A 41,324-nucleotide genomic window follows, 5' to 3' on the forward strand; every position below is an offset into this window, starting at 1 on the left:
CCGGGGTGCTCGGAAGCGCGGGCCAGGCCAACTACGCCGCCGCCAACACCTACCTCGACGCCCTCGCCCACCACCGGGCCGCGCTCGGGCTGCCCGCGACGTCGCTCGCGTGGGGGCTGTGGGAGGCGGCGAGCGGGATGACCGGCGCGATGTCCGGCGCGGACGTCGCCCGCATCGGCCGCCTCGGGCTCACCCCGCTCGGCACCGACGACGCGCTCGACCTCTTCGACCAGGCCCTCGCCGCCGACCGCCCGCTGCTGGTGCCCGCGCGGCTCGACGTCGCGGCGGTCCGGAGCCGGGCCCGGCACGGCGCGCCGCCGCCGATGCTGCGCGGCCTCGTCCGGGCCCCGCGCCCCACCGGGCGGACGGGCGGCGGCGCGGGCGGCGCGGCGTGGCGGCGGCGCCTCGCCGGGATGTCCGAGGAGGACCGGGAGGCAGCGCTCCTCGACCTCGTCCGGACGCAGGTGTCCGTCGTCCTCGGGCACGCGACGGCCGGGACCGTCGACGCCGACCGCACGTTCAAGGAGCTGGGCTTCGACTCCCTGACGGCCGTGGACCTGCGGAACCGGCTGAACTCGGCGACCGGGCTGCGGCTGCCCGCGACGCTCGTCTTCGACCACCCGACCGCGACCGGCCTCGCCCGCCACCTCGCCGACGAACTGCTCGACCGCGCCGCCGCCACCGCAGCCCCGGTCGCGGTCACGGCGGTGGACGACGACGAGCCCATCGCGATCGTCGGAATGGCGTGCCGCTATCCGGGCGGCGTCCAGACGCCGGAGGACCTGTGGCGCCTGGTCGACACGGAGACCGACGCCATCTCCGGCTTCCCGACCGACCGCGGCTGGAACCTCGAACAGCTCTACGACCCCGACCCCGAGCACGCAGGGACGACCTACACCCGGCACGGCGGATTCCTCACGAACGCCGCCGAGTTCGACGCCGCGTTCTTCGGCATCAGCCCGCGCGAGGCCCTGGCCATCGACCCGCAGCAGCGGCTCCTCCTCGAAACGGCCTGGGAGGCGCTCGAACGCGCCGGGATCAGCGAGCCGTCCGTGCGCGGCAGCGCCACCGGCGTGTTCACCGGAGTGATGTACGGGGACTACCGGACGCGTTTCCTGAAGGCCCCGGACGGTTTCGAGGGATACCTCGGCACCGGCAGCTACGGCAGCGTGGCGTCCGGGCGCATCGCCTACACGTTCGGGCTGGAGGGCCCGGCCGTGACCGTGGACACCGCGTGCTCGTCGTCCCTGGTCGCCCTGCACCTGGCCGCGCAGGCGCTGCGGCAGAGCGAATGCGACCTGGCGCTGGCGGGCGGCGTGGCGGTGATGGCCACGCCCGACACCTTCATCGAGTTCAGCCGCCAGCGCGGGCTGTCGGCGGACGGGCGCTGCAAGTCGTTCGCCGCGGCGGCGGACGGGACGGGCTGGAGCGAAGGCGCCGGAATGCTCGTCCTGGAGCGGCTCTCCGACGCCCGGGCGAAGGGGCATCCGGTGCTGGCGATCGTCCGCGGCTCCGCCATCAACCAGGACGGCGCGAGCAACGGCCTCACCGCGCCGAACGGTCCGTCGCAGCAACGGCTCATCCGGCAGGCCCTCGCCAACGCCGGACTCCGGCCGGACGACATCGACGCCGTCGAAGCCCACGGCACGGGAACGACGCTCGGCGACCCCATCGAGGCGCAGGCGCTCCAGGCCGTCTACGGGCAGGACCGGCCCGCCGGGCGGCCGCTCCGGCTCGGCTCCGTCAAGTCGAACATCGGCCACACCCAGGCGGCGGCGGGCGTCGCCGGGATCATCAAGATGGTCCAGGCCATCCAGCACGCCCGGCTCCCCCGGACGCTGCACGTCGACTCGCCCACCCCCCATGTCGACTGGTCGTCCGGCGCGCTGACGCTGCTCGCCGAAAGCGAGGAGTGGCCGGAGACCGAGCGTCCGCGCCGGGCCGCCGTCTCGTCCTTCGGGATCAGCGGGACGAACGCCCACGTCATCCTCGAACAGCCGCCCGCGGCCGACGAGCCCGCGACGGAGAGCGGCGACCCGCTGCCCTGGCTCCTGTCCGCCAAGACCGAACCGGCGTTGCGCCAGCACGCCGCTCGCCTTCACGCCTACACCCGCGAGAACCCCGAGATCGATCTCAACGGCGCCGCCCGCGCGCTCGCCGCGCGGACGCATTTCCAGCACCGCGCCGCGATCCACGCCGCCGACCGCGACGAACTCCTCACGGCGCTCAACGACCTGGCGAACGGGACGCCCTCGTCCGAGGCCGTCTACAACTCCGCCCCGGCGCAGCCGAAAGTGGTGTTCGTCTTCCCCGGGCAGGGCAGTCAGTGGCCCGCGATGGCCACCGAACTGATCCAGAGCGCGCCCGCGTTCGCCGAGCACATCCAGGCGTGCCACGACGCGCTGGCGCCCCACACCACCTGGTCACTCATCGACCTGCTCACCAACCCCGACCCCGAAGCGCTCAACCACGTCGACATCGTCCAACCCGCGCTGTTCGCCGTGATGACCAGCCTCGCCCACCACTACCGCACCACCTACGGGATCGTCCCCCACGCCGTCATCGGACACTCCCAAGGCGAAATCGCCGCCGCCTACACGGCGGGCGCGCTCACCCTCCCCCACGCCGCCGAGGTCATCGCGCAGCGCAGCCGAGCACTGACCACGCTCCAGAACACCGGGACGATGGCGTCGATCCCCGTCCCGCCGGACCAGATCCCGCGCCACCCCGACCTGCACATCGCGGCAACCAACGGGCCCAGCACCACCATCGTGTCCGGGCCGGTGAACCTCCTGGAAAGGCTGGTCGGCGACTACAACGACCAGAACATCCAGGCGCGGCTCATCCCCGTCAACTACGCGTCGCACTCGCCGAACATCGAGACCATCAAGGCCGAGCTGATCGGGACGATCTCCGACATCGAACCGCGGGCGGCGAACGTCCCGTTCTACTCCACCGTCACCACGTTCAAGCATGACGGTGAAGGGCTCGACCCGGACTACTGGTACCGCAACGCGCGGCACACCGTCCGCTTCCAGGAGACCATCCACAACCTCCTCAACACCGGACACACCCTCTTCATCGAAAGCAGCCCCCACCCCGTCCTCACCACCGCCATCCAAGACACCATCGACACCACCGACCACCACGCACACGCCATCGGCACACTCCGCCGCGCCAAACCCGCCACCCACCAATTCACCCGCGCCGTCGCCACCGCCTACACCCACGGCCTCCACCCCACCTGGCCCTCCACTCAGGCCACTCCGGCGCACGACCTCCCCACCTACCCGTTCCAGCGCGACCACTACTGGCTCAACGCGCCCAGCGGTGCGACCGACGCGACCGCGCTCGGCCTCGGCGGGGCGGGGCATCCCCTCCTCGGCGCGGTCGTCGACGCGCCCGAGGACGGCGACCTCGTCCTGACCGGGCTGCTGTCGCTCCAGGCGCAGCCGTGGCTCGCCGACCACGCGCTGAACGGGACGGTCCTGCTGCCGGGCACGGCGTTCGCCGAACTCGCGATCGCCGCCGGGGAGCGCGCCGGAGCCCGCCGGATCGAGGAGCTGACGCTGGAGTCGCCGCTGATCGTCCCCGAGCAGGGCGGCGTGCGGCTCCGGGTCACGGTCGGCCCGCCGGACGAGACGGGCCGCCGCCGCGTCGCCGTGCACTCGCGTCCCGACGACGAGCCGTGGACGCGCCACGCCGTCGGCCACCTCACCCCCGACGACGCCCCCGCCGAACCGGCCCCGGCCGAGTGGCCGCCGCAGGGCGCGACGCCCGTCCCGCTGGACGGCCCCTACCTCACCCTCACCGAGCAGGGCTACGGCTACGGCCCCGCCTTCCAGGGGCTCCGGTCGGTCTGGAAGCGGGACGGCGAGGTGTTCGCCGAGGTGCGCCTCCCGGAGGAGGCGGGCGCCGACCCGTCCGGGTTCGGCGTCCACCCGGCGCTGCTGGACGCCGCGCTGCACCCGGTGATGCTCGGCGCGCTCGGCGCCCGCGAGTCCCGGCTGCTGCCGTTCTCCTGGTCCGGGGTGTCGTTCCACGCGGCGGGCGCGGCGACGCTCCGGGTGCGGCTGACCGCGGTCGGCGCGGACGGCGTCGGCCTGGCCGCGACGACCGAGTCCGGCGCGCCGGTCGCGTCGGTGCGGTCGCTGACGCTGCGTCCGGCCGACCCCGAACGCCTCCGGCAGGGCGCCCGGCACCGGACGCTCTACCAGGTGAACTGGGAGAAGACCGCCCCGTCGGCCACCGCCCCGGCAGGGCGCTGGGCCGCGGTCGGCGCGCCCGTCCCCGGCGCGCGGCTCTACCCCGGGACGGACGCGATCGAGGACGTCCCGGACACCCTGTTCCTCTCCCCGCCCGCCGACGCCGACGTGCACACCGCGCTGAACGACCTGCTGACGTTCACGCGGGAGTGGCTCGCCGACGAGAGGTTCGCGGACACCCACCTGGTCGTCGTGACGCGCGAGGCGATGGCCGTCCGCGACGGGGACACCGTCGGCGACCTGGCGCACGCCGCCGTCTGGGGCCTGATCCGCTCGGCCCAGTCCGAGCACCCCGGCCGGTTCACCCTCCTCGACCTGGACGCCGCCCCGGACGGCCCGGACGCGCTGGCCGCCGCCCTCGCCACCGGCGAGCCGCAGCTCGCCCTGCGCGGCGACGGCGCGTACATCCCCCGGCTGGGCCGCGTCGCGCCGGAGCCGGGGCCCGCGCCCGACCCGGACGGGACCGTCCTCGTCACGGGCGCGACCGGGGCGCTCGGCGGGCTGGTCGCGCGGCACCTGGTCACCGAGCACGGCGTCCGCCGCCTCCTGCTGGTCAGCCGCCGCGGACCGGCCGCCGAGGGCGCCGCCGACCTCGTCGCGGACCTCACCGGGCTCGGCGCGGACGTCACCCTGGAGCCCTGCGACGTCGCCGACCGCGACGCGCTCGCGGCGCTCCTCAGCCGCGTCCCGGCGGAGCACCCGCTGACCGCCGTGGTCCACACGGCCGGGGTGCTCGCGGACGGCGTACTCGAAGCGCTCACCGCCGAGCAGCTCGGCGAGGTCCTCCGTCCGAAGGCCGACGCCGCGCTCGCGCTGCACGAGCTGACCCGCGACCTGGACCTGTCGGCGTTCGTCCTGTTCTCGTCCATGGCCGGGCTGATGGGGACGGCGGGCCAGGCGAACTACGCCGCCGCCAACGCCTACCTCGACGCGCTCGCCACCCGGCGCCGGTCCGAAGGGCTGGCCGCGTGCTCGGTGGCGTGGGGCTGGTGGGAGGACGACGGCGGCATGATCCGCGACCTCGGCGACCGCGACCTGCGGCGGATGCGGCGCGCCGGGCTCGCCCCGATGCCCGCCGACTACGGGCTCGCCCTGTTCGACGCCGTGTGGACGGGCGCCCGCCCGGCCGTCGCGGCGGCACGGCTCGACGCCTCGCACGTCCGGGCCGGCCGGGAGCAGATCCCGCCGCTGCTGCGCGGGCTGGTCCGCCCGGCGGTGCCGCGCGCCGACGAGGCGGCGGCGGGCGGCGCGGCCGCGCTGCGCGACCGCCTCGCCGCGCTGCCGCCGAAGGAGCGGACCGCCGCGCTGGTCGACCTGGTGCAGGCGAACGTCGCGACCGTCCTCGGGCACGCGACGTCCGGCTCCGTCGAACCGGACCGGGCCTTCAAGGAGCTGGGGTTCGACTCGCTGACGTCCGTCGAGCTGCGCAACCGGCTGAACGACGCGACGGGGCTGCGGCTGCCCGCCACGCTCGTCTTCGACCACCCGAACCCGGGCGCGCTCGCCGCGTTCCTCGAAGACCGCCTCCTCGGCCGGGACGACGACGCGCACCGGCCCGCGCGGGCGGCGGCGTCCGCCGACGAGCCGATCGCGATCGTCGCGATGGCCTGCCGCTACCCGGGCGGCGTGCGCGGCCCGGCCGACCTCTGGAAGCTCGTCGCGGACGGGGACGACGCGATCACCGGCTTCCCCGAGACGCGCGGCTGGAACGTCGACGACCTGTACGACCCGGACCCGGACGCCCCCGGCAAGCTGTACGCGCGCGGCGGCGGCTTCCTCCACGACGCCGACGAGTTCGACGCCGACTTCTTCGGCGTCTCCCCGCGCGAGGCGCTCGCCACCGACCCGCAGCAGCGGCTCCTGCTGGAGACCGCGTGGGAGGCGATGGAGCGGGCCGGGATCGTCCCCGCGACGCTGCGCGGCACCCGCACCGGCGCGTTCGTCGGCGTCATGTACAACGACTACGCGTCGCGGCTGCACCGGGCGCCGGACGGCCTCGAAGGCTATCTGAGCACGGGCAGCGCGGGCAGCGTCGCGTCCGGGCGGCTGGCGTTCACGTTCGGGCTGGAGGGCCCGGCGGTCAGCGTCGACACGGCGTGCTCGTCGTCGCTGGTCGCGCTGCACCTGGCCGTCCAGTCGCTGCGCAACGGCGAGTGCGACCGGGCGCTCGCGGGCGGCGTCACGGTCATGTCCACGACGGACACGTTCGTGGAGTTCAGCCGCCAGCGCGGCCTGTCCCCGGACGGCCGGTGCAAGTCGTTCGCCGCGTCCGCGGACGGCACCGGCTGGGGCGAGGGCGTCGGACTCGTCATCGTCGAGCGGCTGTCGGACGCCCTCGCCGCCGGGCACCCCGTGCTCGCGGTGATCAAGGGCTCGGCGGTCAACCAGGACGGCGCCAGCAACGGGCTGACCGCGCCGAACGGCCCGTCGCAGCAGCGCGTCATCCGGGCCGCGCTCGCCGACGCCGGGCTCGACCCGGCCGACGTCGACGCCGTCGAGGGGCACGGGACGGGCACCGTCCTCGGCGACCCGATCGAGGCGCAGGCCCTCCTCGCCACATACGGGCGGGAGCGCCCGGCGGACCGGCCGCTGTGGCTCGGCTCCATCAAGTCGAACATCGGGCACGCCCAGGCCGCCGCCGGGATCGCCGGGGTCATCAAGATGGTCGAGGCGCTCCGCCACCGGACGCTGCCGAAGACCCTGCACGCGGACGAGCCGTCCCCGCACGTCGACTGGTCGAGCGGCGCGGTCGGCCTGCTCACCGACACGATCCCCTGGCCGGACGCGGACCGGCCCCGGCACGCGGCGGTCTCGTCGTTCGGGATCAGCGGCACCAACGCCCACCTGATCCTCGCCGAGGCGCCCGAGCCGGAGCCCGCCGCGCCCGCGGTCGAGGGCCCGCTGCCGGTGGTGCTGTCGGCGAAGACCGGGACGGCGCTGCGGGAGCAGGCGGCGCGGCTGGCCGGGTTCGTCCGGGAGAACCCCGACGCGGACCTGGCCGAGATCGCCTACACCCTCACCGTCGGGCGCAGCACGTTCGACCACACGGCGACGTTCACCGCCGCCGACACCGCCGGGCTGCTCCGCGACCTGGACGCGTTCGCGTCCGGCGCGACCCCGCCCGACCCGCCCGCGGAGGTGCCCGCGGACTGGCACGGCGGGCTCAGCGCCCGCACCCACCACAACGCCGACGTCCCGACCTACCCGTTCGAGCACCGGCGGTACTGGATCCAGCCGCCCCCGCCCGCCGGGGACCTCGGCCGGGCCGGGCTCGCCGCGACCCGCCACCCGTTCCTCGCCGCCGTGATCGAGCTGCCGGACGAGAAGGGCCACCTGTTCACCGGGCAGGTCTCGCTGGACGCCCACCCCTGGCTCGCCGACCACCGGGTGCACGACGCCGTCGTGCTGCCGGGCGCCGCGTACGCGGACCTCGTCCTGCACGCCGCCCACCACCTCGGCTGCGACACGATCGACGAGCTGGTGCTGCACGCGCCGCTGGTGCTGCCGGACGACGGCGCCGTCCAGGTCCGGATCGTGACCAACCCGTCCGGGACGGACGGACGCCACGACTTCACCGTCCATTCGCGGCCCGCCGACCGTCCGGGCGAGCGGGACGGCTGGACCCGCAACGCGGCGGGCGTCCTGCGCACCGCCGACGAGAACGAGCAGGGCGGGGCGGGCACGGCGCCGCCGCCGGACGCCGCGCCGCTCGACCCGGCCGACGCCTACGACCGCCTCGCCGCGCTCGGCCTCCCCTACGGCCCCGCCTTCCAGGGCCTCGCCGCCCTGTGGGAGCACGGCGACGACCTGTACGCCGAGGTCAGGCTGCCCGAGGACGTCCCGGACGCGGCCGCGTTCGCGGTCCATCCCGCGCTGCTGGACGCCGCGCTGCACCCGTTCGCGCAGCGCGGCGACGCGCTCGCGCTGCCGTTCGCGTGGTCGGGCGTCACGCTGTCCGCGACGGGCGCGACGGCGCTGCGGGTGCGGATCACCGCGACCGGGCCGGACTCGCTGGAGCTGGCCGCGACGGACGAGAACGGGCTGCCGGTCGTGTCCGTCCAGTCGCTGAGCACGCGCCCCGCCGGGGACGAGCTGTTCACGCGGGCGTCGCGGCCGTCGACCGCGGAGTCGCTGTTCGAGCCGGTCTGGAAGCCCGTTACCGCACCGGACACCGCGCCGGACGGGGACCTCGCGATCCTCACCCCCGACCAACTGGACGTCGCCGAACTCCGCGACGCGATCGCCGCCGGGACCCCGGCGCCCGAGTTCGTCGCCACGTCCTGGCGGTCGGGCGGCGGCGACCCCGCCGCCGAGGCGCACGCGCTCACCCGCGCGATGCTCGCCCTCCTCCAGGACTGGCTGGCCGACGACGCGTTCGCCGACACGCGGCTCGTCGTGCTCACGCACGGCGCGCTGGCGGCGGACGGCGGCGAGGCCGTCCGCGACCTGCCCGCCGCCGCGCTGTGGGGACTGGTCCGCAGCGCGCAGGCGGAGCACCCCGAGCGCGTCCAGATCATCGACGTGGACGACGCGTCCGGCGACGCGGCGGTCCGGGCGGCCGTCGCGAGCGGCGAGCCGCAGGTCGCGCTGCGGGACGGGGCGCCGCGCGTGCCGCGCCTCGCCCCGGCGGCGGCCGACGACGCCGCCGGGACCGCGCTCGACCCGGACGGCACCGTCCTGATCACCGGCGGCACCGGGACGCTCGGCACGCTCGTCGCCCGCCACCTCGTCGAGCGGCACGGCGTCCGGCATCTGCTGCTCGTCAGCCGCCGCGGCCCGGACGCCGAGGGCGCGCACGCGCTGGACGACCTCGACGCCCACGTCACCGTCGCCGCCTGCGACACCGCCGACCGGGACGCGCTCGCCGCCCTGCTCGGCGGCGTCCCGGCCGAGCATCCGCTCACCGCCGTGGTGCACGCGGCCGGGCTCCTCGACGACGGCGTCCTGACCTCCCTCACTCCGGAGCGGCTGGACGCCGTGCTGCGGCCGAAGGTCGACGCCGCCTGGAACCTGCACGAGCTCACCGGCGACCTGGACGCGTTCGTGCTGTTCTCGTCCGCCGCCGGGACGCTCGGCAACGCGGGGCAGGGCAACTACGCCGCCGCCAACGCCTACCTCGACGCGCTCGCCCGGCACCGCCGCGACCGCGGCCTGCCCGGCGTCGCGCTGCCGTGGGGCCTGTGGGCGACCGACAGCGGCATGACCGGCGGGCTCGACGCCGCCGACCGCTCCCGCCTCACCCGGAACGGGATCCTGCCGCTGCCCACCGAGGACGCCCTGCGCCTGCTGGACCGGGCGCTCGCCGCCGGGGCGCCGCCGGTGCTCGTCCCGCTGAACCTGGACCGGGCCGCGCTGCGCGCCCGCGCCGAGGACGGGACGCTCCCGCCGCTGTTCGGCGACCTCGTCCGCGCCCCGGCCCGGCGCGCGGGGACGGCGGCGCCGCAGCTCACCGCGCGGCTCGCCGGGATGTCCGGCACCGAGCGGCGCGCGGTCCTGCTGGACCTGGTGAGGTCGCAGGCCGCGGCCGTCCTCGGGCACGGCGGGCACGCGGCGGTGGACGCCGACCGGGGCTTCATGGACCTCGGCTTCGACTCCCTCACCGCCGTCGAGCTGCGCAACCGGCTGAAGCGCGCGGTCGGGCTGCGGCTGCCGACGACGCTCCTGTTCGACTACCCGACGCCCGACACCCTCGCCGACTACCTCCGCGACCGGCTCGGCGACCGGCTCGGCGCGGGCGGCGACGCGCGGCCGCCCGTCCTCGCGGAGCTCGACCGGCTGGAGGGCTCGCTCGCGACGCTCTCCCCCGAGCTGCGCGACGAGCTGACCGGCCGGCTGTCCGGGCTGCTGACCAGGCTGACCGGTGCGACGCAGCCCGCGGGCCGGGCCGCGAGCGAGCTGGCCGGACGGCTCAGCACCGCGTCCGACGACGAGATGTTCAGCCTCATCGACGAGACGCTCAACGTTCCGGGCACGGGCGGCGGCGCCGGGACGAACGGCGAACAAGGGGCGCTTTAGCCCGGCGTCCCACGATGGATCACGAGCCGCAGACGCCCAGGAAAGGTGCCCGATGACCGTCCCCGACATCCGGCTTCGCTCGGTCGCGACGACACTTCCGGGCCCCGCCGTCGACAACGCGACGCTGACCCGCCGGTTCTCCATGCCGAGCGCCTGGGAGACCTGGATCGACGACTTCGTCGGCACCCGGACCAGGCACTTCGCCGTCGACCTCGGCACCGGGGAGGTCCGGCACACGCTCACCGACCTCGGCGCGGCGGCGGGCCGCAAGGCGCTGGAGGACGCGGGCGTCGACCCCGGCGAGGTCGACCTGATGGTGCTGGCGACGTCGTCCCCGGACATGCTCATGCCCGCCACCGTCAACATGGTCGCGGACCGGCTCGGCATCGACGGGCTGCCCGCCTACCAGCTCCAGTCCGGCTGCACGGGCGCGGTGCAGGCGATCGACGTCGCCTGCCAGCTCCTGCGCGCCGGACGCGGCCGGACCGCCCTCGTCATCGGCGCCGACTCCTGCGCCAAGCACCTGGACGTGACCGTCGACCCCGCCACCCTCACCCCCGCCGAGCAGATCAACGGCGTGCTGTTCGGGGACGGCGCGGGCGCGATGGTGCTCGGCACGGGTCCCGCGCCCGGCCGGGCCGTGCTGCGCGGGGTGCTGCTGAAGCTCGCCGGGCTGGGCCGTGCGCCGGGGCAGACCGTCGCCTGGTACGGCGAGCGCGGGCGCACCGGCGGTGACCGGCCGATCGGCGAGGACTACAAGGCGATCGAGGAGTCCGTCCCGGGCCTCGCGGCGGAGGCGCTCGACGAGCTGCTCGACGACCTCGGCTGGAAGGAGTCCGACCTCGACTACCTCCTGCCGCCGCAGCTCTCCGGGCGGATGACGGCCCGCATCGTCGAGCGGCTCGACGTGCCCGGCGCGCACGAGGTCTCCTGCGTCGCCGAGACCGGCAACACCGGCAACGCGCTGCCGTTCTTCCAGCTCGAACGGGCGCTGCCGCGGATGGTCGCGGGCGACCGCGCCGCCGCCGTCGCCATCGAGTCCAGCAAGTGGATCAAAGCGGGCTTCGCACTGGAGAAGAGCTGACCCCATGGACGCTCCCGACGACCGAGAGACCCTGCTCGACCTGCACCGCACCGGCAAGCTCGTGGACCGCTACCCGGCCGTGCCGGGGCTGCTCGCCGGGATGTCCGGCGCCGAGCTGGTCACCGCCGGGCGGCTGCTCGCCCGGCTCGACCCGGACGAGGTCGCCGCCGCCCACCCCGGCGTCCCCGCCGTGACCGTCGCCGTCACCGGGCACGGGACGCTGGCGCAGCTCGTCCCGCCGCTCACCGCCGAGCTGGCGAGGCACGGCCTGCTCGCCCGCCCGCTCGTGTCCGACTTCGACCGGTGGGTGTTCGACCTCGGCGACCCGGACGGCGACCTGTACGCGGCCGAGCCCGACCTGACGCTCTGCGTGCTCGACCACATGGTCGTGTTCGACGAGCTGCCGGCGCCGTGGCGCCCGGACGACGTGGAGCGCGCCACCCGCGAGAAGGCCGACCTGGTCGAGCGGCTCGCGGAGCGGTTCCAGGAGTCGGGGCGCGGGACGCTGGTGCTCAACACCGTCCCGCTGCCGCACCGCTTCGCCGCCCAGCTCGTCGACCACGGCTCGCGGGCCCGGCTCGGCGTGCTATGGCGGGAGTTCAACGTCCGGCTGCTGCGGCTCGCGGAGCGGTTCCCGGCGGTGACCGTCCTCGACCTGGACCCGCTGGTCGCCGAGGGCGAGCCCGCGACCGACCCGAGGCTGAGCCAGTACGCGAAGGCGCACCTGTCGCCCGGCCTGCTCGCCCGGTACGCGCGCCAGGTCGGGCACCTCGCCCGGCACGTCACCGGACGGACGAAGAAGGCACTCGTCCTCGACCTGGACGGGACCGTCTGGGGCGGCATCGTCGGCGAGGCCGGGCCCGAGGGCATCGAGGTCGCGGACGGCTACCGGGGCGAGGCGTTCGCCGCGTTCCAGCGGGTCGTCAAGCAGCTCGGCGCGCAGGGCGTCCTGCTCGCCGCCGTCAGCAAGAACGACCCCGAGCCGGTCGCCGCCGCGTTCCGCGACCTGCCCGGCATGACGCTGCGCGAGGACGACCTCGTCCGCGTCGTGGCGAACTGGCGGCCGAAGCACGAGAACCTCACCGAGCTGGCCGCCGCGCTCGGCATCGGCGTCGACTCGTTCGTGTTCGTGGACGACAGCCCCTACGAGCGCGGCCTCGTCCGGCACGCGCTGCCCGGCGTCGCCGTCGTCGCGGTGGACGAGGAGCCCGCCCTGCACGTCGAGGCCCTGCTCCGGGACGGCTGGTTCGACGCCCGCACGCTGACCGAGGAGGACCACGCCCGCGTCGGCCGCTACCGCGCCGAACTCGACCGCAAGGACTTCCTCGACACCTTCGACTCCCTCGCCGACTACCTGCGCGGCCTGGACCTCACCGTCCGGATCGCGGAGGCGGACGAGGCGCAGGTCCCGCGCCTCTCGCAGATCACGCTGCGGACCAACCAGTTCAACCTGACCACGGTCAGGCTCCAGCCGTCGGAGGTCCGGGCCCTGCTGGACGGCCCGGACACGACCGTCCTCGCCGTCGAGGCGGGCGACCGGTTCGGCGAGCACGGCGTCGTCGGCGCGCTGTTCCTGCGCCGCGACGGCGCGACGCTGCACATCGACAACTTCCTGCTGAGCTGCCGGGTGTTCTCCCGCGGCATCGAGCAGGCGTGCCTCGCGGCCGTCCTCGCGCACGCCCGCGCCTCCGGCGCCGCCCGGGCGTCCGGGCACTACCGGGCGAGCCCGAAGAACGGCAAGGTCGCGGACTTCTACCAGCGCAACGGCTTCGTCCCGGCGGCGCCCGGCGGGCAGGGCGACGGGACGGCCGCGCGCTTCGACCACGACCTCGCCGGCATCCCAGACCCCCCGGAGCACATCCATCTGATCAACGGCCTTGGAGGCGAAGGTTCGTGAACACCATCGAGGAGTTCCGCGCGCTGCTGCGCGAGGAGCTCGGACTGTCCGTGACCGAGGAGGACCTGGCCGCGCCGCTCGACCAGGTCCCCGGCTGGGACTCCGTGCACGTCCTCTCCCTGCTCACCCTGCTGGAGCGGCGGACCGGCCGCAGCCTGCCGCTGAGCTGGTTCCTGGAGGCGAGCACGCTCACCGAGATCTTCGGGCTGGCCCGCACGGACACCCGGACGGGCACCCGCGCGGGCACCCGGACGACGGCGCCGTGAGCACCGCCCCGATCGCCCGCGAGCGCCGCCCCACGCTGCGCTTCCTCGACGAGATCCGCTCGTTCGCGCCGGTCCACCTCGACACCGAGGTCGACATGACCGGCGTCCGGGCGCACCGCGCGGCCGGGCACGCCGCGGGCCGCCACTACTCGACCACGGCGTACGTGCTGCACGCCGCCGCGCGGGTGCTCGCCGCGCATCCCGCCGCGAACGCGGCGATCCGCGGCCGCGTCCGGCCGAAGGTCGCCCGGTACGACACCGTGAACGGCAAGTTCACCATGGACCGGACGGTGAACGGCGAGCGCGTCGTCCTGTCCGCCGTGCTGACCGGCCTGGAGAACGCGAGCCTGGACGACGTCCAAGAGCAGCTCGACCGGTTCCGCGACGGCGACCCCGAGACGATGCCGGAGTTCGCCGGGGCCCGGCTGCTGCGGCGGCTCCCCTGGCCACTCGGCACGCTGGCGTTCCGCGCCGGGGTGCGGCCGCTCGGCCGCCGCGCCGCGACCATGGGCACGTTCGCCGTCACGTCCCTCGCGCACCGCCCCGTCGACGGCTTCCACTCGGTCGGCGGGACGACGATCACGCTCGGGCTCGGCCGCACCGCGGACCGCCCGGTCGTCCGGGACGGGCGGGTCGCGGTCGCGCCGGTCATGCGGCTGAACCTGACCTTCGACCACCGGGTCGTCGACGGCGCCGAGGCGGCCGACGTCCTCGCCGAACTCCGCGACGCCCTGGAGACGGTCAAGCCCGCCGCCGACCCGGCCCCCGACCTCGCCCCGGCGGCCGGGGAGGAGCGGGGATGAACGACGTCGCAGAACTGAAGCGGTACGTCGGCGCGCACGCCCAGGGCCAGCGCATCAAGGGCTACCGCGACCTGCTCGACCGGATCGAGGCGGACGAGGGCGGCGGCCCGGGGAGCTGGGTCGGCGAATGGGTCCGCGCGGGCGAGGCGCTGGAGCGGCGCGGCCGCCACCTCGACGCCGCCCGCTACTACACCATGGCCAGGTTCCCGTTCGTGGACGGCCCCGCCCGCCAGGACGCGCTGGAACGCGGCGTCCGCTCCATCGACCGGTGGGCGGGCGAGCGGCAGGACGTCGAGCTGCTCACCATCGAGGCGGACGGCGGGACGGTCCGGTGCTGGGCGAGCGGCCTGTCGGCCGCCGACCCGAAGCCGCTCCTGGTGATCATGGGCGGGATCGTCACCGTCAAGGAGCAGTGGGCGCCGCTGCTCACCGGGATGCGGCGGCTCGGCGTCGCCGGGCTCGTCACCGAGATGCCCGGCACCGGCGAGAACGGCCTGCGCTACGGGCCGGACTCGTGGCGGATGCTGCCCGCGGTCCTCGACGCCGTCGCCGGGCGCGCCGACGTCGCCGACACCTACGCGATCGCGCTCAGCTTCAGCGGGCACATGGCGCTGCGCTGCGCCGCCGAGGACCCGAGGCTGCGCGGCGTGATCACGGTCGGCGCGCCGGTCGGGGCCTTCTTCACCGACGCCGGCTGGCAGCGGCGGCTCCCCCGGATCACCGTGGACGCCCTCGCGCACATGATCGGCGTCCCGTCCGGCGAGGTCGCGGGCGGGCTCGCCGACTGGGCGCTGTCGGCCGCGCGGCTGCAGAAGCTGGACGTCCCCGTCTGCTACACCGCGAGCCTCCGCGACGAGATCATCCCGCCGGAGGACGTCCGGCTGCTGCGGGAGAACGTGCGGCGGCTCGACCTCGTCGAGCACGACGACGTCCACGGCTGCCCGGGCCACCAGCGGGAGACGCAGCTCTGGACGGTCGCGTCCCTGTTCCGCTGCCGGAACGTCCGCTCCCCGGCGAGCGGGCTGATCGGCCTGCTCCTGAAGGCCGAACGCGCCCGCGGCCGCCTCTCCCGGAACCGCGGCTGACCCCCGCCCGGGCCCCTCGCACCGACGATCCCCGCCTCCCTGTCGCAGGGGAGGCGGGGACGGCCCGGGCCGCGCTCAGATGGCGCAGGCGTCGAGCCCGCGATCACCGGCGAGGATCGCCCGCTGGAGATCCTGCAGCGCCCGGCACGGTTCGAGGCCCAGCTCCTGGCTGAGCGTGTACCGCGCCGTCTGATAGACCTTCAGCGCGTCCGCCTGGCGCTCCGACCGGTACAGGGCGAGCATCAGCTGACGGTAGAAGGTCTCCCGCAGAGGATTCTCTGCGACCAGCGAGTAGAGCCGCCCGACCAGCTCGCGGTGCCGGCCGAGCTGCAGCTGCGCGTCGATCATCAGCTCCATGCACTCCAGCCGCGACTCGGTGAGCCACGTGACGAAGCCGTCGACGATCGGGCCGGACCGCAGGCCCCCGAGGACCGGTCCACGCCACAGGTTCAGCGCGTCGTCGAAGCAGGCGATGGCCTCCGCGTGGCGGCACTCCCGCAGGTGCGCCCGCCCCTGGTTCATGAGCTGGAGGAACACGTGGAAGTCGATCTCGTCGACGCCCTTGTGCAGGATGTAGCCCGACACCCGCGTGGCGACCGGGCTGTCCGTCCGGCCCGGCCGGCGCAGGAACTTGCGGAGCTGGGAGACGTAGACGTGCAGCCCGGCGGTGGCCCGGCGGGGCAGTCCGTCGCCCCATATCTCGGCCATCAGCCGGTCGAACGAGACGACCTGGTCGGAGCGGATCAGCAGCACCGCCAGCACCGTCTCGACCTTGCGCGCGCTGATCGCGGACGTCCCCGTCCCGTCGACCAGCCGCATCGGTCCGAGTAGCTCGTATCTCACGCCCTGCTCCCCCCAAGCGCCCGGGCGGCGCCGAGCGTTCCGACGACCGTGTCGATCACCTCGGCGGACGCGTCCTCAAGGTAGAAGTGCCCGCCGGGGAAGACGCGCAGGTCGCACGTCCCCGTGAAGTGCTCCTGCCACGCGATGGCCTCGTCCACCGTGGTCTGCGGGTCCGACTCGCCGACGAGGACGGTGACGGGGCAGTCCACCGGTGGTCCGGGCGTCCACGCGTAGCGCTCGATGGCCCGGTAGTCGTTGCGCACCGCCGGGAGGATGGACGCGAGCAGCTCCTCGTCGCGCAGCAGCCGCGCGTCGGTGCCGCCGACCCGGCCGAGCTCGGCGATCAGCTCGGCGTCGTCCATCGTGTGGACGGTCCCGGGCCGCCGCCGCGACGGGGCCCGCCGCCCGGAGGCGAAGAACCACAGCGGCGCCGTGCCCCGCTCGGCGGCGAACCGGCGCGCCACCTCGTACGCGACGACCGCGCCCATGCTGTGGCCGAAGAACGCGAACCGCGGCGACAGCCGGTCCGCGAGCACGGCGAAGATCTGGTCGGCCAGGCGGGGGACGCTGTCGACGGGCGGCTCGTGACGGCGGTCCTGGCGCCCCGGGTACTGCAGGACGAGCGCGTCGATCTCCGGCGGCATCGCCTTCGACATCGGGAAGTAGTAGCTCGCCGAACCGCCCGCGTGCGGGAAGCATACGAGCTGGACGTCACCGGGACCGTCCGGATGAAACCGGCGTATCCAACGGTCGTCCTCGCGGGAGCGTGGCATGTGCTGGTCCTTTCTCGGCCTGTGGACCGGCCTCGTCACTCGGCGATCTTGGTCCTGGTGGTCCACCGGAAGATCGCGGGGCCGTCCGCGGCCGGGTCGGCCGGGTCGGCCGCGTCGACCAACTCGAAGTGCTCGTATCCGCCGCGGTGGGCCAGTTTGATCGTCCGCGCGCCGGCGTCCGCCCGGCACCGGCGCGTCGATTCGGGGATGTCCGCGGGGCCGCCGACGAGGGCGGCCTCCACCGTTCCGGGCTCCGCCGCGCGAGCGCCGGCGGACCTGCTGTCAGCTCCACTCATTTGACAGACCCTCCAACTCCCGAAGGTGGTCCGTGTCGACCACACCGCATCAATGATGCGAATATCACGGTTTGTAACGGAACACCCCTAGCACCCTTACTCCACCCCTAAGGCGATTCAGGGGGCGGAGAGGCGTCAGCGGCTGCCATAACATCGGCCTCCCGGATGGGGCCCGGCCACAACGCCGGTACTCGATGGCCGAAACGAATCCATCCCGCCGCTGTGATCAAGTTCCCAGATCTCAGTCCACTCCCGGTCAACCTTTGCGAATACCTGCTCAGAGCGTCGGCGGGCGGCGTCCGATCCATTCCGCGCACACATCACCGCTGGTCGCGCCAGAGGCCCGCTGATAGACTTACCGGTAATTAAGCGTGATGCCGGGCACCGTGCGGGGCGGCCGCGCAGGAAATTAGAATTCGGTTCGGTTACGTGCGGGAACTTGACCGGGGGCTCCTCATGAGGCTGGTCGAACGAGATAACGATCTTCGTATGCTCACCGACGCATTCGCCGGCCAGGGGGACGGCGACGGCTCACTGGCGCTGATCAGCGGGGCGCCCGCGACCGGAAAGACAGCCCTGCTCCAGGAGTTCGCCGAGCAGGTCAGAGATGGCGGGGCCGTATTTCTCGAGGCCATCGCCTCGCGCACCGAACTGGGGCAGCCCCTAGGCGTCATCGCGCAGCTCTTCCACGGCATGGAACTGCCGCCCGAGGCCGCCGAACGCGTCGCCCGGCTGATCGACGAGGGCGTCCACTCCGCCGTGCGGGCAGGGTCCCCCGAGCAGCCGACGATCGGAACGCCGCCGCATGTGCTGCGCGGCCTCTGCAACCTCATCCTCCACCTGGCCGAGAACCGCCAGGTGATCATCGGGATCGACGACGTCCACTACGCCGACCCGTTCTCCCTGGAGTGCCTGCTTTACCTGGTCCGGCGAATGCGCACCACCCGGCTGCTGATCATCCTCAGCCAGTGCGACCGGCGCGTCCAAGGCCACTATCTGCAGTTCCGCGCGGAACTCTCCCGGCAGCCGCACTGCCGCACCATCCGGCTCGGGCTGCTCTCCGAGCAGGGGGTGGCGGGGCTGCTCGAAACCACCTACGGGCGGGCCGCCGCGCTCCGGCTGGCGCCGACCTTCCACACGCTGAGCGGCGGCAACCCGCTGCTCGTGCACGCCCTGCTGGACGACCACCTCCCCACCTCCGTGGCCGAGGGCGCGGTGTCGTCGGAGGTCCCGCTCGGCGACGCGTTCACCCAGGCCGTGACCGCGTGCCTGTACCGGTGCGGCAGCCAGACCATGCAGGTCGCCCGCGCGCTGAACCTGCTGGGCGAGGAGGTCGCCCCGGCGGCGCTCGCCGAGGTGCTCGACCTCGACCCCGAGTCCGTCGGCCGGGCCGTCGGCACCCTGACCGCGGTCGGCCTGCTCACCGGCGGGCGGTTCCGGCACGACGCCGTCCGGGCCGCGATCTCCGACACGATCACCGCCGCCGACCGGGCCGCGATGCACCAGCGCGCGGCCCGCGTCCTGCACGACCACGGGGCGTCGGTGACGGTGCTGGCGCAGCACCTGCTCGGCGCCGACCAGATCGACGAGCCGTGGGTCGTCCCCGTCCTGGAGGACGCGGCGCAGGAGGCCCTCCAGCACGGCGCGATCGGCCGGGCGCTGGAGTTCCTGCGGCGCGCGCACGACCTCGCGACCAACGACGAGCAGCGGGCGGCGCTGAAGGCCGCGCTGGTCCGCGCCGAGTGGCGGGTCTCGCCGTCGGCCGCCGCCCGGCACCTGCCCGAGCTCATCCTGCACGCGCAGGAGGGACGGCTGAGCTGGCCGGACGTGTCCGCCCTGATCGGGCACCTGATCTGGCACGGGCGGCTCGACGAGGTGGTCGGGCTGCTGACCGTCCTCGAACGGCGTCCGGCGCAGGGCACGCCCGACGACGAGGCCCAGGTCGGGCTCGAAACGCTGCGGCTCTGGGTGTGCTGCTTGTTCCCCGAGCACCTTGGGGCGTTGCGACCCGATTGGAGCGTTCCCCAGCCCGCCGGGCTCGTGTCGTTCCGCGCGCTCGGCCAACTGCGCGCCGCCGACGTGCTCACCGACGCGCTGGACGGCGACATCGACGACAACACCGTCGTTGCCGCCGAGCAGGTGCTCCAGGGCGCGCAGTGGAGCAACACCCCGATGGCCTCCACGTTCGCGGCCGTCGCGGCGCTGATCTTCGCGGGCGAGCTGGACAAGGCCGCGCTGTGGTGCGACGCCCTGATCATGACCCCGGCGAACCGGCACGCGCTCGCGCAGCAGGCGCTGCTGTGGGCGATCCGGGGCGCGATCGAGGTCCGGCAGGGCCGGATGGCCGCCGCCGAGACGTCCGCGCGGACCGCGCTGAACCTGATCTCCCCGCAGGACTGGGGCATGTTCATCGGCCTGCCGGTGACGATCATGCTGGTGGCGACGACCGCGCTCGGCAAGTACCTGGAGGCCGCCCGCTACCTCGCGATGCCGGTGCCGGAGGTGCTGCTGCGCACCCCGCTCGGCCTGCACTACATGCAGGCCAGGGGGCGGTGCAAGCTCGCCACCGACAACGGGCAGGCCGCGCTCGGCGACTTCGAGATGTGCGGCGAGCTGATGGTGAAGTGGGGGCTCGACCTGCCCATCCTCGTCCCGTGGCGGACCGACGCCGCCCGCGCCCTGCTCGCCATGGGACGCCGGCGGCAGGCGCGCGGGCTCGTCCACGAGCAGCTCGCGCGGCTGGCCCCGGAGCACGCCCAGGTGCGGGGGATCTCGCTCGGGGTGCTCGCCGCCGCCAGCGACCCGGTCGACCGGCTCCCCCTGCTGAAGGACGCGGTCGCCACCCTCGACAAGTGCGGCGACCGCTGGGAGCTGGCCCGGGCGCTCGCCGCGCTGAGCCGGGCCCACCAGTTGCTCGGCCAGCGGGCCGAGGCGGCGGAGACGGCCGCCCGGGCGCGCCGCCTCGCCGAGGAATGCGGCGTGCCGGAAGAACAGTTGTCGCCGATCCCTATTCCGCCCCCGGAAATGGCGACGGACGTTTCCCTGGAAGCGGACGAAGACGATCTCGGCGGCGGCCACTCGCCGGAGGAGCTGAGCGGCGCGGAACGGCGGGTCGCCGACCTGGCCGCACGCGGCCACACCAATCGGCAGATCGCCAGCATCCTTTTCATCACGGTCAGCACGGTCGAACAGCACCTCACCCGGGTGTACCGGAAGCTCAACGTGAACCGGCGGTCCGACCTGCCTGGCAGGCTGCACACGGGAGGCGGGGAGCCCGAGCTGGCCGCGCACTGCGCCGGTCCGGGAGAGCACGCGACGGGCCGCCCCGAGGGCTGACTCAGCGCGACCGGACGACAACCCCTAGACGGCTGGGACAAGGGTCGCGATTCCGCCGAATAGGGGTTCTGCGCCGAAAATCACGCTTATATGATTCGGGCACTGATTTTCGACCGATAACGGCGCGTTCGGCCGAGGAGGAAAATGGTATTCGCGGTCGGCCCGGTGGCGCCCCTCGGGGCGCGCGAATTCATGATCTTCCTGTTGCAGGTGGCGTTGCTGCTCCTGCTGGCCCTGCTGCTCGGTGAACTGGCGTCCCGGCTGAAACTGCCGCCGATCGTCGGCGAGCTGTGCGCCGGGGTGCTCGCGGGGCCGTCCGTCCTCGCGCAGCTCTCCCCCGGCCTGTCGGACTGGCTGCTGCCGCGGAGCGTCGCGCAGTTCCACCTCCTGGACGCGGCCGGGCAGATCGGCGTGCTGCTGCTCGTCGGCCTCACCGGCATCTCCATGGACCTCGGGCTCGCCCGCCGCTACGGGTTCACCGCGGCGCGGGTCAGCATCGCGGGGATCGTCATCCCGCTCTCGCTCGGCGTCCTCACGGGGCTCGCCCTGCCGGAGTCGCTCGTCCCGGACGGCGCCGACCGGAGCACGTTCGTGCTCTTCCTCGGCGTCGCGATGGGGGTGAGCGCCATCCCGGTGCTCGCCAAGACGCTGATGGACATGAACCTCCTCCAGCGCGACATCGGGCAGCTGACGCTGAGCGCGGTGCTGATCGACGACATCGTCGGCTGGCTGCTGCTGTCGGTCGTGTCCGCCATGGCGACGACGGGGGTCCGGGCGGGCGAGGTCGCGCTCTCCTTCGGCTACCTCGGCCTCGTCATCGTGTGCGCGGTGGTGGCCTACCCGCTGGTCGGCCGGGCGCTGCGGCTGGCGGACGCCTCCGACCGCCGGGCGGGCGGCGGCAGCGGCACCACGATCGCCGTCGTGACGACGCTCCTCCTGCTCAGCTCCGCCGCCACCCAGGCGATGAAGCTGGAGGCGGTGTTCGGCGCGCTCGTGGCCGGCATGGTGATCGGCCGGAGCCCGGCCCTGGACCACGCGAAGCTCGGCCCGCTGCGCGGCGTCGTCCGGGCCGTCTTCGCGCCGCTGTTCTTCGCCACCGCCGGGCTCCGCATGGACCTCACCGCGCTCGGCCGTCCGAAGGTCCTGCTCGTCGGGGTGAGCGTGCTGGCCGCAGCGGTGGTCGGCAAGTTCCTCGGCGCCTACCTCGGCGCCCGGCTCAGCAGGCTCGGGCACTGGGAGGCGGCCGCGCTCGGCGCCGGGATGAACGCACGCGGCGTCATCGAGGTCATCATCGCGATGGTGGGTCTGCGGCTCGGCGTCCTGAGCGCCGAGATGTACACCATCATCATTCTGGTAGCCATCGTGACCTCGCTGATGGCGCCACCCTTCCTCCGCGTCTGCATGGCGCGGGTGGAGACCACACCCGAGGAGCTCCAGCGCGCGGAACGCGCGCACTCCGTCCGTCTTCGTGAGGCTGATGAAGTTGCCTGAATTCACCGCCGGTACCACCGGACCTTGCCGATGAGTCCGCCGACGGAGGTCTACCGTCGGCGCACCGGCAGCGAGACCAAGGCCGAGATCGAGAAGGTCGCGCTCGCGCTGTTCACCAGGAACGGCTACGAGGCCACCACCATGCGGGAGATCGCCGAGCAGCTGCAGATCACCAAACCCGCCCTCTACTACCACTTCAGCAGCAAAGAGGAGATCATCCGGACGCTGTTCGAGGAGCACCTCGCCACCTGGGACGAGATCATCTCCTGGGCCGCGTCCCAGCCGGCGTCCCCCGACCTGCGCCGCGAGGTGCTCACCCGGTGGGCGAACGCCACCCGGCACCGGCGGATGGAGCTGATCAGGCTCGCCGTCGCCAACCAGGAGTCGATCAAGGCGCTGGCGCCGCTGCGCACCGGCATGGCGAGCCGGCTGACCGAGCTGGTAACGATCCTGATCGGGCCGGAGGCGTCCGTCCGCGACCGGATCCGCGCGCGGATGGCGGTGCTCAGCGTCAACATCGCGGTGATGACCGGGCAGGAGCTCGGCGCCGAGGAGGGCGACATCCTGGACATCGCGCTGGAGGTCGCCCTCCGGGTGCTCCCCGACCTCGACGACGTCCCCGCTCAGCCGGTCGCTCGACCGGCCGGGCGGCCGGACGGGTAGCCGGACGGGCGACCGCACGGCCGCGGGAGGTCTGCGTCACTGAAGCGCAAAGTCGCCCGCTTCGGCGGCGTGTCGGCACTACGCTGGACGTCACAGAACGCTGTCGACACGCGCCGCACCGTAGGCGTAGGAGCGGAAGTGAACGCACCCCGACCGGACGGCGTCCCGGAGCCGCGACGACTCGTCCACCATCCCGCCGTGAGCGGCCCGACGGTGCTGCGCATCCTGCTCGGCGGCCAGTTGCGGCGGCTGCGCGAGGCGCGGGGGATCTCACCCCGGGACGCGGGCGAGGCGATCCGCGCCTCCGCGTCCAAGATCAGCCGGTTGGAGCTCGGCCGGGTCGGGTTCAAGAAGCGCGACGTCGCCGACCTGCTCACGCTGTACGGCGTGCTGGCCGACGACGAGCGCGAGCCGCTCCTCGACCTGGCCGAGCGGGCCAACCGGCCCGGCTGGTGGCAGAGCTACAGCGACATCCTGCCGCCCTGGTTCGAGGTGTACATCGGGCTGGAGGAGGCGGCGGCGACGCTGCGCGTGCACGAGACGCGGCTCGTCCCCGAACTGCTCCAGACCGAGGACTACGCCCGCGCCGCGCTCCAGATCAGGCATCCGATGGCGTCCTCGAACGAGATCGAGTGCCGGGTGAACGTGCTGATGCGGCGGCAGCGGATCCTCGCCGGCGCCGCGCCCCCGCAGGTGTGGGCGCTGGTGGACGAGGCGGCCCTGCGCCGCCCGATCGGCGAGGCCGACACCATGCGCGACCAGCTCGGCGCCCTGCTCGACGCGGTGCGCTCCAAGCGCGTCACGCTGCAGATCGTGCCGCCCGCGCGCAGCGCCATGACGGCGATGGTCGGCCCGTTCTCGCTGCTGCGGTTCGCCGAGCCCGACCTGCCCGACGTCGTCTACATGGAGCAGCTGACCAGCGCGCTCTACCTCGACAAGACCGCCGACCTCCAGGTCTACAAGCGGCACCTGGACCGGCTGTCGGTCAACGCGGCCCCGCCCGCCGACACCGAGCGCGTGCTGCGGGAGCTGCTCGACGCGCTCCGCTAGCCGGAACCCGCACGGCCGGCCGGAGCCCGCACGTCGAGTCAATTTCTTTCCCGGTCGCCACTTTCATTGCACATTCCCGACGACCGGACGAGAATTGGCGCCCAGCACGCGTCATGCCCGATGGGCGCAGCCCCGAACGACCGCGACAGTGGGAGGCGAAGTCGTGACCGGCGACCCGTACGCCCCCGGCCAGGAGCCGGAGATCCAGATCGACACGAGCGTGGCGCACCCGGCCCGGGTGTGGGACTACTGGCTCGGCGGAAAGGACCACTACCCCGCCGACCAGGAAGTGGGCGACCAGCTGGAAGAGACTATTCCCGAGGTGGTGCTGTGGGCCCGCGCCGACCGGGAGTTCCTCGGCCGCCTCGTCCGCCACGTGATCGGCGACGGCGTCCGGCAGTTCCTCGACATCGGCACCGGAATTCCCACCAACGACAACACCCACCAGGTCGCGCAGCGGCTCGCCCCGGAAAGCCGGGTCGTGTACGTCGACAACGACCCGATCGTGCTGGCGCACGCGCGGGCTCTGCTCACCAGTTCGCCCGAGGGCGCCACCGATTACATCGACGCCAATCTGCACGACCCCGACACGATCCTGACCGAGGCGGAACGCACGCTCGACTTCTCCAAGCCCGTCCTCATCACGCTCATGGGCATTCTGGAGTTCAGCGTCACCGACGAGGCGTACACGGTCGTGGACCGGCTGCTGGAGCCGTTCCCGGCGGGCAGCCATCTCGCCATCGCCTGCCCGAGCAACGAGTCCAACACCGAGGCGATGGACGAGGTCGCCCGGAAATGGAACGACAGCGGCGCGACCCCGATCGTGATGCGCAGCGCCGCCGGGCTGACGCGCTTCTTCGACAAGCTGGAAATGCTGGAGCCGGGGCTCGTCCCGCTGCCGAAATGGCGTCCCGACCCCGGCACCCTCTACGCCGACCGCGACATGGACTTCTACTGCGCCGTCGGCCGCAAGCCCTAGCGCGACGCTATGCCGGAACGTTTCATCCAGGCGAACGGCGTGGAACTCTGCGCCGAGGAGTTCGGCGACCCGGCCGATCCCACGGTCCTCCTCGTGATGGGCCTCGGCGCGTCGATGCTGTGGTGGGACGGGGAGTTCTGCCGCCGCGTCGCGGCCGGCGGGCGGCACGTGCTCCGCTACGACCACCGCGACACCGGGCGCTCGGCGCCGGGACGTCCCGGGTACACCGGCGCCGACCTGGTCGATGACGCGGCGGGGGTGCTCGACGCGTTCGGCGTCCCCGCCGCGCACGTCGCCGGCGTCTCGGCGGGCGGGGGGCTGGCGCAGCTCCTCGCCCTCGGCCGGCCGGACCGCGTGCTGTCGCTGACGCTCGTCAGCACGTCGGCCGCGGTGCCGACGGGACGCGAGCTGCCGCCGCCCGCCGAGGCGTTCGGACGTTTCCTGTCCACCGCCGAGGTCGACTGGTCCGACCCCGACTCGGTGGTCGAGTACCAGGTCGGTTTCGCGCGGATGCTCGCCGGGGCCGAGCGGCCCTTCGACGAGGACGCGGCGCGGGACCTCGTCCGCCGGGACGTGGCGCGGGCCCGCGACTTCGCGGCCGCGCGCAACCACGACGCCCTTCCGGACGGCGACCGGGAATGGGGAGCGCTGTCCGCCGTCGCCGTGCCCACGGTGGTGCTTCACGGAACGGCCGATCCGATGTTTCCGATCGGCCATGGGGAGGCGCTCGCGGACGTCATTCCGGACGCGGCGCTCGTCCCGCTGGAGGGAGCCGGGCACGGGTTGGAGCGGGCCGACTGGGAGACGGTCGTCGCCGCGCTCCTCGGGGTCAGCGAGCGCCCGGAACGGCGCCCATCGTCCACTGACCGGTGGTGATGCGTTCGCGGAGTTCGTCGGCGCTGCCCGCGTGGACGATCAGGCTGCCGCCGCCGATGCCGCGCACGGCGGTCCAGCGGCGGCTGCGGCGGTCGAGCACGATCCCCCATCCGCCCGCCGGCGTACTGTTGAACTCGGCCCTGATCCGGGCCAGTTCCTGATCGCAGAGGTCGTCGTCGCTCTGTTGATCCGTGCGCGGTCGGGCGCTTGACGCCGACGATGGTTCGGAGTGCATCGTGCCACTTCCTCGGGTTGTGGACTCCATCACATGCTGACCCGAGCGGGGGGCGATGCCCAATCCCACCCGCCTATAGCCGTGGGTTATGGCACTCGCCGCCGGGGGCGGGGCTGTCCGCCGCCGGGAACGGGTGCCAGGGTGGTGGCATGCGGATTCTCATCGTCGGCGCGGGGATCGTGGGGGCCGCGCTGGCCGACCGGCTCACCCGTCCGGACCGCCGGATCACGATCGTCGAGGGGCTGTCGCCGGGGGCGGGGACGTCCGGCACGAGTTATGCCTGGCTGAACGCGAATGATCCTCGCGACCCGGTGTACCACCGGTTCCGGACGGAGGCCCTGCGCGCCTGGCGGGAGCTGGCCGCCGGGCTCGGCGACCCTGACTGGTACCGCCCCACGGGGAACACCGTGTGGGCGACCGGCGGCGCGAAGGCCGAATTAGCCGAGCGGGTAAGGCGCCTTACCGCGCTGGGCTATGCCGCCGAGCGGATCGACGCCGGAGGGCTCCGCGCGATCGAACCGCATATCCGGGTCCCGGACGACGCGTTCATCGCGCATTTCCCGGACGAGGGCCATATCCGTGGGGAACCGGCCGCGCGGAGCCTCGTGCGGCGCGCGGAGGAGGCGGGCGCGGAGGTCGTCACCGGACACCGCGCCGCCCGCCTCACACTCGACGGCGACCGGGTGACCGGCGTCCGGCTGGACGACGGCCGGGACGTGCCCGCCGACCTCACCGTCTGCGCGGCGGGGCGGCACGGTCCCGCGCTCCTCGCCACCGCCGGGCTCACCCTCCCGCTGGTCGACCCGGCCGCGCCCGGCTCGGCCGCACCCTGCCTCGTCGCGACGACCACGGCGACGGATACCGTGCTGAACGGACTCGTCCACGCGCCCGGGCTGTCCGCGCGGGCGGCGGGAAACGGAGGGCTGGTGCTGGAGGCCGTCGACCTGGACGCCGGAATCGACGAGTCCGTCTCGCCGGACCGCGTCCGCGAGGTCGGCGCGGAACTGCTCACCCGCGGCCGGGCCGTCATTCCGGGGCTGGACGCCGACATCGCGGAAATGCGGCGCTGCGTCCGTCCGCTGCCGGTCGACGGATATCCGCTGATCGGCCCGCAGGCGCCCGGCCTCTACACCGCCGTCACCCACAGCGGGATAACGCTCGCGCCCCATCTCGCCGCGCTGATCGACCGCGAGATCGACGGCGATCCCGTGCCCGAACTCGCTCCGTACCGGCCGGACCGGCCACTCACGAATACCGGTAGCTGATATGCGATTCGCCATTTCCATTCCGCAGGACCTCGACGACCACAAGTTCGACCCGGACGGGTTCCGCGCGTTCATGCGGCGGGCCGAGGAACTCGATTTCGACAGCGCCTGGACGCAGGAGCAGGTGCTCGGGAACGCGGCCCGCTCCAGCCCGCTGGAGGCGATGACGTTCGCCGCCGCGTGCACCGAGCGGATCCGGCTCGGCTGCTCGGTGTTCGTGACGCCGCTGCACAGCCCCGTCCATCTGGCGAAGAGCCTGAGCACGCTGGACCAGCTCAGCCGGGGACGCGTCGAGGTCGGCGTCGGCTCGGGCGGGCAGGGCCGGATGTTCTCGGCGTTCAACGTCGACCCGGAGGGCCTGATCACCCGGTTCGTCGAGGGACTGAACCTGATGAAGGCGTGCTGGACGCAGCCGTCCATTGATTTCGACGGCCGTTTCTGGCAGCTCCAGGACGCCGCGATGGAACCGAAGCCGTTCCAGAAGCCGCATCCGCCGATCTGGTTCGGCGCCCGGCATCCGAACGCGCTGCGCCGCGCGGTCGCGCACGGCGACGGGTTCTTCGGGGCCGGTTCGACGACGACCGAGAAATTCGCCGAGCAGGTGGGGATCGTCCGGGAGGCGCTCGCGGAATCCGACCGCGACACCGCCGGATTCCGCATCGCCAAACGCGTCTACGTCGGAATGGACGACGACGCCGACCGCGCGCGGGAAAGGTCGGCCGCCGCCCTCGGGCGCCTTTACGGGCTGGGCGACCTGCTGCCCGTCGCCGTCACCGGCCCGCCGGAGGAATGCGTGCGCGGAATCCGCGACGTGGTGGACGCGGGCGCCGAACTCGTCCTCCTCACCCCGCTCTTCGACGACGCCGAGCAGATGGAGCGGTTCGCCGCCGAGGTGATCCCCGAGGTGCGCTGAGGACGGTCAGCCGCCCGTGTAGGGGCGGGCGCTCGATTCGCGGACCTGGAGCTCGGGCGGCAGCGTGACCCGCTCGGGCTCCCCGCCGCGCATCATGCGGACGAGCAGGTCGACGCCCTGCGCCCCCACCTGCTCCATCGGCGAGCGGACGCTGCTCAGCGGGATCGTGAGCTGCGCGGCGATCGGCACGTCGTTGAAGCCGACGACGGCGACGTCCCGTCCGGCGCGCAGGCCGCGCTCGCGGAGCACCCCGAGGACGCCGATGGCGGCGAAGTCGCTCACCGCGAAGATCGCCGACGGGTGGGGGTCGTCGGCGAGCAGGCGTTCGGCGGCGAGCGCGCCGCCCGCCGCGTCGAAGCTCGCGTGGACGACCCGGTGCCCCGGCACCGGGTGGCCGCGCTCGGCGAAGTAGCGGGTGAAGGCGGCCGTGCGGTCGATGCCGTTGGCCGCGTACGGCAGCCCGGCCACGACCCCGACCCGGCGGTGCCCGAGCGTGTAGAGGTGCTCGGCGGCGAGCCGGCCGCCGAGCAGGTCGTCGCAGGTGACCGAGGGGTGGTCGGCGGCGCGCCGGTTGACCAGCACGAACGGGACGCCGTAGGCGGCGAAGTCGGCGACGAACGCGCCGTCCACATGCGCGTCCCCGAAGATCATCGCATCGACCCGGCGGGACAGCAGCATCTCGACGTGCGCCTGGCGGGTGGCGGGGTCGTCCCAGGAGTTGCTGACCATGGTGTGGAAGCCGTGCCGGGTCGCGGCCCGCTCGACGCCCTCGTAGATCGAGGCGAGGACCTGGTCGGTCAGCCGCGCCATCATGACGCCGAGCAGCCGGGTGCTCTGCCGCCGCAGCCCGGCCGCCTGGATGTCGGGCACGTAGCCGACTTCGCGGGCGACCTGGCGGACCCGCTCGGCGGTCGCCGCCGACGCGGCCCGCGCCCCGCTGGTCGTGCCGTTCAGCACCCGGGAGACCGTCGACACGTGAAGCCCGGTCAGTTCGGCGATCGTCTTCAGCGTCGCCCGGCCGGCCGTCGCCCGCGGCGCCGGATCGGCGGCCTCCTGCCGGCCCGCCCCTCGCATGACCACCCGAATCCCCTGGCCATCCACTCGCCGGACGATTCCGCGCACGGCTCTTGACAGGCCCCAGGTTAGCAGTCTCTTATTGTGCAAACGTTATAGCCAAACGTTTGCTCAGACGGGTTCCGAGCCGGGAGGTGCGCGCATGGCGACCGAGGTCCTCACCCCGCCGCGGACGCGGCCGGTCGCCTGGCTCGTGTCCCTGTGCGGCGGCGCCGTCCTGCTCAACGTGATCATGAAGGCGTTCGAGGACGGCCTGCCCGCCGCCCCGCCGGAGGCCGCGAGCCCCGCCGGGCGCGGCCTGCGCGCCTGGGCCGTCTGGGTCCTGGGCGACACCAACGAGGCGCAGTTCTACAAGACCTCGCTCGCCGGGCTCGGGCTCCTGCTGTTCGCGGCGGGCGCGCACTACGCGGCGCGCCGCCGGCTGCGGGCCAGGGGGTTCGACATCGCCTACGGCACCGGCCTGTGGCCCTGGCTGCTCGCCGCGTCCGGGCTCGCGCTGCTGCTGTCCAACCTGCTGTGGGGCTGGACGCTCGCGCCCGACCGCTGGCAGCCGACGTTCGTGCCGTTCGTGTCGGTGGCCCCGTCGGTCGTCCTCGTGTACGGGGCCGGGTGGCGGGTCGCGCTGACCGCCGCCGGGCTCGGGGCCGTCCTCACGACGCCGGTGTCGATCCTCGTGGTCGAGCGCTTCTGCACGCCGCTGGATCTCCCGGCGGTGATCGGGAACGTCACCGGCATGTGGGTCGGGGCACTGCTCGCGTTCGCGGTCTGCCGGGGGCTGCCCTGGATGACCGTCCCGCCGCCCGCTCCCGAACCCGCCGCCGCCCAGGGCGAGCCGAGGGCGTGGCTGCCGCGCCGGGCGCTCGCCGACTTCAGCGAGGCGCAGTTCTACGGGAACGAGTGGGCGTCGCTCGGCCTGGTCGGCGGCGCGGTGCTGGCCTGGGCGGTCAACACGGCCGGGCCCGCGTACGGCAGCGGCGTGTTCCCCGACCTGCTCACCGCGCAGATCCTCACGGCCGTGCTCGGCGTGTGGCTGCACTCGGAGCGGTGGCGGCGGCACGGCTGGTACCCGACGTTCGTGCCGGTCGTCTCGCTCGTCCCGGCGGGCGTGATCGCGGTCGGCGGGGGCTGGCCGGTGATCGTCCTCGTGTCGGCGGCGGGGGCGGCCGCGGGGCCGCCGCTGGCCCGCGCCATCGCGGTGCGGCTGCCCGCCGACTTCCATCCGTTCATCGGCAGCGTCATGTCGATGACCGTCATCACCCTGATCGGAGTGCCCGTGCTCAAGCTGCTCGACTCGGCGGGGCTCGTATGAGCCCGTCCAGCGCGTCCCGAGCGAAGATCTTCTCGGCCCGCCGGATCATCACCATGAACGGCGACGAGCCCGAGGCCGTCGCCACCCTCGGCGAGCGCGTCGCCGCCGTCGGGACGCGCCGCGAGCTGCGCGACCGCTTCCCGGACGCGGCGGACGTCGACCTCGGCTCCGGCGTCCTGCTGCCCGGGTTCGACGACGCGCACGCCCACCCGTCCGTGCTGGCGGACGGCGGCCTCTACGTCGACCTCGCCCCGCCGGTCACCGGCAGCGCCGAGGAGGTGCGGCGGGCGCTCGCCGAACGGGCCGCGCGGACGCCCGAGGGCGAGTGGGTCGTCGGGCACAACTTCGACGTGTCCCGCACCGAGGACGGGCGGGCCGTCGACCGGGCGCTGCTCGACCGGGTCTCCACCCGGCACCCGGTGCTGATCATCCACTACTCCTACCACGGCGCCGTCGCGAACTCGCGCGCGCTGGCGGCGGCCGGGTACGACGAGACGACTCCCGACCCGGTAGGCGGCGAGCTGGTGCGCGACGGCGGTCGGCTGACCGGCGTCCTGTACGAGCGGGCGTGGATGGAGGGCTATCTCGGGCACGGGTCGCGCCCGCCGCTGGTACCGCAGCCGACGATGGACGCGCGGGTCGAGTCGCTGCGCCGCATGCTCGCGAGGATGAACGCCGCCGGGATCACCTCGGTGACCGACGCGATGGTCCACCCCGCCGACTGGGCGCTCTACCAGGCGGCGCGGGACGCGGGCGCGCTCACCGCCCGCGTCGGGATGCTGCTCTGGTACGAGTTCTTCGAGCCCGCGCGGGCCCTCGGCATGCGCACCGGCTTCGGCGACCCGACGCTGCGGTTCAGCGGCGTGAAGATGATGACGGACGGCGCGGTGTCCGGCGGGACGTGCCTGTGCCGCGCGCCCTACCTCGGCGCGCTCGGCGAGCGGACGGCCGGGATCCAGGTCATGCCGGACGAGGAGATCGCCGAGGTCGTCCACCGGGTGCACGCGGCGGGCAGCCGCCTCGCCGTCCACGCCAACGGCGACCTCGCGATCGCCAAGGTGCTGGACGCGATCGAGGCCGCGTCCGCCGCCACTCCCCCGCGTCCCGGCCAGACGCACCGCATCGAGCACTGCTCGGTCGTCGATCCCGAGCTGGTGGAGCGGATCCGGCGGCTCGGCGTGATCCCGGTGCCGTTCGGCGCGTTCATCTCCTACCACGGACACAACCTCGTCCGGCACTACGGGACGGAGCGCGCCGCGCGCATCTCCCCGCACCGGACGTTCCGCGACGCGGGGATCACGGTGGCCGGGTCGTCCGACTACCCGTGCGGCCCGCTGGAGCCGCTGTTCGCGCTCCGGTCGATGACGACGCGCCGGGCCCAGGACGGGACCGTCCTCGGCCCCGACCAGCGGCTCACCCCGTACGAGGCGCTGGAGGTCTACACCGCCGGGTCGGCGGCGGCGTCCGGCGAGGCAGAGGACAAGGGCCGCGTCACCGTGGGCCGCCTCGCCGACTTCACCGTGCTCGGCGAGGACCCGCTGCGCGTCGAGCCGGAGGCGCTCGCGGACGTCCCCGTCCTTTCCACCTGGGTCGGCGCGGAGCCGGTCTGGCACGCCGATTCCGAAAGCGTCTAGGAGGTCCCGATGCCCACCGTCCTGCCCGAAGACCTGACCATCCGCGAGTTGCGCGAGCTGTACTCGCGCGGCGAGGCCACCCCGATGGACGCGACCGACGACGCGCTCCGCCGCGTCGAGGCCGACCCGGACCTGCGGGCATTCGCGCACGTCCGCGCGGACGAGGCCCGCGAGGAGGCGCGCGCGGCGACGGCGCGGCTGGCGCGCGGCACGCCGCTCGGCCCGCTCGACGGCGTCCCCGTCGCGGTGAAGAGCATGGTCGCGCTGGCGGGCCTGCCGCAGGACGCGGGCTCGCGCGTCCTCGAAGGGCGGCGCGCGGGCCGGGACGCGACGCTGGTCGGCGCGCTGAAGCAGGCCGGGGCCGTGATCGTCGGCACGACCACCATGGACGAGTTCGCGCTCACCACGCTCGGCCCGGCCCGCAACCCGTTCGACCGGACGCGGACGGCGGGCGGCTCCAGCGGCGGGTCGGCGGCCGCCGTCCAGGCCGGGATGTGCTTCGCGGCGGTCGGCACCGACACCGGCGGCAGCGTGCGGATCCCGGCGGCGTGCTGCGCGGTCGTCGGGCTCAAGCCGACCTACGGGCTGGTGCCGACCGACGGGATCGTCCCGCTGGCCTGGTCGCTCGACCACGCGGGCCCGATCGGGCGCACCGCCGCCGACGTCGCGGCGCTGCTGGACGTCCTGCTCAGCGGCACCGGGACCGCGCCCTTCGCGGCCGGGCTCGATGGCGTGCGCCTCGGCGTGCCGTCCGAGGAGTACCTGAGCGTCACCGACCCGCACCTGCTGGCCGACTTCCGCGCCGCCCTCGCCGCCGCGGCCGACGCGGGCGCGGAGATCGTCGGGGTGGAGCTGCCCGACCAAGAGCGGGTGAAGGCCGTGCACTGGCCGGTGCTGTCCGCCGAGATGGCGGCCTACCACCTGCGCCGCTTCGGCACGGCCGAGGACCGCTACGAGCCGCCGATGAAGGACGGCATCGCCGCCGGGGCCATGGTCACCACGGAGGAGTACCTGACCGCCCAGCGGGGCCGTCCGGCGCTGCGGGCCGAGGTCGACCGGGCCCTCGGCCGGGTCGACGCCGTCGCGCTGCCGACCCTCGCCATCGACCCGCCCGAGATGGGGCGGACGGTGGTGGAGCTGGCCGGACGTCCCGAGGAGGCCGTCGCCGCCATGGTCCGGCTGACCTCGCTGGCCAACCACACCGGGCACCCGGCGGTGTCCGTCCCGCCGGGCACCGCGCCGAAGGGCCGCCCGGCCGGGATCCAGCTCATCGGACGCCACTACGACGAGCACCGCCTCCTGTCGATCGCGGGCGGCCTGGAGGCGCTCTCCTAGCGCCGGTCCCCGGACCCGGGCACGTCAGCGCCAGTCGCCGATCAGGACGAACGGGGCCCAGTGGAAGGGGTGGGCCTCCCAGGGATCCCGGGGCGACTCGATCAGCTCGCGTTGCGCGGCCCAGAAGTTCCGCCAGAGCGGTTCGCCGGGGTTCTCGGCGAGGCGGCGGTAGAACGCGGCGAGGAGGCGGCCGGAGCTCGTCCGGTCGACGTTCCACAGGGTGGCGATGACGCTTCGCGCCCCCGCGAACAGCAGGACGTTGGCGAGGCTCGTCACCTGCTCGACGGGGTCGTACCGGTTGGTCGAGCAGGCCCGGAGCACGATGAGGCCGACGTCGATCCCGGCCCCGGCCATGTCGCCGACCGTGAGCGTGTGCCGCAGCCGCTTGTCCATCGGCATCTGGGCGGGGACGCGGCTGGGCCGGTCGGTTCCGTCCGAGAGGAGCAGGCCCGAATCCAGCGGGTGGTAGGAGTCGTAGTGGCCGTGGCAGGTGATGTGCGCCAGTTCCCGCGAGCGCAGGCCGGCCAGGACGGCGTCGCGCGTGGCCGCCCGTCCGTGGACCTCGTCGACCGCGCGGCCGATCGAGGTGAACAGGGCCGCGTCGCCCTCGACGGCGTCCGGGTCGGGGTCCTCGACGGCGGCGACGGCGGCGCAGAACGCGGCGCCGGGACGCGGCCCGCCGTCCCGCCGCCGTCCGGTGTAGAGGAGCGCGCTGGCGGCGGAAACGTGGGTGACGGCGTGGCGGAGGACCAGCGGCTCGCCGCCGACCGGGAGCGCGTGCAACGGGACGGCGTGCAGGGGCCCGTCGGGTGACACCAGCAGATGGTCGCCCGGCGGCACGTTCGCGAGGAAGCCCGTCAGCCGGGCTCCGAGGTCGTCCAGGAAGGCGAGGTCGCGCTTCCACGGGCGGCGGGGCGGCAGCGGGGCCAGCGGCGGGAACTCGTCGGGCGCGCCGTTGAACGCGCGCTCCAGCCGGTGCGCCGCGTCCGAGATCTCGGCGGAGTTCACGGGGACGCGCGTCACCGACAACCGGTCGGTGCGCGGGGTGTAGGTGAAGACGATGGTGTCGTCCGTGCCGACGCGGAACGAGACGAGGGTCGTGTCGGTGTCGCCCGCGAGCTCGCGGCGCAGTTCCCGCAGCGTCGCGGGATGGGCGCGGCGCAACCGGACGTACCGGGCGTCGTACGGCTCCATCCGCGACCAGACCTCGGCCAGGGACTCCTCGATGCCGCGCAGCCGTTCGCGGGCGAGGACGGCCGTCGAGTCGGCGGCGTCCCGGCGCTCCTTGAGCAGCTCGGCCTCGCGGCGGGCGAGGTCGGCCGGGACCGCGGCGGGCGCGGAGAACGACGCGGCGGCGAGGTGCGGCAGGACGTTCCGGCACTTGGCCTCTTCCAGCAGGTCGAACGCCAGCTCGTGCGCGGTGCGGTCGTCCGGGAGCGCGTCCGGCGGGTCGGCGCGGCAGAGCAGGTCGACGAGCAGGTCGGTGGCGGACGCGTCGCGGTCCGCCCAGAGCAGGTCGAACGCCTCCCGCCGGTCGGCGGGGGCGCCGTCGGCGAGCGCGCGGGCCAACGCGTCCCGGATGTGGCCGACCTCGACGGCGTCCGCGGTCCTGGCGGTCGCGCGCCGGTACAGGTCGCGGAGGACGGCCCGCGCGCCCGCGTGGTCGCCGAGCGCCGCGAGCCGCCGGGCCTCGGCCTGCCGCCCCACGTTGACGACCAGCCAGGCGGGATCGGCCTCGGCCTCGGCGATCAGCCGCCGCTTCAGCTCGTCGCGGCCGCGGAGGCGGTGCAGGCGGCTGAGCAGCATGACCAGCCCTTCGCGGCGGCGGCCCACGGCGTCGGCGACGTCGAGCGCGCGCAGGAAGGCGTCCTCGGCCTCCCGCGCGTCGCCGCCGCTCGCCGCCAGGTCGCCGAGCCCGAACCAGGCGAGCGCTGCCCCGAAGCCCGGCCGCGGGGCCGCGTCGTGGATGTCGACGACCCGCCGGAAGCAGCGGGCCGCCTCCGCCCGCCGCCCGGACGAGGCCAGCACCTCGCCGAGGTTGTTCAGCGCCGGGCCCTCGAAGCCCGGCCGCGAGCGCGTCCAGTCGAGGATGCGGCGGTTCTCCCGGACGGCGGCGCGGACCCGCCCGGCCTTGCCGTGCGACCCGGCGACGTACGACCACGCCTCGAAGGCGACCGCGTCGTCGCCCGCCCGCTCGGCCAGTCGCACGGCCTCCTCGTAGGCGTGCCGCCCCCGGTCGTACTCCCGCAGGTCCTCCAGGAGCAGCCCGTACAGGACGCGCCGCCGCGCGGCCAGGCCCCACACGCCCGGCATCCCGGCCAGCAGGCCGAGGTCGGTCAGGACGAGTTCGGTCCCGGCGAGCACCTCGATGGCCTCGCGGATCCGGCCGAGGCCGCGGAGCTTGCGCGCCAGCCGATCCCCGGACATGGCCCTGGCGAGGCCCCCGGCCTCCAGGAACTTGACCGGCACGGCGAGCGCGTCGCGGTACGCGGCGAGGGACGGCTCGATGAGGCCGATTCCCCACAGGTGGTCGCCGAGGCCGTTCAGAGCCGTCCGCAGCGTCTCCTCGCCGTCGCCGCCGGAAAGGGAGCGTTCGAGCCCGCGGCGGTGCCGCGCGGCCTGGTGGCCGAGGCCGCGCCGGTGGCATTCGGCGATCCAGGCGGCCCTGGCGTCCGCGCGGTGCCGCTTGTCGGCGCTGAGCATGAGCAGGGCGATTCCGGCTTCGAGTTCCGCGCCGGTCCCCGGCGTCAGCGGCGGGCGCATCTTCGACAGCAGCGCTCCGGCGTCGACGCCGCGCCCTCGCATGTGGAGGAATTTCGCCAGCAGGCCGGGCTTGGTGCGTTTGGCGCGGGTGTAGACCAGGAAGTCGGCGACCCCGCGCTCGTCCAGCGGCGGCGGTTCGGCCGCGCGCCGCTCGCTCTCGCGGAACGACTCGTGGAAGCCCCGCCCCTGGATCTCGCGGGCGGCGTCCGCGAAATGGCGGGCCAGGTCCGCGTGGGCGGTGAGGCCGTCGTCGGCGTAGGCGGACGCGGCGGCGTCCAGTTCGGCGATGAGCGCGGCCATCTCGCGGGCGCCGTGCAGCAGCCGCTGGACGTGCTCGGCGGACTCGGCCGCGAACAGGAGCCGGACGAGCCGGCGCTCTCGCTCACCCACGCGGTCCGCGCTCCCGGAGGAAGGCGACCAGGTTCATGACGTCCTGCCGTTCGCCGTCGTCGGACGCCAGGTCGAACGCCCTCCGCACATGGTGCTGCGCCCTCTCCACGTCGCCGTTGGCCCAGTGGACCTGGGCGACGTTGAAATGCGTGGTGTGGGAATCGGAATCGGCGACCAGGCGCTCCGCGAGGTCGAGCGCCTCGGGCAGCCCGCCGTCGCGCGTCGTCACCGCCATCATGAGGACCAGCCGGAGGTTCAGGTCGTTCGGCGCGGCGCGGGAGAGGTCGCGCAGGTCGTCGACGGCGGCGGCCGCCTCGGGGCCGTCGCCGATCGCGTCCTGCGTGAGCCGCTGGATCCGCGCCTGGTCGACCGGCCGCGGCCCGGCGGTCGCGGCCGACCTGATCCGCTCCAGCAGCGACGAATGCGGGGCGACCGCCTCCAGTTCCCGGAAGACCTCGGTGAGCCGTTCCGACGGCCCGCCCATCGCCAGCGCGCCCGCCAGGAGTTCGAGCGCGGCCGCGTCGGACGGGTCCTCTTCGTGCGCGCGCTCCAGGACGGCCACCACCTCGCCCGGCGGGGTCTCGTCGCCGTGCTCGGCCGACAGTTCTATGAGCGCCCTTCCCAGACCGAGCGCGTCGCCCGGTTCGGCGATCCCCCGGTCCACGCGCTCACGCAGCATCGCCGTTCTCAGCCGCAGGAAGGCCGCCTGCCGGGTCCGGTCCTCGACCCAGGAGGTGAGGCCGCGTGACACCTGCCGGATCAACCGCTGGTAGACCGTCCCCTCCGCGTGCTCCTCCGCGGTCCGCAACTCCCGCATCGCGAGCCGGAGCTGGCCGCTCTCGAAACAGCACTTCGCCAGGTTGAACCTCGCCATGAAGGAGCGGGGATGCGCGGCCAGCGCCGCGCGGAACGCCGCGATCGCCTCCTCGGTGCGGCCGAGCGCGCCGAGGCACACCCCGTGGCAGTTGGCCGCGCCGGCGTCGCCGTCCGCCGCCTCGCGCGCGAACTCGGCGAGCGTCTCCGCCGCCTTCGCCCGCGGCACGACGGTGATCTGCGACACCGCGCTCTTGCGGGCCTCGTCCTCCTCCACCATCCACAGGAACTGGACCTTCGGGAGCGTGGAACTCATTCGGCCCGGTCGTTCTCCGGCGGCGGGAGCTCGTTCCGCCCGCCGACCGGTCCACTGAGCAGCCGGGAGACGGTGGCCGCCAGCTCGCGGATCAGCGCGGGCGGCGCGGCGGCCTTCGACAGCCGGAACTCGAACTCCGTCTTCCCGTCCCGCCGCTTGATGCGGACCTCCACCTTCGTCTGGAGCCAGCCGACCAGCGCGGCGAGCGCGACCGTCCCGGCGAGCGCCGTCTCGACGCCGAGCCGGTCGTCGGCGGGCGGGTCGGCGAGGACGGCGGCGGTCGCGGCGCCGGTGTCCGGGTCGGCCGCGAGGTGGTCGAGCAGGCGGCGCGGCAGCGCGAGGTCGTCGCGCGGGACGACCCGGGGGACCCCGCCGCCCTCGCCGAGCAGCGCGCCGACCAGCGCCTCCGCCTCGCCCGCGTCGAGGGGCGCGTCCCCGGCCGCCGTCCGGGCGAGGTCCTCGGTGATCTCCTGGAGGGCGAGCAGGACGGTCTCGTCCGCCAGCGTCCCGGCGGCGCGCGATTCGGTGGTCATGAACGTCTCCAACCCGGTAGGCGGTGCGGCGGACGATCGGCGGGCTACGGTGGGCCCGTGACCACCTCGGGATACTCCGGCACACCGCTCGCCAAGAAGATCGGCATCAAGGCCGGTCACCGGGTGCGGCTCACCCATCGTCCGGAATCGTGGACGGTTCCGGACCTCCCCGACGGTTGCGCGGTCGCCGCCGGCGGGCCCGCGGACGCCGACGTCACCGTGGCATTCTTCCGGGAGCTCGGCGACCTCGCGGCCGAGGGGCCGGATCTGGTCACCGACCTGGCCGACCACGCCATGCTCTGGATCGCCTGGCCGCGCAGGGCCGCCGGGCACGTCAGCGACATCACCGAGAACGACCTGCGCGACGTCTTCCTGCCGCTCGGCGTCGTGGACGTGAAGGTCGCCGCGCTCGGGGACGACTGGTCCGGGCTGAAGTTCGTCCGCCGCAAGGAGAATCGGACAACGTAAGGCGGCGGCCCGGCCACCTCGCACGGCACGACACGGGGCGTTCTAGTGCCTGCGAGACGGCCGGGCCGCCACGATCAGAAGGTAAGGACGACACGGGTCAGGACGACACGGCGCACTGCCCGCGGTCGGCGCGGCGCGGGCCGTCGGCCGTCGGGCGGATGTCGAAGTCGAAGATCTCGGTCGGCAGGTAGAGCGAGCAGCAGGCGTTCGGGATGTCGACGACGCCGCTGACCCGTCCCTCGATCGGCGCGGCGCCGAGCAGCAGGTAGGCCTGCTCGCCGCTGTAGCCGAACGTCTTCAGGTACTCGATGGCGTTCAGGCAGGCGTTGCGGTAGGCGACGGTCGCGTCGTTGTACAGGTTGGTGTCGGTGTCGTGGTCCACCGAGATGCCGATGAACGACACGAACTCCGAGTAGCGCGGCTCCACGTTGCCGGGCATGAAGATCGGGTTGTTGGTGACGCCGTACTTCTCCATGCCGCCCTTGATGAGGTCGACGTGGAAGTCGATGAAGCCGCCCATCTCGATGGCGCCGCAGAAGGTGATCTCGCCGTCGCCCTGGCTGAAGTGCAGGTCGCCGCCGGACAGCAGGCCGCCCGCGACGTGCACCGGGTAGAACACGCGGGCGCCGCGCGTGAAGTTCTTGATGTCGTGGTTGCCGCCGTTCTCGCGCGGCGGGACGGTCCGCGCCCCCTCCGCGCCGACCTTGGCGAGCGCGTCCCCCGTGAGGTTCCCGGCGAGGACGCCCTCCGGCAGCGGCGGCAGCGCGAGCGGCGGCACCCGGGTCGGGTCGGTGTCGATCAGCGCCTGCTCGCGGGCGTTCCACCGGGCGAGCAGCTCGGGGGACGGCGCCGTCCCGAACAGCCCCGGGTGCGTGATGCCGGTGAACCGCACGCCGGGAATGTGGCGGGACGTCGCCTGCTGGCCGTGGAAGTCCCAGATGGCCTTGTAGGCGTCCGGGTAGTGGTCGGTGAGGAAGCCGCCGCCGTTCTGCTTGGCGAAGATCCCGGTGTAGCCCCACCCCTGGCCGGGCCGCGGCCCGGTCTCCTGCGGGACGGGCCCGATGTCGAGGATGTCGACCACGAGCAGGTCGCCGGGCTCGGCGCCCTCGACCGCGATCGGGCCGCTCAGCATGTGGCACGGCGACAGGTCGACGTCGCGCACGTCGTTTGCGGAGTCGTTGTTGCCGATCTGGCCGTCCGTCCATTCGCGGCACTCCACGCGGAACTCCGCGCCCGGACGGACGGTCGCCGCCGCCGGGATGTCGGGATGCCAGCGGTTGTGGCCGGGCGTGGCCTGCTCGCGCATGGAGCGGGCCTGGTCGACGCTGAAGACGACTTCGGGCATTGCCTTGCCTCCTGAATTGTTTGCCGTGTGAACTTCTGGACCGCCGGTGCGGTCAGGCTCCGGGGGCGGGCGCGGCGGCGCCGCGCCGCGGCCGGGCGACGACCCACAGCCCGGCGACGACGAACACGGCGGCGACGGCGAAGACCGCCGCGAACGCGCCGGACGTCGAGTAGTGGTCGGTCAGCAGCAGGAACGCGGGCAGCACCGCCGTGCCCCACGCCGCGGCGAGGGTCACCCAGCCGGTGAAGGCGGTGAGCTCGTCCCGCTTGAGCCCGAGGACGAGGAAGAACAGGAACCACAGGAAGGACCAGCAGAGCCAGATGACCCCGAACGGGTGGTCCTTGGCGTCGAAGAAGTTGATCCCCGCGAACACGATCGCGACCACGGACACGAACAGCGAGAACCAGCCGACGCCGGTGGTGTCGAGCCCGGCGAGCAGGCCGACGCCGACGTAGAGGTAGGTGAAGCCGAACAGGTAGATGCCCGCCGCCGCGGCGATGGCCGGTACGTTGTCCCCCGCGTTGACCAGCAGGATCGTCGGCAGGACCACCTGCATCGTGCCGACGAACAGGTTCAGCACGGCCGCGGCCCGCGCCTCGACGCGGCCGAGCATCATCATCGCGTTGAGGAAGAGCACCGCGCCGACGTAGAGCAGGCCCACGCTCGCCATGGCGTCCTCCTCAGGGCCGCGGGAGCAGGGCGTGGCGCGGGTCGGACGGCGGGGCGGGTCGCCGCCGCGCCGGAGGCGGCGCCGACACGACCCGGGGCTCGTGCCTGCTCGCCTCCTGGGCGTCCAGCGCCCGGGTCAGCGGGGCGCCGGGACGGGTGAGCGAGGGCGCCGTCCACACCCGGCGCGCGGTCCCGTCGCAGTGCGCGCAGCGCCGCTCGGGACGCGCCCCGCCCATCGGCAGCGCGAGGTCGAAGGGCCCGCAGCGCGGGCATCGGTACTGGTAGGTCACCATGACGAGCCTCCCATTTACTTTCCCCAGAAAGTATTTCCTCCGGAAGGATCCGTCAATGAGGCCACCCGAAATGACACCTACCCCCGCACCCAGAAAACCCACCGGTCACGCCCCAAAGCCCCGCCGCCGGTGCACAGGGCGCCACGCCGGAGGCGCCCACCACCGGAACACGAGTCGTGCGACCGGAGACGCCAAGCGGCGGGGCACGGGGCGGGCGGCCGTAGGCCGCCAAGGCCGGAGGCCGCAC

29 protein-coding genes are annotated in these 41,324 nt (G+C 74.1%); 18 read left to right on the top strand and 11 right to left on the bottom strand.

From position 1 onward, the window contains the following. From ACH01S_RS46430 to ACH01S_RS38890, 6 genes are all read left to right on the top strand, one after another. Positions 1 to 10,280 (top strand): type I polyketide synthase (locus tag ACH01S_RS46430; RefSeq protein ID WP_157406360.1); only part of this gene is annotated, 10,280 nt, incomplete at its 5' end. Positions 10,281 to 10,332: 52 nt separating this feature from the next. Beyond that, on the top strand, positions 10,333 to 11,364 hold the full coding sequence (locus ACH01S_RS38870) for a 3-oxoacyl-ACP synthase III family protein (protein WP_067904570.1): 1,032 nt from the start codon (positions 10,333 to 10,335) through the stop codon (positions 11,362 to 11,364). Positions 11,365 to 11,368: 4 nt separating this feature from the next. Continuing rightward, positions 11,369 to 13,261 carry an HAD-IIIC family phosphatase gene (locus ACH01S_RS38875; protein WP_067904573.1) on the top strand — a complete coding sequence of 631 codons (1,893 nt, stop codon included), beginning with the start codon at positions 11,369 to 11,371 and terminating at the stop codon, positions 13,259 to 13,261. Next, the gene (locus tag ACH01S_RS38880) at positions 13,258 to 13,527 is read left to right on the top strand and encodes an acyl carrier protein (RefSeq protein WP_067904586.1); all 270 of its coding nucleotides are present in this window, start codon (positions 13,258 to 13,260) and stop codon (positions 13,525 to 13,527) included. The genes ACH01S_RS38875 and ACH01S_RS38880 overlap by 4 nt, the downstream gene beginning before the upstream one ends. Then, positions 13,524 to 14,330 (top strand): 2-oxo acid dehydrogenase subunit E2, encoded by an 807-nt coding sequence (locus ACH01S_RS38885; protein ID WP_067904589.1) that lies wholly within the window; start codon positions 13,524 to 13,526, stop codon positions 14,328 to 14,330. Before ACH01S_RS38880 ends, ACH01S_RS38885 begins: the two co-directional genes overlap by 4 nt. Continuing rightward, positions 14,327 to 15,415 (top strand): alpha/beta hydrolase, encoded by a 1,089-nt coding sequence (locus ACH01S_RS38890; protein ID WP_067904591.1) that lies wholly within the window; start codon positions 14,327 to 14,329, stop codon positions 15,413 to 15,415. The genes ACH01S_RS38885 and ACH01S_RS38890 overlap by 4 nt, the downstream gene beginning before the upstream one ends. Positions 15,416 to 15,490: 75 nt before the next feature. Here the strand turns inward: ACH01S_RS38890 and ACH01S_RS38895 are convergent, their stop codons facing one another. Genes ACH01S_RS38895 through ACH01S_RS38905 form a run of 3 tightly spaced genes read right to left on the bottom strand, consistent with a single transcriptional unit; the run spans position 15,491 to position 17,327 of the window. Further along, positions 15,491 to 16,258 (bottom strand): AfsR/SARP family transcriptional regulator, encoded by a 768-nt coding sequence (locus ACH01S_RS38895; RefSeq protein ID WP_067904593.1) that lies wholly within the window; start codon positions 16,256 to 16,258, stop codon positions 15,491 to 15,493. Next, the gene (locus ACH01S_RS38900; RefSeq protein WP_067904595.1) at positions 16,255 to 17,031 is read right to left on the bottom strand and encodes a thioesterase II family protein; all 777 of its coding nucleotides are present in this window, start codon (positions 17,029 to 17,031) and stop codon (positions 16,255 to 16,257) included. The genes ACH01S_RS38895 and ACH01S_RS38900 overlap by 4 nt, the downstream gene beginning before the upstream one ends. 35 nt (positions 17,032 to 17,066) lie before the next feature. Next, the gene (locus ACH01S_RS38905) at positions 17,067 to 17,327 is read right to left on the bottom strand and encodes a DUF5988 family protein (RefSeq protein WP_067904597.1); all 261 of its coding nucleotides are present in this window, start codon (positions 17,325 to 17,327) and stop codon (positions 17,067 to 17,069) included. A gap of 456 nt (positions 17,328 to 17,783) precedes the next feature. Between ACH01S_RS38905 and ACH01S_RS38910 the strand changes: the two genes are divergently transcribed. The 6 genes from ACH01S_RS38910 (at position 17,784) to ACH01S_RS38935 (ending at position 25,722) form a co-directional block, all read left to right on the top strand. Beyond that, positions 17,784 to 20,663, top strand: coding sequence for a helix-turn-helix transcriptional regulator (locus ACH01S_RS38910; protein ID WP_083981643.1), 2,880 nt, complete (start codon positions 17,784 to 17,786; stop codon positions 20,661 to 20,663). Between the two features lie 144 nt (positions 20,664 to 20,807). Further along, positions 20,808 to 22,154 carry a cation:proton antiporter gene (locus ACH01S_RS38915; RefSeq protein WP_067904603.1) on the top strand — a complete coding sequence of 449 codons (1,347 nt, stop codon included), beginning with the start codon at positions 20,808 to 20,810 and terminating at the stop codon, positions 22,152 to 22,154. A 30-nt stretch (positions 22,155 to 22,184) separates the two neighbouring features. Continuing rightward, positions 22,185 to 22,817, top strand: coding sequence for a TetR/AcrR family transcriptional regulator (locus ACH01S_RS38920; protein ID WP_148344382.1), 633 nt, complete (start codon positions 22,185 to 22,187; stop codon positions 22,815 to 22,817). A gap of 138 nt (positions 22,818 to 22,955) precedes the next feature. Beyond that, on the top strand, positions 22,956 to 23,867 hold the full coding sequence (locus tag ACH01S_RS38925) for a Sco1979 family transcriptional regulator (protein ID WP_083981644.1): 912 nt from the start codon (positions 22,956 to 22,958) through the stop codon (positions 23,865 to 23,867). 163 nt (positions 23,868 to 24,030) lie between these two features. Further along, positions 24,031 to 24,846 (top strand): SAM-dependent methyltransferase, encoded by an 816-nt coding sequence (locus tag ACH01S_RS38930; RefSeq protein ID WP_067904611.1) that lies wholly within the window; start codon positions 24,031 to 24,033, stop codon positions 24,844 to 24,846. A 9-nt stretch (positions 24,847 to 24,855) separates the two neighbouring features. Continuing rightward, positions 24,856 to 25,722 carry an alpha/beta fold hydrolase gene (locus tag ACH01S_RS38935; protein WP_067904621.1) on the top strand — a complete coding sequence of 289 codons (867 nt, stop codon included), beginning with the start codon at positions 24,856 to 24,858 and terminating at the stop codon, positions 25,720 to 25,722. Here ACH01S_RS38935 and ACH01S_RS44190 read toward each other — a convergent pair. Further along, positions 25,676 to 25,957, bottom strand: coding sequence for a hypothetical protein (locus ACH01S_RS44190; protein WP_148344381.1), 282 nt, complete (start codon positions 25,955 to 25,957; stop codon positions 25,676 to 25,678). The two genes, ACH01S_RS38935 and ACH01S_RS44190, sit on opposite strands and share 47 nt — an antisense overlap. A 149-nt stretch (positions 25,958 to 26,106) precedes the next feature. Between ACH01S_RS44190 and ACH01S_RS38940 the strand changes: the two genes are divergently transcribed. Both ACH01S_RS38940 and ACH01S_RS38945 read left to right on the top strand, forming a co-directional pair. Further along, on the top strand, positions 26,107 to 27,222 hold the full coding sequence (locus ACH01S_RS38940) for an NAD(P)/FAD-dependent oxidoreductase (protein WP_067904624.1): 1,116 nt from the start codon (positions 26,107 to 26,109) through the stop codon (positions 27,220 to 27,222). A 1-nt stretch (position 27,223) separates the two neighbouring features. Then, a complete protein-coding gene (locus ACH01S_RS38945) occupies positions 27,224 to 28,135 on the top strand; it encodes an LLM class flavin-dependent oxidoreductase (RefSeq protein ID WP_067904627.1) in 912 nt (303 codons plus the stop codon). A gap of 6 nt (positions 28,136 to 28,141) precedes the next feature. On the opposite strand, the gene ACH01S_RS38950 is transcribed toward ACH01S_RS38945, so the two are convergent. Continuing rightward, positions 28,142 to 29,209, bottom strand: coding sequence for a LacI family DNA-binding transcriptional regulator (locus ACH01S_RS38950; protein WP_067904665.1), 1,068 nt, complete (start codon positions 29,207 to 29,209; stop codon positions 28,142 to 28,144). A gap of 142 nt (positions 29,210 to 29,351) precedes the next feature. Here ACH01S_RS38950 and ACH01S_RS38955 point away from each other — a divergent pair, with 142 nt between their 5' ends. The 3 genes from ACH01S_RS38955 to ACH01S_RS38965 are packed head-to-tail and all read left to right on the top strand — an operon-like array spanning position 29,352 to position 33,487. Then, entirely contained in the window at positions 29,352 to 30,518 is a 1,167-nt protein-coding gene (locus tag ACH01S_RS38955) for a hypothetical protein (RefSeq protein WP_067904630.1), read from the top strand. After that, positions 30,515 to 32,152: an amidohydrolase gene (locus tag ACH01S_RS38960; protein ID WP_067904633.1), complete on the top strand. Its 1,638-nt coding sequence runs from the start codon at positions 30,515 to 30,517 to the stop codon at positions 32,150 to 32,152. The genes ACH01S_RS38955 and ACH01S_RS38960 overlap by 4 nt, the downstream gene beginning before the upstream one ends. A gap of 9 nt (positions 32,153 to 32,161) precedes the next feature. After that, positions 32,162 to 33,487 carry an amidase gene (locus ACH01S_RS38965; RefSeq protein ID WP_083981646.1) on the top strand — a complete coding sequence of 442 codons (1,326 nt, stop codon included), beginning with the start codon at positions 32,162 to 32,164 and terminating at the stop codon, positions 33,485 to 33,487. Positions 33,488 to 33,511: 24 nt separating this feature from the next. On the opposite strand, the gene ACH01S_RS38970 is transcribed toward ACH01S_RS38965, so the two are convergent. Genes ACH01S_RS38970 through ACH01S_RS38980 form a run of 3 tightly spaced genes read right to left on the bottom strand, consistent with a single transcriptional unit; the run spans position 33,512 to position 38,302 of the window. Continuing rightward, entirely contained in the window at positions 33,512 to 36,640 is a 3,129-nt protein-coding gene (locus ACH01S_RS38970; RefSeq protein WP_067904635.1) for a CHAT domain-containing tetratricopeptide repeat protein, read from the bottom strand. Continuing rightward, positions 36,633 to 37,769 carry a tetratricopeptide repeat protein gene (locus ACH01S_RS44195; RefSeq protein WP_067904647.1) on the bottom strand — a complete coding sequence of 379 codons (1,137 nt, stop codon included), beginning with the start codon at positions 37,767 to 37,769 and terminating at the stop codon, positions 36,633 to 36,635. The genes ACH01S_RS38970 and ACH01S_RS44195 overlap by 8 nt, the downstream gene beginning before the upstream one ends. Continuing rightward, the gene (locus ACH01S_RS38980; protein WP_148344379.1) at positions 37,766 to 38,302 is read right to left on the bottom strand and encodes a hypothetical protein; all 537 of its coding nucleotides are present in this window, start codon (positions 38,300 to 38,302) and stop codon (positions 37,766 to 37,768) included. Before ACH01S_RS38980 ends, ACH01S_RS44195 begins: the two co-directional genes overlap by 4 nt. A 57-nt stretch (positions 38,303 to 38,359) precedes the next feature. Here ACH01S_RS38980 and ACH01S_RS38985 point away from each other — a divergent pair, with 57 nt between their 5' ends. Beyond that, positions 38,360 to 38,770: a DUF3052 family protein gene (locus tag ACH01S_RS38985; protein WP_067904653.1), complete on the top strand. Its 411-nt coding sequence runs from the start codon at positions 38,360 to 38,362 to the stop codon at positions 38,768 to 38,770. A gap of 97 nt (positions 38,771 to 38,867) precedes the next feature. Here the strand turns inward: ACH01S_RS38985 and fmdA are convergent, their stop codons facing one another. Genes fmdA through ACH01S_RS39000 form a run of 3 tightly spaced genes read right to left on the bottom strand, consistent with a single transcriptional unit; the run spans position 38,868 to position 41,077 of the window. After that, positions 38,868 to 40,115 carry a formamidase gene (fmdA, locus tag ACH01S_RS38990; protein ID WP_067904656.1) on the bottom strand — a complete coding sequence of 416 codons (1,248 nt, stop codon included), beginning with the start codon at positions 40,113 to 40,115 and terminating at the stop codon, positions 38,868 to 38,870. A gap of 52 nt (positions 40,116 to 40,167) precedes the next feature. After that, complete coding sequence (locus ACH01S_RS38995) at positions 40,168 to 40,785, bottom strand: AmiS/UreI family transporter (RefSeq protein ID WP_067904659.1); 618 nt, start codon at positions 40,783 to 40,785, stop codon at positions 40,168 to 40,170. 10 nt (positions 40,786 to 40,795) lie between these two features. Further along, a complete protein-coding gene (locus ACH01S_RS39000; protein WP_067904662.1) occupies positions 40,796 to 41,077 on the bottom strand; it encodes an FmdB family zinc ribbon protein in 282 nt (93 codons plus the stop codon). Between the last annotated feature and the right edge of the window lie 247 nt (positions 41,078 to 41,324).

This window comes from Actinomadura chibensis NBRC 106107, from assembly GCF_001552135.1.
Taxonomy (GTDB): domain Bacteria; phylum Actinomycetota; class Actinomycetes; order Streptosporangiales; family Streptosporangiaceae; genus Spirillospora; species Spirillospora chibensis.

Excerpts from the sequence above, each read along its gene's own strand:
- ACH01S_RS38870 (WP_067904570.1), top strand. The coding sequence starts at position 10,333 with ATGACCGTCCCCGACATCCGGCTTCGCTCGGTCGCGACGACACTTCCG.
- ACH01S_RS38940 (WP_067904624.1), top strand. The coding sequence starts at position 26,107 with ATGCGGATTCTCATCGTCGGCGCGGGGATCGTGGGGGCCGCGCTGGCC.
- ACH01S_RS38900 (WP_067904595.1), bottom strand. The coding sequence starts at position 17,031 with ATGCCACGCTCCCGCGAGGACGACCGTTGGATACGCCGGTTTCATCCG.
- ACH01S_RS38910 (WP_083981643.1), top strand. The coding sequence starts at position 17,784 with ATGAGGCTGGTCGAACGAGATAACGATCTTCGTATGCTCACCGACGCA.
- ACH01S_RS38875 (WP_067904573.1), top strand. The coding sequence starts at position 11,369 with ATGGACGCTCCCGACGACCGAGAGACCCTGCTCGACCTGCACCGCACC.
- ACH01S_RS38890 (WP_067904591.1), top strand. The coding sequence starts at position 14,327 with ATGAACGACGTCGCAGAACTGAAGCGGTACGTCGGCGCGCACGCCCAG.
- ACH01S_RS38915 (WP_067904603.1), top strand. The coding sequence starts at position 20,808 with ATGGTATTCGCGGTCGGCCCGGTGGCGCCCCTCGGGGCGCGCGAATTC.
- ACH01S_RS38945 (WP_067904627.1), top strand. The coding sequence starts at position 27,224 with ATGCGATTCGCCATTTCCATTCCGCAGGACCTCGACGACCACAAGTTC.
- ACH01S_RS38935 (WP_067904621.1), top strand. The coding sequence starts at position 24,856 with ATGCCGGAACGTTTCATCCAGGCGAACGGCGTGGAACTCTGCGCCGAG.
- ACH01S_RS38995 (WP_067904659.1), bottom strand. The coding sequence starts at position 40,785 with ATGGCGAGCGTGGGCCTGCTCTACGTCGGCGCGGTGCTCTTCCTCAAC.
- ACH01S_RS38965 (WP_083981646.1), top strand. The coding sequence starts at position 32,162 with ATGCCCACCGTCCTGCCCGAAGACCTGACCATCCGCGAGTTGCGCGAG.
- ACH01S_RS38960 (WP_067904633.1), top strand. The coding sequence starts at position 30,515 with ATGAGCCCGTCCAGCGCGTCCCGAGCGAAGATCTTCTCGGCCCGCCGG.
- ACH01S_RS38980 (WP_148344379.1), bottom strand. The coding sequence starts at position 38,302 with ATGACCACCGAATCGCGCGCCGCCGGGACGCTGGCGGACGAGACCGTC.
- ACH01S_RS44190 (WP_148344381.1), bottom strand. The coding sequence starts at position 25,957 with ATGCACTCCGAACCATCGTCGGCGTCAAGCGCCCGACCGCGCACGGAT.
- fmdA (WP_067904656.1), bottom strand. The coding sequence starts at position 40,115 with ATGCCCGAAGTCGTCTTCAGCGTCGACCAGGCCCGCTCCATGCGCGAG.
- ACH01S_RS38950 (WP_067904665.1), bottom strand. The coding sequence starts at position 29,209 with ATGCGAGGGGCGGGCCGGCAGGAGGCCGCCGATCCGGCGCCGCGGGCG.
- ACH01S_RS38955 (WP_067904630.1), top strand. The coding sequence starts at position 29,352 with ATGGCGACCGAGGTCCTCACCCCGCCGCGGACGCGGCCGGTCGCCTGG.
- ACH01S_RS39000 (WP_067904662.1), bottom strand. The coding sequence starts at position 41,077 with ATGGTGACCTACCAGTACCGATGCCCGCGCTGCGGGCCCTTCGACCTC.
- ACH01S_RS38905 (WP_067904597.1), bottom strand. The coding sequence starts at position 17,327 with ATGAGTGGAGCTGACAGCAGGTCCGCCGGCGCTCGCGCGGCGGAGCCC.
- ACH01S_RS38920 (WP_148344382.1), top strand. The coding sequence starts at position 22,185 with ATGAGTCCGCCGACGGAGGTCTACCGTCGGCGCACCGGCAGCGAGACC.
- ACH01S_RS44195 (WP_067904647.1), bottom strand. The coding sequence starts at position 37,769 with ATGAGTTCCACGCTCCCGAAGGTCCAGTTCCTGTGGATGGTGGAGGAG.